The organism is Streptosporangium sp. NPDC002524 (assembly GCF_040295985.1).
Classification (GTDB): domain Bacteria; phylum Actinomycetota; class Actinomycetes; order Streptosporangiales; family Streptosporangiaceae; genus Streptosporangium.
Map to the genome: position 1 here is coordinate 1 of NZ_JBEOWK010000030.1, position 57671 is coordinate 57671.

The 57671-nt window shown below is 72.0% G+C and carries 42 protein-coding genes (1 of these 42 running past the window's edge); 23 read left to right on the forward strand and 19 right to left on the reverse strand.

Features of this window, described 5'->3' with window-relative positions; all coding sequences use genetic code 11:
- Nucleotides 1-438 precede the first annotated feature (438 nt).
- From ABT053_RS36435 to ABT053_RS36445, 3 genes are all read left to right on the forward strand, one after another.
- Entirely contained in the window at nt 439-738 is a 300-nt protein-coding gene (locus ABT053_RS36435) for a hypothetical protein (RefSeq protein WP_350975519.1), read from the forward strand.
- 2507 nt (nt 739-3245) lie between these two features.
- On the forward strand, nt 3246-3587 hold the full coding sequence (locus ABT053_RS36440; protein WP_350975521.1) for a hypothetical protein: 342 nt from the start codon (nt 3246-3248) through the stop codon (nt 3585-3587).
- 347 nt (nt 3588-3934) lie between these two features.
- Nucleotides 3935-4462, forward strand: coding sequence for a hypothetical protein (locus ABT053_RS36445; protein WP_350975522.1), 528 nt, complete (start codon nt 3935-3937; stop codon nt 4460-4462).
- A gap of 168 nt (nt 4463-4630) precedes the next feature.
- Here the strand turns inward: ABT053_RS36445 and ABT053_RS36450 are convergent, their stop codons facing one another.
- The 3 genes from ABT053_RS36450 to ABT053_RS36460 form a co-directional block, all read right to left on the reverse strand.
- The gene (locus tag ABT053_RS36450) at nt 4631-5053 is read right to left on the reverse strand and encodes a hypothetical protein (protein ID WP_350975523.1); all 423 of its coding nucleotides are present in this window, start codon (nt 5051-5053) and stop codon (nt 4631-4633) included.
- Between the two features lie 165 nt (nt 5054-5218).
- Nucleotides 5219-6769 carry a diaminopimelate decarboxylase gene (lysA, locus tag ABT053_RS36455; protein ID WP_350975524.1) on the reverse strand — a complete coding sequence of 517 codons (1551 nt, stop codon included), beginning with the start codon at nt 6767-6769 and terminating at the stop codon, nt 5219-5221.
- Between the two features lie 334 nt (nt 6770-7103).
- Nucleotides 7104-8381 (reverse strand): aspartate aminotransferase type Ic, encoded by a 1278-nt coding sequence (locus ABT053_RS36460; RefSeq protein WP_350975525.1) that lies wholly within the window; start codon nt 8379-8381, stop codon nt 7104-7106.
- Nucleotides 8382-8840: 459 nt separating this feature from the next.
- On the opposite strand from ABT053_RS36460, the gene ABT053_RS36465 reads away from it, so the two are divergent.
- Nucleotides 8841-9746: a DUF4429 domain-containing protein gene (locus ABT053_RS36465; protein WP_350975527.1), complete on the forward strand. Its 906-nt coding sequence runs from the start codon at nt 8841-8843 to the stop codon at nt 9744-9746.
- Nucleotides 9747-9961: 215 nt separating this feature from the next.
- Here ABT053_RS36465 and ABT053_RS36470 read toward each other — a convergent pair whose 3' ends face one another.
- From ABT053_RS36470 to ABT053_RS36490, 5 genes are all read right to left on the reverse strand, one after another.
- Nucleotides 9962-10684, reverse strand: coding sequence for an HNH endonuclease family protein (locus tag ABT053_RS36470; RefSeq protein ID WP_350975529.1), 723 nt, complete (start codon nt 10682-10684; stop codon nt 9962-9964).
- A 251-nt stretch (nt 10685-10935) separates the two neighbouring features.
- Nucleotides 10936-11604, reverse strand: coding sequence for a response regulator (locus tag ABT053_RS36475; RefSeq protein WP_344749791.1), 669 nt, complete (start codon nt 11602-11604; stop codon nt 10936-10938).
- Nucleotides 11601-14336 carry a sensor histidine kinase gene (locus ABT053_RS36480; protein WP_350975531.1) on the reverse strand — a complete coding sequence of 912 codons (2736 nt, stop codon included), beginning with the start codon at nt 14334-14336 and terminating at the stop codon, nt 11601-11603. The genes ABT053_RS36475 and ABT053_RS36480 overlap by 4 nt, the downstream gene beginning before the upstream one ends.
- Nucleotides 14337-14451: 115 nt before the next feature.
- Nucleotides 14452-15417: a magnesium transporter CorA family protein gene (locus ABT053_RS36485; protein WP_350975532.1), complete on the reverse strand. Its 966-nt coding sequence runs from the start codon at nt 15415-15417 to the stop codon at nt 14452-14454.
- Between the two features lie 208 nt (nt 15418-15625).
- Nucleotides 15626-16741, reverse strand: coding sequence for an FAD-dependent oxidoreductase (locus ABT053_RS36490; RefSeq protein WP_350975533.1), 1116 nt, complete (start codon nt 16739-16741; stop codon nt 15626-15628).
- 114 nt (nt 16742-16855) lie between these two features.
- Here ABT053_RS36490 and ABT053_RS36495 point away from each other — a divergent pair, with 114 nt between their 5' ends.
- Complete coding sequence (locus ABT053_RS36495; protein ID WP_350975535.1) at nt 16856-17335, forward strand: hypothetical protein; 480 nt, start codon at nt 16856-16858, stop codon at nt 17333-17335.
- A gap of 21 nt (nt 17336-17356) precedes the next feature.
- On the opposite strand, the gene ABT053_RS36500 is transcribed toward ABT053_RS36495, so the two are convergent.
- Nucleotides 17357-18760 carry a benzoate/H(+) symporter BenE family transporter gene (locus ABT053_RS36500; RefSeq protein WP_350975537.1) on the reverse strand — a complete coding sequence of 468 codons (1404 nt, stop codon included), beginning with the start codon at nt 18758-18760 and terminating at the stop codon, nt 17357-17359.
- Between the two features lie 182 nt (nt 18761-18942).
- On the opposite strand from ABT053_RS36500, the gene ABT053_RS36505 reads away from it, so the two are divergent.
- Complete coding sequence (locus ABT053_RS36505) at nt 18943-19746, forward strand: helix-turn-helix domain-containing protein (protein ID WP_350975539.1); 804 nt, start codon at nt 18943-18945, stop codon at nt 19744-19746.
- A 62-nt stretch (nt 19747-19808) separates the two neighbouring features.
- A complete protein-coding gene (locus ABT053_RS36510) occupies nt 19809-21038 on the forward strand; it encodes an MFS transporter (RefSeq protein WP_350975541.1) in 1230 nt (409 codons plus the stop codon).
- Between the two features lie 224 nt (nt 21039-21262).
- On the opposite strand, the gene ABT053_RS36515 is transcribed toward ABT053_RS36510, so the two are convergent.
- Nucleotides 21263-22009 (reverse strand): MBL fold metallo-hydrolase, encoded by a 747-nt coding sequence (locus ABT053_RS36515; RefSeq protein WP_350975543.1) that lies wholly within the window; start codon nt 22007-22009, stop codon nt 21263-21265.
- A gap of 162 nt (nt 22010-22171) precedes the next feature.
- On the opposite strand from ABT053_RS36515, the gene rho reads away from it, so the two are divergent.
- The 3 genes from rho to ABT053_RS36530 all read left to right on the forward strand — a co-directional run bounded on the left by rho (nt 22172) and on the right by ABT053_RS36530 (nt 26275).
- Complete coding sequence (rho, locus tag ABT053_RS36520) at nt 22172-23410, forward strand: transcription termination factor Rho (protein ID WP_350975544.1); 1239 nt, start codon at nt 22172-22174, stop codon at nt 23408-23410.
- 91 nt (nt 23411-23501) lie between these two features.
- Nucleotides 23502-24332, forward strand: coding sequence for a putative RNA methyltransferase (locus ABT053_RS36525; RefSeq protein ID WP_350975546.1), 831 nt, complete (start codon nt 23502-23504; stop codon nt 24330-24332).
- 176 nt (nt 24333-24508) lie between these two features.
- Nucleotides 24509-26275 (forward strand): S9 family peptidase, encoded by a 1767-nt coding sequence (locus ABT053_RS36530; protein WP_350975548.1) that lies wholly within the window; start codon nt 24509-24511, stop codon nt 26273-26275.
- A gap of 155 nt (nt 26276-26430) precedes the next feature.
- Here the strand turns inward: ABT053_RS36530 and ABT053_RS36535 are convergent, their stop codons facing one another.
- A complete protein-coding gene (locus ABT053_RS36535) occupies nt 26431-27969 on the reverse strand; it encodes a PP2C family protein-serine/threonine phosphatase (RefSeq protein WP_350975549.1) in 1539 nt (512 codons plus the stop codon).
- A gap of 120 nt (nt 27970-28089) precedes the next feature.
- On the opposite strand from ABT053_RS36535, the gene ABT053_RS36540 reads away from it, so the two are divergent.
- Both ABT053_RS36540 and ABT053_RS36545 read left to right on the forward strand, forming a co-directional pair.
- Entirely contained in the window at nt 28090-32265 is a 4176-nt protein-coding gene (locus ABT053_RS36540) for a HAMP domain-containing protein (protein WP_350975551.1), read from the forward strand.
- Nucleotides 32266-32268: 3 nt separating this feature from the next.
- The gene (locus tag ABT053_RS36545; protein ID WP_350975553.1) at nt 32269-32901 is read left to right on the forward strand and encodes a response regulator; all 633 of its coding nucleotides are present in this window, start codon (nt 32269-32271) and stop codon (nt 32899-32901) included.
- 191 nt (nt 32902-33092) lie between these two features.
- Here ABT053_RS36545 and ABT053_RS36550 read toward each other — a convergent pair whose 3' ends face one another.
- Both ABT053_RS36550 and ABT053_RS36555 read right to left on the reverse strand, forming a co-directional pair.
- Nucleotides 33093-34289: an NYN domain-containing protein gene (locus tag ABT053_RS36550; protein WP_350975554.1), complete on the reverse strand. Its 1197-nt coding sequence runs from the start codon at nt 34287-34289 to the stop codon at nt 33093-33095.
- A gap of 428 nt (nt 34290-34717) precedes the next feature.
- Nucleotides 34718-37516: a zf-HC2 domain-containing protein gene (locus ABT053_RS36555; RefSeq protein WP_350975556.1), complete on the reverse strand. Its 2799-nt coding sequence runs from the start codon at nt 37514-37516 to the stop codon at nt 34718-34720.
- 177 nt (nt 37517-37693) lie between these two features.
- On the opposite strand from ABT053_RS36555, the gene pyrE reads away from it, so the two are divergent.
- Nucleotides 37694-38230 carry an orotate phosphoribosyltransferase gene (gene pyrE, locus ABT053_RS36560; protein ID WP_350975557.1) on the forward strand — a complete coding sequence of 179 codons (537 nt, stop codon included), beginning with the start codon at nt 37694-37696 and terminating at the stop codon, nt 38228-38230.
- Between the two features lie 55 nt (nt 38231-38285).
- Here the strand turns inward: pyrE and ABT053_RS36565 are convergent, their stop codons facing one another.
- Nucleotides 38286-38711 carry a hypothetical protein gene (locus ABT053_RS36565; protein WP_350975559.1) on the reverse strand — a complete coding sequence of 142 codons (426 nt, stop codon included), beginning with the start codon at nt 38709-38711 and terminating at the stop codon, nt 38286-38288.
- A 337-nt stretch (nt 38712-39048) separates the two neighbouring features.
- Between ABT053_RS36565 and fbaA the strand changes: the two genes are divergently transcribed.
- The 4 genes from fbaA (at nt 39049) to ABT053_RS36585 (ending at nt 43190) form a co-directional block, all read left to right on the forward strand.
- On the forward strand, nt 39049-40071 hold the full coding sequence (gene fbaA, locus ABT053_RS36570; protein ID WP_350975561.1) for a class II fructose-bisphosphate aldolase: 1023 nt from the start codon (nt 39049-39051) through the stop codon (nt 40069-40071).
- Nucleotides 40072-40250: 179 nt separating this feature from the next.
- Nucleotides 40251-40670: a DUF3151 domain-containing protein gene (locus tag ABT053_RS36575; protein WP_350975562.1), complete on the forward strand. Its 420-nt coding sequence runs from the start codon at nt 40251-40253 to the stop codon at nt 40668-40670.
- Nucleotides 40671-40877: 207 nt separating this feature from the next.
- Complete coding sequence (locus tag ABT053_RS36580; protein ID WP_350975564.1) at nt 40878-42161, forward strand: adenylosuccinate synthase; 1284 nt, start codon at nt 40878-40880, stop codon at nt 42159-42161.
- A gap of 102 nt (nt 42162-42263) precedes the next feature.
- A complete protein-coding gene (locus tag ABT053_RS36585; RefSeq protein ID WP_350975565.1) occupies nt 42264-43190 on the forward strand; it encodes a glycerophosphodiester phosphodiesterase family protein in 927 nt (308 codons plus the stop codon).
- Between the two features lie 130 nt (nt 43191-43320).
- On the opposite strand, the gene corA is transcribed toward ABT053_RS36585, so the two are convergent.
- Complete coding sequence (corA, locus tag ABT053_RS36590; RefSeq protein WP_350975567.1) at nt 43321-44502, reverse strand: magnesium/cobalt transporter CorA; 1182 nt, start codon at nt 44500-44502, stop codon at nt 43321-43323.
- A gap of 416 nt (nt 44503-44918) precedes the next feature.
- Between corA and purD the strand changes: the two genes are divergently transcribed.
- From purD to ABT053_RS36615, 5 genes are all read left to right on the forward strand, one after another.
- Complete coding sequence (gene purD, locus ABT053_RS36595; protein ID WP_350975569.1) at nt 44919-46151, forward strand: phosphoribosylamine--glycine ligase; 1233 nt, start codon at nt 44919-44921, stop codon at nt 46149-46151.
- A gap of 131 nt (nt 46152-46282) precedes the next feature.
- Nucleotides 46283-47317: a hypothetical protein gene (locus ABT053_RS36600; protein WP_350975571.1), complete on the forward strand. Its 1035-nt coding sequence runs from the start codon at nt 46283-46285 to the stop codon at nt 47315-47317.
- Between the two features lie 561 nt (nt 47318-47878).
- Nucleotides 47879-49147: a UDP-N-acetylglucosamine 1-carboxyvinyltransferase gene (gene murA / locus ABT053_RS36605; RefSeq protein WP_350975573.1), complete on the forward strand. Its 1269-nt coding sequence runs from the start codon at nt 47879-47881 to the stop codon at nt 49145-49147.
- Between the two features lie 225 nt (nt 49148-49372).
- On the forward strand, nt 49373-50662 hold the full coding sequence (locus ABT053_RS36610; protein ID WP_344746819.1) for a GTP cyclohydrolase IIa: 1290 nt from the start codon (nt 49373-49375) through the stop codon (nt 50660-50662).
- A 426-nt stretch (nt 50663-51088) separates the two neighbouring features.
- Nucleotides 51089-52036 (forward strand): EamA family transporter, encoded by a 948-nt coding sequence (locus ABT053_RS36615; RefSeq protein WP_350975574.1) that lies wholly within the window; start codon nt 51089-51091, stop codon nt 52034-52036.
- 87 nt (nt 52037-52123) lie between these two features.
- Here the strand turns inward: ABT053_RS36615 and hisC are convergent, their stop codons facing one another.
- On the reverse strand, nt 52124-53185 hold the full coding sequence (gene hisC / locus ABT053_RS36620) for a histidinol-phosphate transaminase (RefSeq protein ID WP_350975576.1): 1062 nt from the start codon (nt 53183-53185) through the stop codon (nt 52124-52126).
- A gap of 59 nt (nt 53186-53244) precedes the next feature.
- Between hisC and ABT053_RS36625 the strand changes: the two genes are divergently transcribed.
- On the forward strand, nt 53245-53916 hold the full coding sequence (locus tag ABT053_RS36625) for a Uma2 family endonuclease (protein ID WP_350975578.1): 672 nt from the start codon (nt 53245-53247) through the stop codon (nt 53914-53916).
- A 76-nt stretch (nt 53917-53992) separates the two neighbouring features.
- Here ABT053_RS36625 and ABT053_RS36630 read toward each other — a convergent pair whose 3' ends face one another.
- The 3 genes from ABT053_RS36630 to ABT053_RS36640 all read right to left on the reverse strand — a co-directional run.
- Nucleotides 53993-54661 carry an NUDIX hydrolase gene (locus ABT053_RS36630; RefSeq protein WP_350975580.1) on the reverse strand — a complete coding sequence of 223 codons (669 nt, stop codon included), beginning with the start codon at nt 54659-54661 and terminating at the stop codon, nt 53993-53995.
- Between the two features lie 19 nt (nt 54662-54680).
- The gene (locus tag ABT053_RS36635; protein WP_350975582.1) at nt 54681-56519 is read right to left on the reverse strand and encodes a DUF4434 domain-containing protein; all 1839 of its coding nucleotides are present in this window, start codon (nt 56517-56519) and stop codon (nt 54681-54683) included.
- A 105-nt stretch (nt 56520-56624) separates the two neighbouring features.
- On the reverse strand, nt 56625-57671 hold the 3' portion of the coding sequence (locus tag ABT053_RS36640) for a glycosyltransferase (protein ID WP_350975584.1). The gene runs 42 nt beyond the window's last position; 1047 of the gene's 1089 nt are visible here — the last part of the coding sequence; the start codon falls outside the window, past its right edge; its stop codon occupies nt 56625-56627.

Consider the following 57671-nt stretch of genomic DNA (forward strand, 5'->3'; position numbering starts at 1 on the left):
GGACCGACCGGACCCTCCGGCCCTCCCGGACCAGCAGGACCGGCCGGAGTCGACGGCGCGACAGGAGCAGCAGGCGCGCCCGGCGCACCCGGACCGGCCGGAGCGACCGGCGCCACCGGAGCAACCGGCCCCGTCGGACCGGCAGGACCCGCAGGACCGACGGGAACGACCGGCCCGGCGGGACCTGAAGGACCGGCCGGAGCCACCGGAGCGACCGGCGCCACAGGTGCGGCGGGACCCGCCGGACCGGAAGGAGCGGCGGGACCGACCGGACCCTCCGGCCCTCCCGGACCAGCAGGACCGGCCGGAGTCGACGGCGCAACAGGAGCAGCAGGCGCGCCCGGCGCACCCGGACCAGCGGGAGCCACCGGCGCCACCGGAGCAACCGGCCCCGTCGGACCGGCAGGACCCGCAGGACCGGCAGGACCCGCAGGACCGGTGGGAGCCACCGGAGCGACCGGAGCCACCGGACCGGCGGGACCGAGCACCCTGGTCACCAGGACGGTCGTGCCGGGGGCACCGACACCCGTTCCCCCTGGCACGACGGTGCCCATTCTCGGTGGCATCTGCCCGGTGGGCACGCTCGCCGTCAGCGGAGAATGGATCGGCAGCGCCCTGGGGGTCGACGTGGTCGCCAACCAGTCGCTGCTCACCAACCAGTGGAGTACGACCTTCGCCAACGGCGGCGTTCTCACGCCCACCGTGACTGTCTCCTCCTCGTGCGTGGGACCTGCCTAGGCGCCGGCGCTTTCCGAGGTGGCACGTGCTTCGACGGCACGTCCAGGAGTTCCCCGAGAACGTGATCGAGTCATGTGAATCGCGTTGACGGGACACCCGGACGCGACCGGGATTCGTCCGGACGCCGCTAGGCGCCCTCGAATCGCGCCGCCGTTCGCGGGTGGCGGGGCTCTTGATGGGGCCGCGATCGATCGAGATCGCTTCCATCGAGGGCCTCGCCACCTGTTCGTCCGTGACACACGGATCGGCTTCCCTGTACGGCGAGCCGACGATCCCTGCGATCCCTGCGACCCCGGTGACACCCGCCCTCCGGCTCATGGCAGGGCACCCCGGGTCGTAGCCGGGCACCCCGATCCCTGGCCGGGCACCCAGGCCCGCCGGAAGCCCACCGGAAGCCCGCCGGTCGCACCGGTCCGGAGCGACTCCCGGTGCCGCGCGAGCGGCAAGAGCATCCCATCGAGACGAGAACCCGGCATGGAGAAACCGGTGGGGAAACCGCGTCGGCTCCATCACGGAGCATGATCCAAAAACTGTTCGGAAGTCGTCCACGCCACCAGGAACCCACAATTCTGACATACAGCCCAATAAGCCAAATTGCGGCTGGCTATATACAGGCACCAAGCTCGACAAGCCGGACATATTCTCGTCGTTGACGAATCCGTTTAAACCTTGTTAACGGAAATTACGCTTTGCCATGTCGATCATCGGGTAACTCCTGCTTGCCGCCACTGTCGCGGTTTAGGAAATCTGATTCCCTGGAATCACAAAAGACATGGAATGCGATGACTTCTAGCGGTAGAAGACGGGCTCCAATTACTGATTTCGGCAAACACGCTCGAAATTTGTCCGTCGCAACAACAGCAATCGGTGCCATCCTGGCGCTTTCCTGCCAGACTCCGGCCAGCGCCGCCATCGACACCACGGGCACTGTCCTCACCACACAGGACAGCGACATCAAGGCCGCTCCGGCCCGCATGGCGACCGGCATTTTCGACAGCTCGCGAATCTACGCGATGGGGACCACCGCACGGGGAAATTGCAAGTGCCAGGGAAAGCACTGCAAATGCGACCGTGATCGTCTCGGCAAAGGTGACCGTGGCAGCGGGAAGGGACTTCGGGAGGTCGGGCCGCAGGGAACCGGGCTGCAGGAATCCGCGAGCTCTACCGGTCTGGCTGCTTTCCAGGAGCCCGGTCCCCCCGGCCCTCCCGGCCCGGCGGGTCCGGCGGGACCGCCCGGCGCACCGGGCCCGGCGGGCTCCACGGGAGCGGCCGGCCCGGCCGGCCCGACAGGAGCGACCGGAGGAACGGGCGCCACCGGCGCGCCCGGCGTGGCGGGCGCACCGGGCCCGGCGGGCGCGCTGGGAGCGACGGGCGCCACGGGCGCTTCGGGCTCACCAGGCCCGGTGGGCAACCCGGGTCCGGCGGGCCCCGCCGGACCGGCAGGACCGACGGGAGCCACCGGAGCGACGGGTAACACGGGACCGGTCGGGCCGACGGGAGCCACCGGAGCCGCAGGACCGGCAGGACCCGCGGGACCGATCGGGCCCATCGGCCCGATCGGGGTCACCGGGGCCGTGGGACCGGCAGGTCCCGCAGGACCCGCGGGAGGCACCGGAGCCGCAGGACCCGCCGGACCCATCGGCCCGGCAGGACCCGCGGGACCCATCGGCCCGGCCGGGACAACGGGCGCGGCGGGACCGGCAGGACCCGCGGGACCGGCCGGTCCCGCGGGAGGCACCGGAGCCGCGGGACCCGCCGGACCGGCGGGACCGATCGGGCCCATCGGCCCGATCGGACCCATCGGCGCGACCGGAGCCACCGGGGCCACCGGAGCCGTCGGACCCATCGGCCCGATAGGCCCGATCGGGGCCACCGGAGCCGTCGGAGCCACCGGCGCGACCGGAGCCGCAGGACCCGCGGGACCCATCGGCCCGGCGGGACCCGCAGGACCGGCGGGAGGCACCGGAGCCGCAGGACCGGCAGGACCGGCAGGACCCGCGGGACCGATCGGACCCATCGGCCCGATCGGCCCGACCGGAGCCACCGGAGCCGTCGGAGCGACAGGCGCCACCGGGCCCATCGGCCCCATCGGCCCGATCGGGGCCACCGGTGCGACCGGAGCCACCGGCGCCACCGGAACCACGGGACCCGCGGGACCCATCGGCCCGGCGGGACCCGCGGGACCGATCGGAGCGACAGGCGCGACCGGCGCCACGGGAGCCACCGGACCGGTCGGACCCCTCGGCCCCACCGGGGCGACCGGATCCACCGGAGCCCCGGGACCCGCCGGAGTACCGGGAGCAGCGGGTCCGACAGGCCCCGCGGGACCTCCGGGAGCCACCGGACCGGTCGGACCGACCGGATCCACCGGCGCCGCGGGCCTTCCGGGCGCGCCCGGACCGGCCGGAGCCACCGGATCCACCGGAGCGACCGGTCCCGCCGGGCCGACCGGGCCCGCGGGACCCACGGGACCCGTCGGACCTCTGGCACCGCCGTCCGCCGTGGCCGTGGACTTCCTGCTTCTCGACCCGATCACCACGTCGGTCAGGAACGACGGGACGACACAGGTCCGCGACCCGCGGACGACACCGCCCTGGCACAGCATCTCGACGCTCGCCGGCTATCCGGCCGGTGTGGTGGACGTCGGCACGGCGGTGGTCGTGGACGGCGCGCTTCCGTACCTCAACGTCACGGTTCAGAGTGCGACCGGTTCGGTGGCCCGGACGAGGTGTCTCCTCGGGCTTCCGATTCCGGTCCTGGGAGGCTTCTTCGCTCCCGGAGCGCCCCTCGGGCCTCCCGCCTACCCGGCGAACTGCGACAACTTCGTCAACATAACGCCGCCGCTCTAAGAATTCCTGGAGCATGACGGGGTGAAACAGAATGCCGTGCCCGGCTTGAAGCCGGGCACGGCATTCGTCTTTTCGCCTCCGTCGCACACCTGGTCACGCGTCATCCCCGGGCATTGTCCGGCCGAATGGAGTGACGCGGCTCGCGAATTCCCCGACCCGCCGCCCTTTTGTTCTTGCGGTGAACGAGAGCGGGCATAGAATATCGGGGATCGCATCTGGGAGTCGGGGGATGTTCCCATGCGCGTGGTCCGCGACCGGTCCCGACCGTCCACCGAATCGGGTGATCCGAGAGCCGTCCACCGGCGAACCCGCCATGGTCTCCTCTCCCGCTCCGGAAAAGGAGCACCATGCCGCCGGTCCTGCCGTTCACGGCCTCGGCCGTCCTGGCCCTCGGGCTCGTCGTCCCCACCGCCCCGCTCCCCGCGTCGGACCGGCTGATCGCGCTGCGGATGGCGGGCCTGGACATCACCGTCCCCGCCTCGGTGAACCTCGGCGGCGCCCGGATGAACGGCACGATCAGCGCCCACCTCGGCACGGTCACGGTGGTCGACAGCAGGTTGCTCCTGGCCAGCTGGGTGGCGACCGTGTCGGCGACCGACTTCACCAGGACCGGCTCCCCCGCGGCGGTCATCGGCAAGGCCCGGGTCTCCTACTGGTCGGGCCCGGTCACCGCCGCGGTGGGCATCGCCGTACGGACACCCGGGCAGCCCACCGCCGCGGCGGCGCAGAGCCTCTCGTCGTCGCGCACCGCGTTCACCAAGCAGCTGGGGGTTCTCGGCACCTCCACCAGCTGGAACCCCACCCTCATCGTGTCGGTCCCCGACTTCGCCGTCGCGGGCACCTACACGGGCACGGTGACGCACTCCGTGGTCTAGCGCCCGGAAGCCGTCTGCGGATCCGCCCCGGGTTCCGGCGCCGGCTCGCGGACGCCTTTCCGGTCTCCCGTGGCGCGAGCACCGGCTCACCCTTCCGGCGGCCCCGCGACGGCACCGGATCGCCGTCGTACGAACCCGTAGGTCCCGGTTCTCTCCGGCCGGGGCGCGTCAGTTCCTGACGAGGACCAGCTGCGCGGGGTCCTCGCCGGGCAGCGGGACGCCGAGGCGCCGTCTGGCGGCGACGGCGCGGTGCGCGGCGGCGCACGCGTTCGCGCCCAGCGCGACGACGACGAGCAGGCCGAGGCGGAGCAGGTCCGGCCGGCCGAAGCTGAGCTCCCCGGCGGCGTTGACCAGGAATCCGGTGCAGAAGAACCACGCCATGACGGCCGTGGCCAGCGCGACCCCGGCGCGGACCCCGCGGGCGGCGTGGGCGCACACGACGATCGCCATGATCAGCACGCGGCCGGTGACCTCCGCCGGGGCGAGGAGCAGCGAGGCGCCCGCGGCCGCGGCGACGACGGCGACGAACCCTCCGGCGAGCGAGAATCCCACCGGTTCGGTGCCGAACACCGCGACCACCCCTTTTCGCAAGGCTGACATCTGTCGCGGAGCAGGCATTTGCCGGAGGGGGCTGAACTCCGCCCCTCCATGAAACACCGGGAAACGCTCACGGGCCTATGCCGATATGTTTTCTTCACCCTTTCCCTACGTTCATTTGCGCCGTTCCCCACCTTTCGCGGGACTGTGGGCCCCCTCCTACAGGCCCACGTCGCGGCGCATCAGGTCCTGCTCCATCTCCCTGCGGACGAGCAGCCTCGCCCGGCCGTCGCGCACGGCGACGACCGGGGGCCGGCCCATGAGGTTGTAGGTCGAGGCCATCGAGTGGTGGTAGGCCCCGGTGGCGGCCAGCGCGACGAGGTCCCCCGGGCGCAGGTCGGCGGGGAGCGGGACGTCCTCCGCGATCGTGTCGCCCGTCTCGCAGTGGTGGCCGACGACCGTGAACGGGCGCGGCCCCTCGCGGGAGACACGCCCGGCGAGCCGTACGGTGTAGCGCGACCCGTACAGGGCGGGGCGGGGGTTGTCGCTCATCCCGCCGTCGACGGCGACGAACGTCCGCGAGCCCCCGCGCTTGACGGCGACGACGCGGTAGAGCGTGGTCCCCGCGGTACCGGCGATCGCCCGGCCGGGCTCCACGATGAGCCGGGGCACCGGCAGGCCGAACCCGGCGGCCCGCTCCGTGATCGCGGTGACGACCGCGTCCGCGAAACGCTCCGGGCCGAGCCCCTCCGCACCCGGCAGGTACGCGATGCCGTGCCCGCCGCCCAGGTCGAGCTCGGGCAGGACCACGCCGTGGGTGTCGCGGATCCGGGCCATCTCGCCGACCAGGATCCTGGCCGCCCGCTCGTACGGCTCGACGTCGTCGATCTGCGAGCCCAGGTGGCAGTGGAGCCCGGCCAGTTCGAGCCGGGGCTGGTGCAGGACCCTCGCCACGGCGTCCCCCGCGGCACCGCTCACGATGGACAGGCCGAACTTCTGGTCCTCGCCCGCGGTACGGATCTTGGGGTGGGCGCCCGCCTCGATGTCGGGCGTCACCCGGACCAGCACCTTCTGGCGACGGTCGATCGGGACGAGCGCGGCGAGCCTGTTGATCTCGCCGACGTTGTCCACCACGATCCTGCCGACCCCCTCGTCCACCGCCCTGCGCAGCTCGGCGGGCGTCTTCGCGTTGCCGTGCATGATGATCCGCTTCGCGGGGAACCCGGCGGACCTGGCGACCGCCAGCTCGCCCGCCGAGCAGACGTCGAGGCTCATCCCCTCGGCCCGCGTCCAGTCGGCCATCGCGCGGCAGAGGAACGCCTTGGCCGCGTACGCGATCTCGGCGTCCGGGAGCGCGGCCCGGTAGGCGCGGCAGCGCAGCCGCACGTCCGTCTCGTCGATCACGTAGCTGGGGGTGCCGAACCGGTGGGCGATCTCGGTGAGGGACACCCCGCCGATCGTGACGTCTCCCTCGGCCGTGACGCGCGTGGTCGCCGACCACGGGGAACCGGCGGCCTCGCCGGGCGCGGTCGCTCCTCGCCCGGGAGAGGCGTCCGCCCTTCGCCCGGGAGAGGCGGGCGCCCTTCGCCCGGGGAGATCACCGGCCTTCCCGGGGAGATCGCCGGCTCTCCGGCCGGGGAGATCGGTGGCCCCTCGCCCGGGAGAGGTGGTCGCGCTCCGGCCGGGGAGGCCGGTGGCGGGGGCCGGGACCCCGGGATCCCGGCGTACGGGTAGCGGCGACGGGGTTCCACCCGCGTGCGAGACGCCCATGCTTCCTCCTGCTTTCGCGGCCTGGCCGGACGGCCGGACACAGGGGACGCTAGGTCGGCGAAGGGCGGATCGGACGCTTCGGGACGAGACCCTGACGCTCCTCCGCCCTACCCTGACACCTCCTTGACGGCCGGACACGGAGCGTGAGGCCGGGAACGCGGAACGTCCCCCCGGCGCGGAGAACCGGCCGGAGGGACGACCGGCAGGTGCGGCCGGAGGGACGTTCGGCAGATGCGGCCGGAAGGATGCCCGGCAGGTGCGGCCGGAAGGACGCCCGGCAGATGCGGCCGGAAGGACGCCCGGCAGATGCGGCCGGAGGGCGCCCGGCAGGTGCCTAGCGGGCGCTTTCCAGGAGCTTCTCGGTGGCGACGAAGCGCACGCAGGTGGCGAGACCGGAGATGGCGAGCTCCAGCTCGTCGAGCTCGGGGTAGGTGGGGGCGATGCGGATGGTGCTGTCGCGGGGATCCGTCGCGTACGGGTGAGTGGCGCCCGCGGGGGTGAGGGCGATGCCCGCCTCTCCCGCCCGCCGCACCACCTCGCGCGCGCAGCCCTCCAGCACGTCGAGGCTGATGAAGTAACCGCCCTCGGGGCTGGACCAGGTCGCCAGGCCGCTGCCGCCCAGCTCCTTCGTGAGGATCGTCTCGACCGCGTCGAACTTCGGCCGGAGCAGCTCCCGGTGCCGGCGCATGTGCTCGGCCAGGCCGTTCTCGTCGCGCAGGAACTCCACGTGGCGGAGGTGGTTGAGCTTGTCGGGGCCGATGGTGCGCTTGGCGGTGTTCCCGAGCAGCCAGGCCACGTTGGCCGGGGACGACCCGAAGAAGGAGACGCCGGAACCGGCGAAGGTGATCTTCGAGGTGGAGCCGAAGACGAAGACGCGGTCGGGGTTGCCGTTCTCCGCGCACAGCGCCAGGACGTCGGCGATCTCCACGGGCGTGTCGGTCAGGTGGTGCACGGCGTAGGCGTTGTCCCAGAAGATCCGGAAGTCCGGGGCGGCGGTCGGCATCGCGGCCAGGCGCCGCACCGTCTCGTCGCCGTAGGAGACGCCGCCGGGGTTGCTGTACTTGGGCACGCACCAGATGCCCTTGACCTGGGGGTCGTCGAGCACGAGACGCTCCACGACGTCCATGTCCGGCCCCTCGGCGTTCATCGGCACCGGGATCAGCTCGATGCCGAACCGCTCGCACAGGGCGAAGTGGCGGTCGTACCCGGGAACCGGGCACAGGAACGCGATCCGCGGCTCGTCGGCCCAGCGGCGCTCGGCACCGGGCAGCGTCCCGAGCAGGGCGTGGACGATCGAGTCGTGCATCAGCGAGAGGCTGGAGTTGTCGGCGGCGACGAGCTGCGCGGCGGGCACCTGCAGCGGGCCGCTGAAGATCTCCCTGAGCTCGGCCAGACCCTGGAGCCCGCCGTAGTTGCGGCAGTCGGTGCCGTCCGCGGCGGTGTGACCGCCGGGCAGGTCCAGCAGCCCCTCGGAGAGGTCGAGCTGCCGCGCCGACGGCTTGCCCCGCGTCAGGTCGAGGGACAGACCGCGCCGGACGAGCGCGTCGTAATCGCGCTGGGCGGCGTCCCGCCGGGCGGTCAGCTCGTCGATGGTGAGGGCCGGAGAGGTCACGGTGGTTCCTTCGCCTGCTGGTGTTCGGCTCCGGAGACGGTCGGCGCCCGGCTGGGAAGACGGTTGTGGAACGGCTCCGAAGGTGGCCTGGTCGACTTCGAAGAATAGAAGACCACGCCACCCGACCGGAAGCCGGGCCACTCGCGCCGCGTCGTCCCGATCGGGAGACGGACCGCTCGCGTCGCGTCGTCCCGATAGGGAGACGGACCGCTCACGTCACGCTGTCCCGAGCGGGAGACGGGCACTCACGTCACACCGGCCCGAGCGGAAGCCGAGCACTCACGTCACACCGGTCCGAGCGGAAGCCGGGCCGCTCGTGTCACGCTGTCCCCGACCGGAAGCCGGGCACTCACGTCACACCCGCCCGAGCGGGAGGCGGGCCGCTCGTGTCACGCTGTCCCCGCCGATTCGACGCCCGTCCGTGCGCGTCATGCGACCGGCTCGCCATACGATCACCGTATGGCGGAGGTCATGGTACGTGACGGAACCTGGACGTTCGACGGCGAGATCCTGCGGATCGTCCCCGGCCGCGACCGGAGCGTGAAGAAACTGCGGCAGCTGCTGGGCGAGGTGCGGGTGCCGCTGGAGGCGGTGGCCGGCATCGCGTACGAGCCCGGCAAGAAGGGCGGCAGGCTGCGGCTGCGGCTGCGCGAGGGCGCCGACCCGTTCAACCAGGCGGCGGGCGGGCGGATCCCCGACGCCGCCGATCCCTACCAGCTGGTCGTGGACGCCGACCGCACCGGCGCCGCCGGGTACTTCGTCGACGCGGTGCGCAACGCGCTGGTGATCGAGCAGGTGCCGGACGGTCCCTCGGAGCGCTACCTCATGCCGGGCCCGGCGCTGCCCGTGGTGGTTCCGGCGGGCGACGGCACGGCGACGTTCGACGGCGAGTCGCTCCGCCTCGAATGGAGCTGGTCGACGGAGGAGGGCAAGAAGTCGGCCGGTCCCCAGCGGCTCGCGCTGAAGGACCTGGACGGCGTGGAGTGGTTCCCGGCCTCGGGCCTGGAGAACGGCTACCTCCGCTTCCAGGTGAAAGGCGCGGCACCGCACAAGCTCGCCCCCAAGCACGACCCGAACTGCCTGGTCCTGTGGGGCTTCGACAAGGAGACCCGCACGACGGCGCTGCTCGTCGCCGCGATCGTCGCCAGGCTGCCGCACCCCTCGGGCGTTCAACCGGCCCCCGCCGGGGAGCCCCCGGCGATCGAGGCCGCCGCGGCACCCGCGACACCCGCGTCCCCCTCCGGCGGCGACGACCCCGACTCGCTCCTGCGCCGCCTGCGCGAGCTCGGCGACCTGCACAGGGACGGCATCCTCACCGACGAGGAGTTCACCACCGCCAAACAGTCCCTGCTCCGCCGCTTCTGAGCGACGTCTGCCTCTGAGCGACCTCCGCCTCTGAGCGACTCCCACTTCCGACCGCGCCCTGCTTCTGACCGCGCTCCGGTTCTGGCCGCGTCCTGCTTCTACCGCGCCCTGCCTCCGGACGGCGTCTGCCTCCGGACGGTCCCGCTCTTCGGCGACCCCCGCCCCTCAGCGGTCCCGTCGCCGGACGGCCCTCGCCTTCGAGCGGTCGCCGAAGGTCAGCGGCACTGGGCGAGCATGACGGTCTTGTCCGCGCGGGTGACCGGCAGGTTGTACTTCAGGGCCACCTGGGCGAAGCGGACGACATAGGCGCAGCGGACCCCGCGTACGGGAGGGAGCCAGGACGCCGGTCCCGAGCCGCCCTTGGCCTCGTTGGCGTCGCCGTACACCGGGAGGAGGTTGAGCGGGTCGTTGGCGATGCGCTTCCGCTTGGACAGCGGCCAGCGGGAGGCGCCCATCCGCCACTCGTAGGACAGCGGGACCACGTGGTCGACCTGGATCTCGTCGGAGCGCTTCTTGGTCCAGCGGACGATCCGGCCGGTGTAGGGGTCGCGCAACTTCATGGAGACCACCACGCAGTCGGATCCGCGGCGGTAGCGCACGTCCTCGCCGTCGCGGGCCAGCAGGTCGTCGCGGGTACGGCAGCCGTTGCGCGCGTACGGCACCCCCCTGGCGGTGTCGGCCCAGTCCTCGCCGAACCTGGCCCGGCTGTAACCGGCCTTTGAACCCATCGGCCTGACCTTGAGCCTGCCGATCAGCCTGACGGCGGTGCCCCGGTCTCCGGTCGACCTGACGGGCGCCAGGCCGGGGCCCACGCCGTCCGGGTTGTCCAGGGGCGCGACCCGGGCCGGAGCGGCCCTCGCACGCGTGTCGTCGTGCGTCGACAGTGAGAAGAGCACCGCGGCGCCGAGCATCACGGTGACCACCCCCCGCGTGCTCACCCATGCCTCCAGAAGGGTCTACAGGCTCATGCTTGACCGATTCCCGGTCATCCCGCGGTTGACACGGGGGTGTCCGCTGGTTGAGACCGTACCCGGAGGGCGGCCGGCCGGGGTGGAAAGCGGTCAGGGCGGAAACCGGTCAAGGCTGGAAGCGACCAGGACGGAAACCGGTCAGGACTGGAAGCGACCAGGACGGAAACCGGCCAGGGCTGGAAGCGGTCAGAACGAGAAGCGACCAGGACGAGAAGCGGTCAGGGCTGGAAGCGGTAGCCCATGCCAGGCTCGGTGAGCAGGTGGACCGGGTGGGCGGGGTCGCGCTCCAGCTTCTTGCGCATCTGGGCCATGTACTGGCGAAGATAGTTGGTCTCCTTGCTGTACGCGGCGCCCCAGACCTCGTTCAGCAGGCGGCGCTGGGTGATCAGCTTGCCGGGGTTGCGGACCAGGATCTCCAGCAGGCGCCACTCGGTGGGGGTGAGCCGCACGCCGCCGGAGACGGTCTTGCCCGCCAGGTCCACCTCGTGCTCGCCGATCACGAACCTGGCCGGTTCCTCCTCGGTGACCGAGGCGCGACGCGACACCGCGCGGATCCTGGCGAGCAGCTCGTCGACGCCGAACGGCTTGATGACGTAGTCGTCCGCGCCCGCGTCCAGGGCCTCCACCTTGTCGCGGCCCTCGGCCCTGCCGGACAGCACGATGATCGGGACGGTGGTCCAGCCGCGCAGCCCGTGGATGACGTCCACCCCGTCCATGTCGGGCAGGCCGAGGTCGAGCACGACCAGGTCGGGGTGCCGGTCGGCCGCCTGGCGCAGGGCGGCGGCGCCGTCGGCGGCCACGGCCACCTCGTACCCCCGGGCGGCCAGGTTGATCCGCAGCGCCCGCAGGAGCTGGGGTTCGTCGTCGACGACGAGGATGCGCGTCACGGGTCCTCCACGGGTACGGGCGCGGCCCGGTGCCGCGGGAAGACGGGCAGGGTGAGGACCATGGTGAGGCCCCCGCCCGGTGTCTCGTCCGGAACGAGGGTGCCGCCCATCGCCTCCGCCAGCCCCCGGGAGAGCGCGAGGCCGAGACCGACACCGGTGGCGTTGTCGCGGTCGCCGAGCCGCTGGAAGGGCATGAAGACCCGGTCGCGCGACTCCTCGGGGATCCCCGGCCCCCGGTCGACGACCCTGATCTCCACATGTCCGCCGCCGTCACCGCCATCGCTGTCGTCACCGCCGTCGTCCACGCTGGCGCCGACCAGCACGGCGACGCCCGGCGGGCTGTAGCGGACGGCGTTGGAGACGAGGTTGACCAGTACGCGTTCGAGCAGCGCGGGGTCGGCGGCGATCTCGGGGAGATCCTCGGGCAGGCGGTTCAGCACCCGGTCGTAGGGCGGGCCCAGCTCGTCGACGACCCGGGGGACGATGTCCTCGAGCGCCGTCGGCTGGAGCGTCAGCCCGAGCACGCCCGCCTGCAGGCGGCTCATGTCGAGCAGGTTGACGACCAGGCGGTTCAGCTTGACCAGGGACTCGTCGGCCGTGGCGAGCAGTTCCGCCCTGTCCTCCGGCGACCAGTCGACGTCGGTGGCGCGCAGGCCCTCCACGGCGGCCCTCGCCGAGGCGAGCGGGGTGCGCAGGTCGTGGCTGACCGCGGCGAGCAGCGCGGTACGCATCCTGTCGGCCTCGGCGAGCGGGCGCAGCCGCCCCGCCTGCTCGGCGAGACGCTGGTGGCGCAGCGCCACCGCAGCCTCGGCCGCGAACGCCTCCAGCACCCTGCGGCCGGACGTGCCGGGCAGCCACCCGCGTACGGCCAGCACCAGGTCGTCGTCGACGACCACGTCGGTGTCGGCGACACCGGGACGGGTGGACGGCTCCCCACCCCCGGTCGCCACGATCCGCCAGCCGTCCGAACCGTCCGGGCCGTCCGGACCATCCGAACCATCCGGGCCGCCCGGACCCTCCGGATCGCCCGAACTACCCGGAACAGACGAGCCGGACGGACCGTCCGGCCCTCCCGGACCCACCGAACCATCCGAGCCTCCCGGACCAGGCAAGCCGGACGAGCCGGGCGAGCCGTCGGGGCGGCGTTCCAGGCGTTCCAGCAGGGTGACGGAGGCCAGCCCGAAGATCTCCCTGAGCCGGGAGAGCAGGGACGGCAGCGCCGCCTCGCCCCGGAGCACGTATCCGGCGAGGGTCGCCAGCACCTCGGCCTCCGCGCCCGCGAGGGCGGCCTCCCTCGCGCGGCGGGCCGCCAGGCCGACGACCGCGCTCACCATGATCGCGACCAGCACGTAGACGACCAGGGCGAGCAGGTTCTCCGGCCGCGTCACGGCCAGCGAGTGGAACGGCGGCGTGAAGTACCAGTTGAGGAGGGCGAAACCGGCCACCGCCGCGGTGATCGCGGGCCACATGCCACCGGCCATCGCGACGCAGACCACCATCAGCAGGAACAGCAGTATCACGCTCGGCAGCGTCGCGTGATCGAACCCCAGGAGGGCGGCGGTGAGCAGGGGGAGCCCGAGCAACGCCGTACCCCAGCCGGCGAGCCTGCGGGAGCGGGTGAGCGCGGCGCGCGAGGAGCGGCGTCCGCCCCCTCCCGCCTCCTCATGGGTGATCATGTGAACGTCGACGGTCCCCGAGTACGCGGCCGTGGTCACCCCGACCCCCCGGGAGAGGACCCGCGCGAGCCACCCGCGCCGGGAGACCCCCAGCACCAGCTGCGTGGCGTTCACCCGCCGGGAGAACTCCAGCAGCGCCCGCGACACGTTGTCGCCGACCACCTGGTGGTAGCCGCCCCCCAGGCTCTCCACCAGCGCGCGCTGCCGGGCCAGGTGCGCGGGATCGGCGTTCGCCAGCCCGTCGGCCATCGTCACGTGCACCGCCAGCAGGTCCGCCCGCGGGGACCTGGCCGCGATCCGCGCCGCCCGGCGTACCAGGGTCTCCCCCTCCGGGCCCCCCGCCAGCGCCACCACCACCCGCTCCCGGGTCTCCCACACCCCGGCGACGCGGTGTTCCGAGCGGTAGTGGCCGAGGCTGTCGCCGACCTCCCCCGCGACCCACAGCAGCGCCAGCTCGCGCAGCGCCGTCAGGTTGCCCGGCCGGAAGTACCTCGACAGTGCCGCGTCCACCCGCTCCGGCGCGTACACGTTGCCGTGCGCCATCCGGCGGCGCAACGCCTCCGGGTCCATGTCCACCAGCTCCACCTGCCCGTTCCGCCGCACCACCTCGTCGGGCACCGTCTCGCGCTGGACCACCCCGGTGATCTCCTCGACCGCGTCCCCGAGCGACTCCAGGTGCTGGACGTTGAGGGTGGAGACCACGTCGATCCCGGCCTCCAGGATCTCCTCCACGTCCTGCCAGCGCTTGGCGTTGCGCGAGCCCGGCACGTTGGTGTGGGCCAGCTCGTCGACCAGGACGACCCCCGGCCGCCGCGCGACGACGGCGTCCACGTCCAGCTCGGTGAACGCGCTGCCCCGGTGGACGACGCTCGCGCGCGGGACGATCTCCATCCCCTCCAGCAGCTCCTCGACGCGCTCGCGCCCGTGCGTCTCCACCAGCCCGACGACCACGTCGGTGCCGCGCGCCCCGCGCCGGCGCCCCTCGGCCAGCATCGCGAAGGTCTTGCCCACCCCGGGGGCCGCCCCCAGGTAGACGCGCAGCCGTCCGCGTGCCATGCAGCCCGTCCCTCGCCGATCGCCGATCCCCGCCGGATAACCGGGGCTCTCCCCTGAGGCCAGGCTACGGCGGACGGTCTCCCGGCCGATCGGGTGACCCGGGACGGCGGCCGGGTCAGAGCCAGTTGCGCTTCTTGAACGCCCGGTAGAGCAGCACCGTGCCCACGACGATCAGGATCGTGGACGTCCAGAACCCGACCGACTGGGCGAACCCGGGGTAGGGCACGTTCTGCCCGTAGAAACCGGTGATCATCGTGGGCACCGCGATGATGGCCGCCCAGCTGGTGATCTTCTTCATGATGTCGTTGAGCCGGAACCCCTGCTGGTTCATGTGAGCCTCGCGGACGTTGCTCACCAGGTCCTGCAGGGACTCGCTCCACTCCGCGGTGCGCAGGGTGTGGTCGTAGATGTCCTGGTAGTACGGGGTCAGCTTGGGGTCCAGGACGTCCTCCCTGCGCAGCAGGCTGCCCACGACCTCGCGCGTCGGCACCGCCAGCCGCCGGAAGCGCACCAGCTTCTTGTGCATGTCGAAGGTCCGGCGCTGGATGTGCGGCATGTCCCCGGGATTGTCCTGGAAGAGATCGTCCTCCAGCTCCTCGACCCGGTCGTCCACCCCCTGCAGCACGTCGAAGTAGCCGTCCACGATGTAGTCGAGCAGGCCGTGCAGCAGGTACGGCACCCCGAACCTCACCATGGCCGCGTTGGCGTCCCAGCGCCTGATCACCTCGTCGATGTCGAACTCGGGGTTCTCCCGTACGGTGACCAGGGCGTTCTTGGTCGCGAAGATCGAGACCTCGATGAAGTCGATCCCCTTGTCCACCAGCCTCGTCGCGTAGGTGGTGATGAACAGGTGGCTGTCGTAGGTGTCGAGCTTGGGGCGCTGGTGGCTGTGGAGCGCGTCCTCGACCGCGAGGGGGTGCAGGCCCAGCTCCTCGCTGATCTTCGCCAGGTCCGCCTGCGTGGGCGAGCAGAGGTCGAACCAGACGACGGCGGACTCGTCCCCCACGTGCTCGGAGATGTCGTCGATGGGAAAGCCCTCGGCCTCCAGGACGCCGTTGCGATACAGGCGGGTACGGTCCATGGGCGACCACCCTAGACCCGCCGCGACAGGCCGGGAATCTCCGGGTGATCCCCATTTCCGCGTCCGCGCCGGCCGTGATCCCCGTGCCGCCGCGGAGGGGATGACGGCCGGCGTGGGACGCGCGACTCCCCGTGCCGACGGCCGACGCGAGGTACGCGACCTACCGCGCCTCCGCGGGGGTCACGACCCGCGCGGGGCACGCGACCCGCTAAGCCGCCGCGGAGGGGACCGGCAGCCCGGAACCGGTGGGTGCGGCGAGGAGGCGGCGGATGTGCCGTACGGCGGTGCGGCCGGCGCGGTTGGCGCCGACGGTGCTGGCGGAGGGGCCGTAGCCGACCAGGTGGACGCGGGGGTCGAGGACGGCCCGGGTGTCCTCGACCCGGACGCCGCCGCCGGGCTCGCGCAGGCGCAACGGGGCCAGGTGGCCGATGACGGGCCGGAAACCGGTCGCCCAGAGGATCACGTCCGCCCTGACCAGGCGCGCGGGCCCGGCCGGCCCCGCGTCCCAGGCCACGCCCTCGGGGGTGATCCTGTCGAACATCGGCAGCCGGTCGAGGAGACCCGCCGCCATGGCCGCCTCCACCTGGGGGGTCACCGGGTAGCCGGTGGCCCCGACCACACTGCCCGGCGCGAGCCCCGCGCGGACGCGGGCATCGACCCTGGCGACGGCCTCGCGGCCGAGGTTCTCGTCGAAGGGCCCCGTCCTGAACGCGGGCGGGCGCCGGGTGACCCAGGTGGTCGTGGCGACCTCCGCGATCTCCATCAGGAGCTGGATCCCCGAGGCCCCGGCACCGACCACCACCACACGCATGCCCGCGAACTCCTCGCGGCTCACGTAGTCGGCGGTGTGGAGCTGGCGCCCCCGGAACGTCTCCTGGCCCGGATAGCGGGGCCAGAACGGGCGATCCCAGGTGCCGGTGGCGTTCACCAGCGCGCGGGCCGACCAGTCACCGGCCCCGGTCTCCACCAGCAGCCGCCCGCCCACGCCCTCCCGTACGGCCCGCACCTCGACCGGGCGGCGCACCGGCAGCTCGAAGGCCCGCTCGTAGGCGGCGAAGTATTCGGAGACGACCTCGGCCGAGGGCCGGGTCGTGTCGGCGACGCCCATCGGCAGCCCCGGCAGGTCGTGCACGTGGTGGGTGGCGCCGAGGGTGAGGGACGGCCAGCGGAACTGCCACGCGCCGCCGGGCCGGGGGGAGCGGTCGAGCACCGTGAAGTCCAGCCCGGCCCGTCTCAGGAAGTAGGCGCTGGAGAGCCCCGCCTGCCCCGCGCCGATGACGACGACGTCGATGTCCGTGGCGTCCCGCGGCGGCTCGTCCTTCATGTTCCCTGGCAACCACCGGGATCCGATGAATAATCCCGCTCGCCGAGGGCAGCAGTGGTTATCACAACAGCCAAAGCCTGAGGTGGTAGCCACATGATAGTGCTGGGACTTCTCTTGATCGTACTCGCGGGTGCGACCGTGATCGCGGTTTCCTGGGATGAGACCGCGGCATCGACCACCACCGCTTCGTTCACCGTGTTCGACCGCCTGTTCCAGTTCACCCAGCTGGAGCTCTTCTTCGCGGGTGTGGCCACCGGAGCGGTCTTCCTGCTCGGCCTGGGGATGATGTTCTCCGGTATGCGGCGCTCGGCCGCGAAGCGTCGCAGCATGCGCGCCTCGCGGACGGAGGCGCGTGACCGCGTCACCCGCCTGGAGGAGGAGAAGCGGGAGCTGGAGCGCAAGCTCGAAGCGACCCCCGCCACCCCCGCCCCCGCCGCTTCCGCGACCGCCACGGCCCCCGTGGTCGACCGCGACCGCGACGGCGTCGACGACCGTGCCGAGGACACCGCGCCCCACCCCCGGGTCGAGGTTCCCCGTCAGTCCTCCACCGACCAGCTCGTGGCCGGTCGCCACGGACGCTCGGACCACCGCTAGTCACCCCTCTCTTCTGAGTTCTCAGCCGGTGCGCCCCGCAGGCCGCACCGGCTGAGGCGTGTCCGGACCCCCTCCGTCCGGTGCCGGACCTCCCCCGTCCGCCACCGGGCCTTCGTCGTCAGCGCCCGGACCTCCCTCATCGGCGCCCGGACCTCCTCCGTCCGCGCCCGGACCTTTCTCGTACGCGGCCGGATCCGACCCGGTCTCGCCCACCGGGCCCCCGTCTGCTTGGGTCCCGTCGGCAGGGGTTCGAGGGGAGGATTCCCCGCGGCGGTGCAGACGGCGCGGACGGTGCAGGAGCGTCATGAGCCCGCCCGCGACGAGCCCCCAGAAGGCGGCGCCCACGCCCAGGAGCGTCAGTCCCGACGCGGTGACCACGAAGGTGACGGCCGCGGCCTCCCTGCCCCCGGGGTCGGCGACCGCGGAGGTGACGGCCGAGGCGAACGCGCCGAGCAGGGCGAGACCGGCGACGGCCTCGACGAGCAGCGGCGGGGAGAGCAGGACGAGCGCGGTGGCCAGCCCTGAGCCGATCCCCAGGACGATCATCGCGACGCCCGAGGAGACCGAGGCGATCCACCGGCGGGCCGGATCGGGGTCGGCTTCGGGTCCCGCGGACAGCGCGGCGCTGATCGCGGCCAGGTTCACCGCGTGGCCGCCCAGCGGGGCTCCCAGCGTGCTCGCCAGGCCGGTGGAGACGAGGATCCCGCGCAGCGGGGGACGGTAGCCGTACCCGGCGAGAACCGCCATTCCCGGTACGTTCTGCGAGGCCATGGTGACCAGGAACAGCGGGAGCGCGACGCTGACCGTCGCCTGCGCGCTCCAGGAGGGGACGGTCACCTCCAGTACCGGCCGCACGTCCACCGCGCCCAGTCCGGGACCGGTCAGCGCGATGGCCGCGACGGCGACGAGGAGGGCCACCGGGATCGCCCACTTGCGGGCGAACCTGCTCAGCAGCGCCCAGGTGAGCACGACGGGACCCGCCATCAGCGGTATCTCGGCGAGCGCCCTGACCGGCGCGACGCACAGGTCGAGCAGGACCCCGGCGAGCATGGCACCGGCGATCGACGTGGGGATGGCCGCGATCCACCGGCCCAGGACCGGGAAGAGACCGGCGGCGGTGAGGAGGAGCCCCGAGACCACGAACGCCCCGACCGCGACGGGGAAACCGCCCTCCACGGTGCCGGTCGCGACCAGCAGCGCCGCGCCCGGGGTGGACCAGGCGCCGACGATCGGGACGCGCTGCCGCAGGCCCAGCCAGACGGCCACCACGCCACTGGCCACGCAGAGGGCGAGCAGCCCCGACGTCGCCTGCCGCTGGTCGGCGCCCACCGCCCTGAGCCCCGCCAGGACCACGGCGAAGGAACTGGCGAAACCGACCACCGCGGCCACTATTCCGGCCAGCACGGGTTGCAGCAGACGTGTCATTTCCGTTCCTCACGCGTTGACGGCGACGTCGGCGCGTCGCGACGAGGACGCTCGGACCCGGTGACCTCCCTTCGTTCCTTCGCCCCTTCTCCTCGCCTCTCGGCCCCGTCACCGGCGCGTCCTCACGGGGGAGCGCCAACCGTTCCGTAAACGGAACGGCTCTCGTGCTGCACGATAGCCCCATGGACTCCGGAGCACAAAGCCCCAGGCCCGCCGGGGAAACCGGCACACCCGACGGGCCGGCCACAGACGTCGGCGCACCTGGTAAGCCCACCGCGGACACCGGCGCACCGGACAAGCCGACCGAGGACGGCGGCACATCCGACAGGCCGACCGGGGACGGCGGCACACCCGACAGGCCCGCCCCGGACACCGGCGCACCCGGCAGGCCGACCGAGGACAGCGGCACACCCGGCAGGCCGACCGGGGAGGGCGGCACGCCCGGCATCGGGCGGCGGATCCGCGGGCTGCGCGAGGAGCGCGGCATCTCCCTGTCCGCCCTCGCCCGCGCCGCCGGTGTCGGCAAGGCCACGCTCTCCGGCCTGGAGAACGGCACCCGCAACCCCACCCTGGAGACCCTCTGGGCGATCACCGCCGAACTCGGCGTCCCCCTGGCGATGGCCGTCGGCACCCCGCCGCCGGTGGACGCGGGCGGGGGCGGGCGGACCGGGGGGATCCCCGTCGTCCCCGGGACGGCCGTCGAGGGGACCCTGCTCCAGGTCTTCGAGGACGAGGGGGTCACGTACGAGCTCTACCGCCTGGTGATCCGGGCGGGGACGACGCAGGTCTCGCCCGCCCACCACGAGGGCGTCACCGAGCACGTGACCGTCTTCGCCGGAACGCTCGGCGCCGGACCGGCCGGGGCTCCGCTGCGGGCCGGTCCCGGCGAGCACATCTCCTGGCGTTCGGACGTCCCGCACTCGTACGCCGCCCTCGGTGACCTGGACGTCCACGCCAGCCTGCTCATCCGCTACCCGCGCCGTTGATCCCGGCGGCCCTCGTGGACCCGATCGCATTGATAAAACACGTAAAAAGTAATATTTGCCCCATGACACCACGGTCCATGGCGATCCTCTTCTGGGCCACGGGCGTGGTTGCCTACGTCGTCGCCGTCTTCCACCGGCAGTCGCTGGGCGTGGCGGGCATCGAGGCGGCGGCGCGGCTCGACGTCGGCGCGGCGGGGCTCTCGGTCCTGGCCATGTGCCAGCTGCTGGTCTACGCGGGCATGCAGGTGCCCGTCGGGATGCTGGTCGACCGGCTCGGTTCCAAGCGCATGCTGGTCCTGGGCGCCGTGGTGATGGCCTGCGGCGAGCTCGTCTTCGCCCTCGCGGGAGGGCTGCTGCCGGGGATCGCCGGGCGGGCGCTGATCGGGTGCGGGGACGCGATGACGTTCATCAGCGTGATCAGGCTGGTCGGCCTCTCCTTCCCCGCCCGCCGCAACCCGCTGATGGTCCAGCTCACCGGCCTGCTCGGCCAGCTCGGCGCGATCGCCTCCGCGGTGCCCCTCATCTACTCCCTGCACACGTACGGCTGGACGCCGACCTTCCTGGCCGCCGCCGTCCTGGGCGTGGCCTCCGCGTTCCTGCTGGTCGTGGTGCTGCGCGACCCCCGCCCCGAGCGTACGGGGGAGCCGCCGAGCCTGAAGGCCGCCTGGGCCGAGCCGGGCACCCGGCTGGGCATGTGGACCCACGCGGCCACCCAGTGCTCGGCCGCGGCGTTCCTGCTGCTGTGGGGGTATCCGTTCCTGGTCCAGGGGCAGGGGCTGTCCCCCGCGACGGCGGGCGTGCTGCTCACCACGCTGACCCTGTGCGGCATGGTGTGCGGGCCGCTGCTCGGCTATCTCGCCGGGCGGTTCCCCTTCCACCGCTCCCGGATGGTGCTCGTCGTGATCGGCACCACCGCCGGGGCGTGGACCGCCGTGCTGCTCTGGCCGGGACGGGCGCCGCTCTGGCTGCTGGTGGCGCTCGTGGTGGTGCTGGCGGCGAACGGCCCCGGCTCGATGATCGGCTTCGACTACGCCAGGACCTTCAACCCCGCCACCCGGATCGGCGCGGCCACCGGCATCGTGAACGGCGGCGGCTTCGTCGCGTCCGTGGCGGTGATCGCCCTGATCGGCGTCACCCTCGACCTCCTGGGCGGCGCGGGCCTGGACGCCTTCCGGTGGGCGTTCGCCACCCAGTACCCGATCTGGGCACTGGGCGCCGTCCAGGTCGTCCGCTACCGGGGCAAGGCGAGACGCCGCCTGATCCCGGCCACCGCCCCCCGGACGAACTCGTGACGGCCTTCGTTCGCCCGATCCCGACCGTCCCTGGGCGAACTCGTGACGCCCCCGATGAGGCCGGTCCTCGCGGACAAGCTCCGGTTCGGACGAGCCCCGGTTCGGCCGATCACCGCGACGGGCTCCGCTCCGGACGGGCCTCGCCGAAGACCTCGGTCCGCCCGGACCTCCCGTAGGACGAGGACCTCGGTGCGCCCGGACCTCGTGGAGGACCGGGCCCCGCGTCAGACGATCCTGGTGAAGGGCTCGGCGAAGTGGGCGGTGCCGATGGTCCCGCCCTCCGCCCTGACCCGGTCGAGCAGCTCCACCCGCGTGGCGGCGGCCAGCTCGGGGTCGGCGTCGTAGAGGTAGGGCACCCGCGGATCCTCCAGCTGCACCGGATGCAGCACCACGTCGCCGGTCAGCACCAGGTCGCCGACCTGCACGACCTGGTGACCCGGGGTGTGCCCCGGGGTGAGCAGCACCCGGATGCCGGGCAGCACCTCCGCCCCGCCGTCCACCGTGTGCACCCGCTCGCCCAGCGGCCGGACGACGTGGTCGAGGACCGCCTCGCCCGCCGCGTCGATCTCGGCGCGCTGCAGGACGTGCCGGGCGTTGGCGAAGACCGGCGCCCCCGCGACCACCGCGCCGCTCGCGTGGTCGCTGTGCAGGTGCGTGATGACCACCGCGTCCACCTCCTCGGGGGCCGTGCCCACCCGGGCCAGCTCCTCGCCCAGAACGCCGGGCACCGGCGCCCAGCTCGCCGCGGGCGAGTCGCGGGGGCCGACGCCGGTGTCGACCAGCACCGTACGGCCCGACGCGTCGCGCAGCAGGTAGCAGTGGAAGTGCAGGATCCACTCGTCCGACTCGCCGTGGCGCCCGCCGGGGAACATCTGCGGCATCGGGCGCCGGATCGCGTCGCCCATCGGCCCCACCGCGTCGCACAGCGGGAACACCTCGACCCCGGCGACCGTTATGGGTTGATGTAGCATCCGCTCTCCTGTTCGGGATGAGGCCACGGTGCTACCGTGATACCGGGCGTGACGCACCGCTGGCTAGGCCGCGTGCGATGATCCGCCCCCGTTTCTCGCTTTTCCTCTCGGCACCGCCCCTGTCTCAGGCGTGCGGTCCCCATCTCCCGTGAAAGGTCGTTCATGACCGCCGAACCCGTTTTCAAAGAACCCACCCTCGAGAAAATCACCGCCAAGAAGGTGCCGCGTCCCCGTGGAGGCGACGCGGGCACCACCGGCAAGACCCCCCGCAGGAGCGGCGCGGCCACGGCCGGACGGCCCCCCGGACGCGACGCCCCGGCCGAGGCCGTGACCGTGACCGGCCTGCTCGACGTCCGCGACCGTACCGGACACATCCGGACCGACGGTTACCTGCCGTCCCCGCGCGACGTCCGGGTGCCCCACTCCCAGATCTCCGAGTACGGCCTGCGCCCCGGCGACCACGTCGTGGCCACCGCGCGTGCCCCGTACGAGAGGCTGGAGAGCGTGGAGAGCGTGAACGGCGCCGCCGCCTGGCGGCACCGGCCCGACTTCGCGGACATGACCCCGATCCACCCCCGCGACCGGCTCCGCCTGGAGACCGGGTCGCTGACCGGCAGGGTCGTCGACCTGTTCGCGCCGATCGGCAAGGGCCAGCGCGGGCTGATCGTCGCCCCGCCCAAGGCGGGCAAGACGATGGTCCTGCAGGATCTGGCCGCCGCGATCACCGCCAACCACCCGGACTGCCACCTCATGGTCGTGCTCGTCGGCGAGCGCCCCGAGGAGGTCACCGAGATGCGCGAGTCCATCCACGGCGAGGTCGCCGCGTCCACGTTCGACCGTCCCGACCGCGACCACACCGCCGTCGCCGAGCTCGCCGTCGAACGCGCCAAGCGCCTCGCCGAGGCCGGGCACGACGTCGTCCTGCTGCTCGACTCCCTCACCCGGCTCGCCCGCGCGTACAACAACCTCGCCCCCGGCGGCGGGCGCACCCTCGCCGGAGGCATCGACGCCACGGCCCTGCTCCCCCCGCGCCGCTTCTTCGGCGCCGCCCGCAACCTGCGCGACGGCGGCTCGCTCACCATCCTCGCCACCGCGCTGGTCGAGACCGGCTCGCGGATGGACGACAGCCTCTTCGAGGAGTTCAAGGGCACCGGCAACATGGAGCTGCGCCTCAGCCGCGCCCTCGCCGACAAGCGCCTCTACCCCGCCGTCGACCTCGACGCCTCCGGCACCCGCCGCGAGGAGATCCTCCTCGACCCCCGGGAACGGCAGCTCACCTGGCGGCTGCGCCGCACGCTGGGCGGCCTGGAGCGGCAGCAGGCCCTGGAGCTCCTCACCGGCAGGCTGAGCGAGACCCCCTCCAACGCGGCCTTCCTCCAGCAGATCCAGCAGACCGCCTGACCGACGCACCGACGCACCGACGGAACACCTGAACCGCCATCCCCCATCGGTACGACATTCCGGTCCCGGCGAGACGCGAGATGATGGGGAGATGCTGGACGATGTCGTCGAACACCTCGCCTGCCCGGTCTGCCGAGGCTCCCTGGAGCTCGGGGAGCGGGTCCTGCGGTGCGCCCTGGGGCACGGTTTCGACGTGGCCAGGCAGGGATACGTCAGCCTGCTGACCGGGTCCCGGGTGCCGGGGACGGCCGACAGCGCGGCCATGGTGGCGGCCAGGGACGCGTTCCTCGCCGCCGGGCACTACGCCCCGCTGGCGGAGGCGGTCGCGGGCGCCTGCCGTACCGGCGCGAAGGTGGTGGCGGACGCCGGGGCCGGGACGGGCCACTATCTCGCACGGGCGCTCGACGGGCTGCCCGAGGCCGTCGGGGTGGCGCTGGACGTCTCCAAGCACGCGATCAGGCGGGCCGCGCGGGCCCACCCCCGGCTGGGGGCGGTGGTGGCGGACGTGTGGCGGCCGTTGCCGCTGGGAGATGACACGATAGATGTGCTTCTGAATGTGTTCGCCCCCAGAAATGGGGCAGAGTTCGCACGAGTGCTCAAGGGTAGTGGTGAGCTCGTAGTGGTCACACCCACCTCGCGGCACCTATCGCCACTGGTGGAGCGGCTGGGGCTCCTGTCGGTGGACGACGCGAAGGAGCGGCGCGTGGCGGAGAGCCTGAACGATCACTTCGTCGAGACCGGCCGGAGCGCTCTCGCGTTCGAGATGACCCTGGGGCATGATGCGGTCGAGGCGGTCGTGGGAATGGGTCCCAGCGCCTGGCATACGGATACGGAAGTTATGCGAAGAAGGATCGTAGAACTCCCAGAAATGTGCCTTGTGGAAGCTTCTTTCCGTATGTCTATCTTTGAGCACCGCTCCTGAGCAAGCTGTGTGCTTGACAGCCCCCTTCGGGGCACCTGTTACTGATGTGACTTTTAGTCCGAAATTCCCGGACATTACTCAAGCAATTAGCCGGTGAAGACGCCATACTGGACCGCAATCCGGCGAGCCCGCGCCTGGACGCGTGTAGCTGATGCCTTGACGGAGGGAAGCGCCATATGAAGGCGGAGGAGCGCTGGCAGGCCAGGTTCCGTGCGCCGCGCGCGACGTTGCCCGCGTGGGCGGCCCAGGCTCCCAGCCGGTCCGTCTACCGCAGCAACGCCTCGGGGGCGTGGGAGGTCTACGCCTGGGACCGCGCGGGTGGCTCCACCCGCCAGGCGACCTCCAGGCCCAAGGGCACCTCGCACGGCGCGATCGATCCCACCGGGCAGTGGATCTGGTGGTTCGACGACACCGACGGCGACGAGTGGGGCCGGTGGATGCGCCAGCCCTTCTACGGCGGCCCCGACCAGCCGGTCGACCTCGCCCCCGGCTTCCCCGCCGGGCTCGGGCTCTCGGCGACGGGCGACGCGGTCATCGGCATGGCCAGGCCCGGACAGGGCTTCACCATCCATCTCGTGCAGCCGGGCGAGCCCGCGCGGACGATCTACGAGCACACCGAGGCGGCCGCCGTCTCCGCGGTCTCCCTGGACGGCTCGCTGATCGCGATCAGCCACAGCGAGCGCGGCGACGCCCGGCACCCCGGGCTGCGCGTGCTCCGGCGCAACGGCGACGTCGTCGGCGACCTGCACGACGAGCCCGGCAAGGGGGTCGTCGGCCTGCGCTTCGCGCCGGTGTCGGGAGACCGCCGCCTGCTCACCCTGCACGAGCGCAGGGGCCGCCGCGAGCCCCTCGTCTGGGACCCCGAGACCGGCGACCAGCGGGAGATCTGGCTGCGCGACCCGGGCGAGATCACCGCCGACTGGTACGACGACGGCCGCTCGCTGCTCGTCGTGCGCGGCAACCGGGGCCGTACGTACCTGACCCGCTACGACCTTCCCGGCGGCGGGTTCTTCCCGATCGAGACCCAGCACGGCGTGATCGACGCCGCCGCGCCCCGCCCCGACGGCTCCGTCGAGTACTCCTGGTCCAGCGGGGCCCACCCGCCGCTGATCCGGTCGACCAGCGGCCACGTGGTGATGAACCACGGCGGCCCCACCTCGCCCCCGTCGGTCCCGGTCGAGGACGTGGACGTGGAGGGCCCCGGCGGCCGGATCCACGCCCTGGTCTCCCGCCCCGAGCGCGGCTCCGGCCCCTTCCCGACGGTCTTCATGCTGCACGGCGGGCCCACCGCCCAGGACGACGACTCCTTCGTGCCCCAGGTGGCCGCCTGGGTGGACCTCGGCTTCGCGGTCGTACGGGTCAACTACCGGGGCTCCACCGGATACGGCTCGGCCTGGCGCAACGCCCTGCACGGCGACGTCGGGCACATCGAGCTGGCCGACGTGGCCGCCGTCAGGGACACCATGGTCGACCGCGGCGTCTCCGACCCCGACCGGCTGGTGCTGTCCGGCGCCTCCTGGGGCGGCTACCTCACGCTGCTCGGCCTGGGCACCCAGCCCAAGATGTGGGCGGCGGGCATCGCCACGGTGCCGATCGCCGACCACGTCGCCGCCTACGAGGAGGAGACGGAGGCGCTCCGCTCCTACCACCGCGCGCTGCTCGGCGGCTCGCCCGAGGAGCAGCCCGAGCGGTACGTGAACAGCTCGCCGATCACCTACGTCGACCAGGTCGAGGCCCCGCTGCTCGTCCTCGCCGGGGAGAACGACCCGCGCTGCCCGATCGGGCAGATCGAGACGTACGTGGCCCGGCTCGCCGAGCGCGACCACGAGCACCGGGTGTACCGCTACGACGCGGGCCACGGCTCCCTGGTCGTCTCCGAGCGGATCGCGCAGATGTCGGCCCAGCTGGACTTCGCCAGGAAGCACGTGAAGACCGACCTCTAGCCCGCACCGCCCCGGTGGTCGGTCGCCCCGCCGAGGGCGCGCCGATCTTCCAAGCGCGGACCCGGGGGCGTGCTTCACGTGCGCCCCCGGAAAGCCTCCGGAAGGAAGGCCCCCGGAAGGCCGCGGGCCCGTCAGCGCGTCAGCCCGTCAGCCCGTCAGCGGGCCCGCAGGACCACGATCGCCATGTCGTCGGCGCTCGGCTCGGGGGCGAAGTCCTGGACCGCGCGGCGGATCCGCTCGGCGACCGCCCGCGCCGACAGCCCCGCGCACTCGGCGAGCAGCTTGGCCAGCCCCGCGTCGTCGTCGAGCAGCCGCCCGTCCCTGCGACGCTCGGTGACCCCGTCGGTCACCGCGAGGAGCACGTCGCCGGGGTCGAGGTGGACGAGCTCCGCCTTGAAGGTCGCCTCGGGGAAGACGCCCAGCAGCGACTGCGAGGTCACCACGGCCTCCACGGCCCCGCTGGGCCGCAGCCGCAGCGCCTCCGGGTGCCCGGCGGAGACCATCGCCACGTCCAGGCCGGTCGGCACGGGCGTGATCTCCCCGTGCAGCAGCGTCAGGAAGCGGGCGCGCTCGCCCTCGTCCAGGATGGCCTGGTTGAGGCGGTCGAGGACGGCCGCCACCCCGTACCCCTCCCGCGAGAGCAGGCGCAGGGTGTGGCGGGCGAGGCCGGTGACCGCGGCGGCCTCGGGGCCGGTCCCGCAGACGTCGCCCACCGCGAACCGCCAGGAGCCGTCGCCGGCCGCGAAGAGGTCGTAGAAGTCGCCGCCGACCTCGTTGGTCTCCCCTGCGGGCTCGTAGACCACCGCGGGGTCCAGGCCGGGGATCTCGCCGGGCTCGTCGGGAGGGAGCAGGCTGCGCTGCAGGGCCCGGTTGGCGGCCGCCTGGGTGGCGTACAGCAGGGCGTTGTCCAGGGCGAGCGCGGCGCGGCGGCCGATGTCCTCGGCGTACTGGAAGACGTCCTCGGCGAACCGGTCGGGCCGCCCCAGGCACATCGCGCCCAGCGTGCGCCCGCGCGCGAGGAGCGGGATGACCAGCATCTGCGAGTCGGCGAGCTGCATGGACCCGCCGGTCTGCGGGATCTGGACGCTGGCGAGCTCGTCCCTGAGCTCGTCGATGCGCCGCTCGTCGGTGTGCCAGAGGTAGGCTGGACGTTGCGGGCCGCCGCCGTTGCTCCATGTGTAGACGGCACACCAGGTGGCCAGCCGCGGCACCACGATCTGCGAGATGATCGCGGGCACCATGTCGGGATCGAGGGTGCCCGCCAGCAGATCGCTGGCGTCGGCGAGAAAACCCATCCATATGGGCCCGCGGCTGGGTTCCTCGGCGGTCCACTCCGAGGACGGCCGCCCGGAGGAGCCGGGCAGCCGGATCCTGGCCCAGTGCGTGCGCTGCTGACCGGCGAAGGTGACACCCCATTCCTCCACCGGTACGGACGGGGCGCCGGGGCTCCTGTCTGGGGCCTGCTTCCGGCGCACCTCGATCTGCAGCCCGTCGCCCAGATGGCTCCAGACGATCTCGAACGGGACGTCGGTCACCTGCGACGACAGCTCGGCCGCGAGCCGCTCGGCGACCGTCAGGACGGACGCGGCGGCCCAGGCGGTCATCACCTCGATGGTGAACCGCCTGGCGGCGGGAACGGCCGTGTGTCCCGGGGCGAAGGTCGCCGCCAGGACGGCTCGTGGAGCACTGGTCACTGTTCCGTGACTACCACACTTCCCGTTGACATGGGGTGAATCGAAGGTGGGACTACACATTGCGCACCGTGACAGACTGGGGTGACTCACGGCTGCGCCCCCGGGAGTCAAGGAGGTCATATGACCACGGTCAACACCGTGCCCGACGTCGAGGAGCGACGTTACAGCGAATCCGATCTGCGACCGATTCTGCAGACGCTGATCACCTGGCGCGACGGTGACTTCCGCCGCCGGGTGCCGCACGCCCCGCCGGGAATCCTCAGCGAGATCCGCCTGCTGCTCAACGAGGTGGCCGACCGCCGCGAGCACCTGGCCAACGAGCTGCACCGGGTCCGCCGCGAGGTGGTGAAGGAGGGCCGCTTCGGCGAGCGCCTCACCCCCGGTCCTGGCGTGGGTTCGTGGGCCGAGAGCGTCGATTCGGTCAACACGCTGATCGACGCGCTGGTGGGCCCGGTCAGCGGGGCCGCCGACGTGATCGACGCGGTGGCCAAGGGTGATCTGTCCCGCCGGATCGATCTCGACCGCGGTGCCAGGGGCGAGGTGCGCCGCCTCGGCAAGGCGATCAACGGCATGGTCGACCAGCTGTCGCTGTTCACGTCCGAGGTGACGCGGGTGGCCAGGGAGGTCGGCACCGAGGGCCGCCTGGGCGGCCGGGCGAACGTGCGCGGCATGTCGGGGAGCTGGCGCGATCTCACCGAGGCCGTCAACACCATGTCCAGCCGCGTCTCCGCGCAGGTCCGCGACATCGCCGCGGTGACCACCGGGGTCGCGCGGGGCGACCTGAGCCGCAAGGTCACCGTCGACGCGGTCGGCGAGATGTTCGAGCTGAAGAACACCGTCAACACCATGGTCGACCAGCTGCTGGCGTTCGCCGAGGAGGTCACCCGGGTGGCCCGCGAGGTCGGCACCGAGGGGCAGCTCGGCGGCCAGGCGCAGGTGCGGGGCGTCTCAGGGGTCTGGAAGGACCTCACCGACAACGTCAACGTGATGGCGGGCAACCTGACCACCCAGGTCCGCGCCATCGCGGCGGTCTCCACGGCGGTGGCGCAGGGCGACCTGTCCAAGAAGATCACCGCGGACGCGCAGGGCGAGATCCTGCAGCTCAAGGACACCCTGAACACCATGGTGGACCAGCTGTCGATGTTCGCCGACGAGGTCACCCGCGTGGCCCGCGAGGTCGGCACCGAGGGCCAGCTCGGCGGCCAGGCCCGCGTACGCGGCGTCTCAGGGGTCTGGAAGGACCTCACCGACAACGTCAACTCCATGGCCAACAACCTGACGTACCAGGTCCGCAACATCGCCGAGGTCACCACCGCGGTCGCCAACGGCGACCTGACCCGCAAGATCGACGTGAACGCCCAGGGCGAGATCCTCGCCCTGAAGACCACGATCAACACCATGGTCGACCAGCTGTCGTCGTTCGCCTCCGAGGTGAGCCGCGTCGCCCGCGAGGTCGGCTCGGAGGGCCAGCTGGGCGGCCAGGCGCAGGTGCCCGGGGTCTCCGGCACCTGGAAGGACCTGACCGACAACGTCAACGTGATGGCGAACAACCTGACCACCCAGGTCCGCCAGATCGCCGCGGTCTCCACCGCCGTCGCCCAGGGCAACCTCTCCAAGAAGATCACCGCGGACGCGCAGGGCGAGATCCTCCAGCTCAAGGACACCCTGAACACCATGGTGGACCAGCTGTCGATGTTCGCCGACGAGGTCACCCGGGTGGCCCGCGAGGTCGGCACGGAAGGCCAGCTGGGCGGCCAGGCCCGCGTACGCGGCGTCTCAGGGGTCTGGAAGGACCTCACCGACAACGTCAACTCCATGGCCAACAACCTGACGTACCAGGTCCGCAACATCGCCGAGGTCACCACCGCGGTGGCGTCCGGCAACCTGACCCGCAAGATCGACGTGAACGCCCAGGGTGAGATCCTCGCCCTCAAGACCACGATCAACACCATGGTCGACCAGCTGTCGTCGTTCGGCGCCGAGGTCACCCGCGTCGCCCGCGAGGTCGGCTCCGAGGGCAAGCTGGGCGGCCAGGCGCGCGTCGAGGGCGCCGAGGGCATCTGGAAGCGCCTCACCGACAACGTCAACGAGCTCGCCGCCCGCCTCACCACCCAGGTCCGCGCCATCGCCGAGGTCACCACCGCCGTCGCCACCGGCGACCTGACCCGCTCCATCACCGTCGACGCCGAGGGCGAGATCGGCGAGCTGAAGGACAACATCAACATGATGGTGGCGGTGCTGCGCGACACCACCACCGCCAACCAGGAACAGGACTGGCTGAAGTCCAACCTGGCGAGGATCTCCCGCCTCATGCAGGGTCACCGCGACCTGATGGAGGTCGCCAAGCTCATCATGAGCGAGCTGACCCCGCTGGTGTCGGCCCACTACGGCGCCTTCTACCTCGCCGAGCCCACCGGCGACCGCGACCTGCACCTCATCGCCGGGTACGGCGCCCGCCCCGGCAACGGCCCCAGGCAGCGGTTCGCGACCGGCGAGGGCATCGTGGGCCAGGCCGCGATGGAGGGCAGGGGGATCGTCCTCGGCAACGTGCCCGCCCGCTACCTCACCGTCGACACCGGCCTGAGCACCTCCACCCCCGCGCAGATCGTCGTGCTGCCGGTCCTGTTCGAGACGCAGGTGCTCGGCGTGCTGGAGCTGGCCTCGTTCAGCGAGTTCAGCGAGATCCACCACGACTTCCTGAACCAGCTCGTCGAGACCATCGGCGTCACGATGAACACGATCATCGCCAACTCCAGGACCGAGGACCTGCTCACCGAGTCGCAGCGCCTCACCACCGAGCTGCGCGAGCGCTCCGACGAGCTCCAGCGCCAGCAGGAGGAGCTGCGCCACTCCAACGCCGAGCTGGAGGACAAGGCCGCGCTGCTGGCCAAGCAGAACCGGGCCATCGAGATCCAGAACTTCCAGATCGAGCAGGCCCGCCGCACGCTGGAGGAGCGCGCCGAGCAGCTCGCGGTCTCCTCCCGCTACAAGTCCGAGTTCCTCGCCAACATGTCCCACGAGCTGCGCACCCCGCTGAACAGCCTCCTCGTGCTGGCCAAGCTGCTCACCGAGAACGCCGAGGGCAACCTCACCGCCCAGCAGGTGGAGTTCGCCAGGACCATCCACGGCGCCGGCTCCGCCCTGCTGCAGCTGATCAACGACATCCTCGACCTGTCGAAGGTCGAGGCGGGCCGGATGGACATCCACCCCCAGCAGATCTCGCTGCCCAAGCTCGTCGACTACTTCGAGGCCACCTTCGCGCCGCTCGCCCAGGACAAGGGCCTGTCGTTCACCGTCGAGGTCGACCCGTCGATCCCGCAGGAGCTCCGCACCGACGAGCAGCGCCTGCAGCAGGTGCTGCGCAACCTGCTCTCCAACGCGATCAAGTTCACCCCCAAGGGCGAGGTGCGGCTGCGCGTGATCCACGCCAGGCGCGCCGTCTCCTTCGTGGACGACACCCTGCGCGGCGCCGACGGCATCCTCGCCTTCGAGGTGGTCGACACCGGCATCGGGATCGCCTCCGACAAGCTGGAGGTCATCTTCGAGGCGTTCCGCCAGGCCGACGGGACCACCAGCCGCAAGTACGGCGGGACGGGCCTGGGCCTGTCCATCTGCCGCGAGATCGCCCGCCTGCTCGGCGGCGAGATCCACGTGGTCAGCGAGGTCGGCGAGGGCAGCACCTTCACCCTCTACCTGCCCCCGTCGTACGGCGGGCCGCTGGCCTCGCGCGACGGCGGGGCGAGCGCCCCCAGCTCCTCCCCCCGCGAACCGGCGCTCATCGGCGTGCTGGAGGAGTCCGACGACCTGCCGGAGCTCACCTTCAACGACGACATGCCCCTGCCGCAGTTCCCGCAGGGCGAGGGCAAGCCGTGGAAGGGCGACGACCCGCTGACCGGGGCGAAGATCCTGATCGTGGACGACGACATCCGCAACGTCTTCGCGCTGACCAGCGTGCTCGAACGCTACGGCTCCACGGTGATCTACGCCGAGAACGGCCGCGAGGGCATCGAGCAGCTCGAACGCAACGAGGACGTCGCCCTCGTCCTGATGGACATCATGATGCCGGAGATGGACGGCTGGGCCACCACCTCCGCGATCCGCCGGATGCCCCAGTTCGCGGACCTGCCGATCATCGCGCTAACCGCTAAGGTCATGCGAGGCGACCGGGAGAAAAGCATCGCGTCCGGCGCCTCCGACTACGTGCCCAAGCCCGTGGACGTCGACCGCCTCCTGGAGAGGTTGCGCGGCTGGCTGACCCGGGGCAAGCCGGCCGGCGACTCCAACGAAGGCGTGTGATCGATGCCGGACAGAGCCAAGATCCTCCTGGTCGACGACCGGGAGGAGAACCTGATCGCGCTCGAGGCCATTCTCAGCTCGCTCGATCTAATACCCGTCCGGGCGAAGTCGGGGGAGGAGGCGCTGAAGGCGCTGCTCGGCACGGAGTTCGCGCTGATCCTGCTCGACGTCCGGATGCCGGGCATGGACGGGTTCGAGACGGCGGCCCACATCAAGCGCCGCGAGCGCACCCGCAACATCCCGATCATCTTCCTGACCGTGGTCGACAGCGCGCCCGACTACGCCTTCCGCAGCTACGCCGCGGGCGCCGTCGACTACCTCACCAAGCCCTTCGACCCGTGGGTGCTCCGGGCCAAGGTCGCGGTGTTCGTGGAGCTCTACAACATGAACCGCAGGCTGGCCGAGCAGGCCACCATGCTCCGCGAGCGCCTCGGCACGGAGCTGCCGCCCGGTGAGGCGTCCGACCAGGCCGCCGTGCTGCCCGAGCTGTCCAGGCGCCTGACCGCCGTCGAGGAGGAGCTCGGCCGGGTCACCGAGCTGACCCGCGAGAGCGGCGACCACAGCCTCGCGGGACCGATGGCCGACCTGTCCAACCGCCTCAGCCACCTGCGCGCGGGCTTCGACGCCCTCACCTGACGGGCGTCGTCCCCGCCGGGGCGGTGGGTGTCTCCCGCTGACGCGATGGGCTTCCCGCTGACGCGGTGAGTTTTCCGCTGACGCGGTGAGTTTCCGCGATGCGGCCTGTCGGGGCCCGGCGGGTCGGCGGAAGCCCGCCGCGCACGTTCCAGCGGCCTCCGTCGGTCCCGACGCGCGCTCGGGACGGTCTCTCAGCGGCGGGCGCGCTCCAGGGCGTCCCAGAAGCCGCGGCGCAGGGCGTGGCGGACCTCGTCGTGCAGGAGGAAGTCGATCGGCAGGGAGGAGCCCTGGAGCAGGCGCGCCTCCAGGTCCGAGGGCATCCGGGGCTTGCGGGCGAGGACCGCCTCCAGCCACAGGGCGGGCGCGTCCTTGGCCACGGACTCGCCGAAGTCGTGCCCCTCCTTGTGGGCGGCCTGCACCGCGTCGGAGAGGGTCGTCGCGGGGCCGGTGGTCTGCGGGGGGACGGGGGCCGCCTGGGGACCGGTGTAGGCGCCCATCTGCGGGGCCTGGTAACTCGGCATGCTGCCGGTGTTGCCCAGCGAGTACTGGGGCGCGGCGGGCAGCGGGCCGGTCTGGGTGCTGCCGGTGGCCGCGTGCGAGGGCGTGGAGGCGGGCGGCGACGGCGGGGGTGGCGGGGCGGCGGGAGCGACCGGGGTGATCGGCGACTCCTGGGTGTAGCTCGAATAGGCCGGGGACGGCGAGGGCTGGGCGTGGGCCGCGCGGGAGGTCTGCACCGCGGGGATGGGGCTGGTGGCCGGGGCGCCGTTGCTCACGCCGGCGCCACGGGAGGTGACGGACTGGCCGTTGCCGGAACCGTGCTGGTGGCCGTTGGTCACCAGGGCGGGCACGTCGCCGCTGAGCATGCTGACGTGGGGGCGCAGGTGACCGGCGCCGATCTCGATCAGGTCGTCGCACTCCTGGCGCAGCGTACGGGAGACGGCCCAGCTGCCGTCGGCGCTGATGTGGACCACGGTGACCCGGATGCCGAGGTCCTGGGCGTCGCAGACGACCTGCGCCAGGTCCTCGTCACCGCTGACCACGACCGCGTCGCAGACCGCGCCGTTGCGGGCCAGCGTCATCAGGTCGCGGTGGACCTGGGCGTCGACGCCCTCGCGGCGTCCGGGGCGGATGCGCGACAGGCGGAGCTTGAGGCCGGGGATGTCGGCCAGCGTGTCGTGCTCGGGGGTGCGGCGGCCCTCCACGGTCGCCTCGTACCAGTAGCAGCGCAGCAGCGGCAGGCCGGTGCGCTCTCTCGACAGCTTGTTGAGCAGCTGGAGCAGCCCCGGGTAGTCCCAGGAGACGGACTCGCGGTGGCGGGTACCGTGCACCGCCATCGCGCCGTCGGCCAGCAGGTAGCCGGCGTCCACGAACAGCGCGCAACGATCCACACGACACCGCCCTTCCTACGTAGCCCGATCCTTCGGTTCAGACAAGCCTGAAAGAACCCCTAAGAGACCGGACAGACGGCCCTTCCTCAGGGTAATCAAGCAGCTGACCATCCGAGGGTGAATCCCGACGATTCCACCCGCGCTCGACCATACGCTGGATCGTTCACGCAGACCGTACCAGTTTGTCCCGTTCGTGGACCCCCTCGGCGAGGTCCCACTCGCTCGGGTTTCCCGCAGGCCCGCCACATATGTCCCCGCACCCCGCATGACGCCTTCACCGCACAACGGACCCGGGCGAACAGTGCGCCCCTTCCCCCACCGGGGACGCCCACGTGACGCCCCGCCGGGACACTCCCCGCGAACGCGGCCGGACGTGGGCCGGTGTCATCGGGTCGCGGGGGTCCCGGACATCGCGTCCGCGTACAGCGTCACGGCGCGATCCCCACGCTCACCGCCGCCGCGCCGAACAGCAGGACGTCCTGGCGCGTGCTCAGCTCCAGCACCGGGTCGCGGCCGAGGGGCGCCCGGAAGCGGTCCACGTCCGTGCCGAAGGTCGTGCCGGTGCCCCGCGCCCCGGCGGCGGACCCGTCGAAGGGGTTGCGCGGGTCCCGTTCCCCGCCCGCGGGCCGCAGGGGCCGGCCGCCGAGCCTCACCCGGTCGCCCATGACGCCCGCGTCCCCCTCCCAGGTCACCAGGGCGAGCCTCGCGGGCGCGCCGGAACCGGAGGGCGTCAGCCCTCCGAGCGGTATCCGCGCCGAGCGGTGCCCCCCGTCCAGCACCGTCGCGGTGTCCACGACGACGGCCTGGCTGTACGGCCGGCGCGGGTCGGCCACGATGACCACCAGGCTCCAGCCGGCATGGCGCGCCACTCCGCCCCGCACCGAGGCGTCGGCCACCCAGTACGTCCCGCCGACCGTGCCCAGCAGACGCGTCACGTCGGCGAACGCCTGGTAGCCGCGTCCGGCGGGCAGCTCCCGCTCCACCACCTGCGCGGCCCTGACCTGCCGGTATCGTTCCTCGCCCGGCACCTTGAGCTTGATCCGCCCGCTGGGGGGCGCGCTCGCCGACCAGTACAGGCCCGCCCAGACCACCTTGCTCGCCGCGGGCAGGACGAGCCGGGCGGCACTCGAACTGCTCGTCGACAGATCCCCGTCGCGGTCGAGGGGACGCATCTCCCAGCTGTTGTTGTCGAGCCTGCCTCCCCGCCGCGAGTGGGCGGCCTCACACGCGGGCTCCGAGGACACGCAGCTCATCAGGGTGTTGCCGATCGCGGAGACGGCCACCCGGCCGTCGGTGGCGAACCGGGCCGGGGCGCCCGTCGCCCGTACCCCGCCGCGCGACCTCGCCGCCACCCGCGTCCCCGCGGTGGAGACCGTGACCGAGGGCACCGCCCCGTAGGGCGCGTCGCCCGACACCAGAACCCTCAGGAAGACCGCCGTGGCCCGGCCCGCCGGCAGCGGTCCGCGTACGCACCGGGCGCCCCGGCTCCTCGCCCGGCAGGACCAGCCGTCGACCGTGCCGACCGGCGTGACGACGCCGACGGCGTTCCCCCTGCGGGACCCGGACGGCAGCGTCACGCCTCGCGGCAGGCCGACCTCGGCGACGACCTCGTCGCTCTGCCCCTGGCCCGCGTTGCGCAGCCGCACCGCGACGATCCCGGCCTCGGACCTGACCAGGGCGCCGAGCGCGTCGATCCTGGCCACCAGGCGGGGGGCGAGCCAGGAACCCGTGTGGCCGTCCTGCCCCGCTCCGGCCGTCCCCCGCGTCTCACCGGGTGCGGCGGATTCGCCGGATTCACCGGGGTCGCCGGGGTCGCCGGTTTCATCGGGTTCGCCGGTTTCGCCGGTTTCGTCGTCAGGGCTCGTCGTCCCGCCGGGTCCGGGCGCCGTCCCGGTCCCGGCGGGCTCGCGGTCGGGTCCCATCGGCGGCTCAGAGAGCGGCGGCACGGGCGAGACGGGGACGTCCGGCTCTCCCAGGGACTCTCGAGGGGTGGGGGAGGCGGGCGCGGGGGCCACCACGATCGGCTCGGAGGCCGTGCTCGTCCGGGGGACGGGCCCCTCGGCCGACACCAGCACGAGGGCCGCGACCACCGCGAGCGCGGTGGCCGCCGCACCGGTCACGACGGCGCGCCGTACGGACCGGGGAGCCCTGTGCCAGCGTCCGGACAGCCCGCCACCCGCCGTGGCGCCCATCCTGGCGAGTGCCGTCAGGTAGGCGGGGAACGCGGGGCCGACGACGAGCGGGCCGATCACGGAGCGGAGGCCCCGGCCGATGCCGGTCAGCTCCGCGAGCACCGCGCGGCAGCCGGAACAGCCGTCCAGATGCCTGTCGATGACCCTGCCCTGTTCCCTGGGCAGGCCGCCACGGGTGTAGGGCCCCAGCCTGGTCAGCACGGGCCTGCACTCGGGGGCGGACGTCTCGGCCAGGTGGATGCGCAGGCACGCCTGGCGCGTCCCCTCCCGTGCCCGGTGGGCGAGCGCGGCCGCGCCGTTGACCGTCAGGCCCAGCAGCAGCCCGACATCCTCGACCCTGAGCCTCTCGACCTCGGCGTGCCACAGGACGAACTGCCACCGCTCGGGCAGGGAGAGGAACGCCCTCGCCACCGGCGAGCGTTCCAGGCCCTCCACCGACGGGTCGACGAGGAACGCGCGCGTACCGAAAGGGGCTTCCCCGTCAGCCCGCTCGTCGACCTCCCCCTCCGCTCTTTCACCGGCCTCCGCCCGCTCATCGGCCTCCGCCCTCCCGCCGGGCTCCGCCCTCTCGCCGGTCTCCCCCTCCGACCGCTCATCGGTCTCCGCCTTCTCGCCGGTTTCTCCGTCCTTCCCGTCCGCCCGCTCGCCGGTCTCCTCGCCCGTGCTCTCGCCGGCCTCGCCCCCCACCTTCTCTCCACCGGCTTCCGGTACGGCGACCGCCGGGCCGTTTCCCGTAGCGGTCGTACCGGCCGTGCCGGTCGTGTCGGGGTGGGCGGCGGCGGTGCGGCGGAGGGCGGTGAGCAGGTAGGCGCGGAACACCTGTTCCGGGCCGTGTCCCTGAGCGATCACGTGGTGGACCCTGGCGAACGTCCTCTCCACGACGCCCTCGGCCTCCGCCTCGGGCCCGCCCGGCAGGAGCAGGCGGGCCAGGGCACGCGCCGCGGGGGCGTGCCGCTGATGGAGCACCCGGTAGGCGGCCACGTCGCCGTTCCTGGTGGCAGCCAGCAGTTCAGCGTCGCCTTGAGATGTTTTCACACTCATTGTGACCTCACCATTACCCGGAGTTGCCTGCCGGATAATCCCGCAGTACGCGCCGCGAGTAAACCCGGATCGCACTTTTGCCACCCCCGGCCCGAAATCCGCGTTACGGCAGCCCGGTTCCCCGGCGGGGCCCGATCGGACGGGTTCCCGGATCGCCCCTAACCTTGTGCCATGAGCGATCGCGAGAACCTGCTGACGGAGATCAAGGGCAAGGCCGTGGTGCACGGCAAGGTCGTGCTGTCCTCGGGCATGGAGGCCGACTTCTACGTGGACATGCGCAGGGTGACCCTCGACGGGCAGGCGGCGCCGCTGGTGGGACGGGTCATGCTGGACATCACCGAGGACCTCGGCTACGAGGCGGTCGGCGGCCTGACGCTGGGCGCCGACCCGGTGGCGACCGCCATGATGCACGCGGCGGCCGCGCGAGGCGGGAGGCTCGACACGTTCGTGGTCCGCAAGGCGCAGAAGACCCACGGCATGCAGCGCCGGATCGAGGGGCCGGACGTGTCGGGGCGGCGGGTGCTGGTGGTCGAGGACACCTCCACCACCGGCGGATCCCCGCTGACCGCGGTGGAGGCGCTGCGCGAGGCGGGCGCCGAGGTCGTGGCGGTCGCCACGATCGTGGACCGGGGGGCCGCCTCGGCGATCGCGGGGGCGGGACTGCCGTACCGGACCGCCTACACCCTCGCCGACCTCGGCCTGGCCTAGAAAGCCAACCCGGCGCCCTCGGCCTGGCCAGGGATCAGGGACCAGGAACCAGAAGCTAGTCCCGGGTGACCGTGAACTCCTGGCGTTCCCCCGCCTTGCCCGGGGAGCGGACGGCCCCGTTCACCTGGACGCGGACGGCCGCGGAGTCGGCCAGGACGACGTCGACCTTGGCGTCGAAGGACTGGAACCGCTCGTCGCGGACCAGCTCCCGGTCGAGGAGCACGTCACCCCCGGTGACCTTCAGGAAGACCGTGGGGCAGTGCTCCCGCAGGCACTCGACGAGGACCGTCGGGACGCGCTCGGGGGTGGCGGAGGGGGGCGAGGCGGCGGCGGCCGACGACGCGCCCGCCGAGGAGGAGGGCCGCGCGGCGGTCTCCGCGCCGGAGCCCAGGCTGCCGAACAGCGAGAGCGCCCCGAACACGATCAGGGCGACGAGCGCCAGCACCGCCAGTCCGACGAGGACCAGGCGCGCGATGCCCATGGGGTCAGACCTGTGGCGTCCCACACTGTGGAGGTTAGCGGTTCGTGAGGAGATTTCACGACTGACCCGGCGGAGTTTCACGACCGACCCAGCGGATGTGTCAGGAAGATCGGCGATCCGGAAGATCGTCCGCTCCCGCCCAGGTCGTGCGCCCCCCGGGCTCTCCACCCGGAGGCGGGCCGGGGATAGGGTGGAGACACGGCCGGGTACACATCGGTACGGATCGAAGTGGCACCCGAGCTATCCGGCCGGGCACGAACCCGGGATACTGGCCTACGGGCTATGTCCTCATAGCCACGCGCCAGCTGTTCACAGCCGTCTCCAGGGAGATGACCCGATGCCTATCGCTACTCCAGAGGTCTACGCCGAGATGCTCGACCGGGCAAAAGCAGGCGGTTTCGCCTACCCGGCCATCAACGTGACCTCATCACAGACCCTCAACGCGGCGCTCAGGGGGTTCGCCGAGGCGGAGAGCGACGGCATCGTCCAGGTGTCGACCGGCGGCGCCGATTTCCTCTCGGGCACCACGGTCAAGAACATGGTGACCGGCTCGGTGGCGCTGGCGGAGTACGCCCGCGTCGTCGCGGCCAACTACCCCGTGACGATCGCCCTGCACACCGACCACTGCCCCAAGGACAAGCTGGCCGGTTTCGTACGCCCGCTGCTCGACATCTCCCTTGAGCGGGTGGCCAGGGGCGAGGACCCCCTCTTCCAGTCGCACATGTGGGACGGCTCCGCCGTACCGCTGGACGAGAACCTGGAGATCGCCAAGGAGCTCCTCGAGAAGACGGCCCGCGCGCGGATCGTCCTCGAAGTGGAGATCGGCGTCGTCGGCGGCGAGGAGGACGGCGTCGTCGGCGAGATCAACGAGAAGCTCTACACCACCACCGAGGACGCCCTCGCGACCGCCGAGGCCCTGGGCCTGGGCGACCGGGGCCGCTACATGCTCGCCGCGACCTTCGGCAACGTGCACGGCGTCTACAAGCCGGGCCACGTCAAGCTCCGCCCGAGCGTGCTCAAGGAGATCCAGGACGCGGTCAGCGCCAAGTACGGCACGGAGAAGCCCTTCGACCTGGTCTTCCACGGCGGCTCCGGCTCGCTGCTGGAGGAGATCCACGAGGCCATCTCCTACGGCGTGGTGAAGATGAACATCGACACCGACACGCAGTACGCCTTCACCCGCCCGATCGTCGAGCACATGTTCAGGAACTACGACGGCGTGCTCAAGGTCGACGGCGACGTCGGCAACAAGAAGGTGTACGACCCCCGCTCGTACGGCAAGGCCGCCGAGACCTCGATGGCCGCGCGCATCGTCGAGGCCGCCCAGCACCTGAAGTCCGCGGGCACCAAGATCTCCTAAGGTCACGACAGGCCCCGAAAGGGTCACGACAGGCCTCGGAAGGGTCACGGCAGACCCCGGAAGGGGCGTGTCGCACGGGGCCCGGGAAGGGTCACGACAGGGATCACGGGATCGGCCTCCGGAAAGACTCCGGGGGCCGATCTTGGCCTGACGCGGGTACACCGGGTAGGACTGTCGTTATGGAATCGCACGAGAATCTCCTCGCCGGCCCGCCGCCCACCCTGCTCCCGGACCTGCCCGAGGCCCGCGAGGCACTGGAGTCCGGCGCCCAAGCATCCGACGTCGCCGCGCGTTTCCCCGCGTACCCGGCCGCCTGGGCCGTGCTCGCGGACGAGTACTTCGCGGCGGGACACGCCGTGACGTCCTACGCCTTCGCCCGAACCGGCTACCACCGCGGCCTGGACCAGCTGCGCAGGGCGGGCTGGAAGGGGCACGGCCCGATTCCCTGGCAGCACCTTCCCAACCAGGGCTTCCTGCGCTGCCTGCACGCGCTGGCCCGCGCCGCCCAGAGCATCGGGGAGAAGGAGGAGGCCGAGCGGTGCTTCCAGTTCCTGAAGGACTCCAGCGCCGAGGCCTCGGAGGAGCTGACCAACCGCTGACCGGCCTCCGACCGGCCGGTCCTCCGCCCCCCGATCCGCCCCGCTGAGCCGCTGATCAGCTTCCGATCCACCCCCGGGATCTCTCACCGCACCCTCTTTCGCAAGGTGGGAGATCCCCATTTCGGACGCCGTCGGGTATTCTCTCCACGCAAGAGCCCCTGTCGCGATTGCGCCAGGGGTTTTCGTTTTTGTGGTGGGAGACTCACGATGCCGGCTGTCGTTCTCGTTGGTGCCCAGTGGGGCGATGAGGGCAAGGGTAAGGCGACCGACCTGCTTGGGGACCAGGTCGACTACGTCGTCAGATACCAGGGAGGCAACAACGCGGGCCACACGGTCGTCATCGGCGACCAGAAGTACGCCCTGCACCTGCTGCCCACGGGAGTCCTCTCCCCGAACGTCGTCCCCGTGATCGGCAACGGCGTCGTCATCGACCCGGGCGTGCTGCTGAGCGAGATCGACGGGCTCCAGGCCCGCGGGGTCTCCTCCGAGCGCCTGCTGATCTCCGCCAACGCGCACCTGATCATGCCCCACCACAAGGCCCTCGACAAGGTCACCGAGCGCTACCTCGGCAAGGCCAAGATCGGCACGACCGGGCGCGGCATCGGCCCCGCGTACGGCGACAAGATCTACCGGATGGGCGTGCGGGTCCAGGACCTGCTGGACCCGGGCATCCTGCAGAAGAAGATCGAGGTCGCGCTGGGCGAGAAGAACCAGATCCTCACCAAGATCTACAACCGCCGGGCGATCGACGCGGGCAAGGTCCTGGACGAGTACCTCGGCTACGCCGAGCGCCTCACGCCGCACATCGCCGACACCTCGCTCATCCTCAACAGGGCGCTGGACGAGAACAAGGTCGTGCTGCTGGAGGGCGGGCAGGGCAACCTGCTCGACATCGACCACGGCACCTACCCGTTCGTCACCTCCTCCTCCCCGACGAGCGGCGGCGCCTGCTCGGGCTCCGGCATCCCGCCGACCCGGCTCACCGGGGTGATCGGCATCCTGAAGGCGTACACCACGCGTGTCGGCTCCGGCCCGTTCCCGACCGAGCTCGACGATGAGATGGGCGAGTGGCTGCGCACCACCGGCGGCGAGTACGGGGTGACCACCGGGCGCAACCGCCGCTGCGGCTGGTTCGACGCGGTGATCGCCCGCTACGCCAGCCGGATCAACGGCATCACCGACTACTTCCTCACCAAGCTGGACGTGCTGTCCGGCCTGGACACGATCCCCGTCTGCGTCGCCTACGAGGTCGACGGCGTCCGCCACGACGAGATCCCGATGACCCAGACCGACTTCCACCACGCCACGCCGGTGTACGAGGAGTTCCCGGGCTGGAAGGAGGACATCACCGGCGCCAGGAGCTTCGAGGACCTGCCCGCCAACGCGCAGGCGTACGTGAAGGCCCTGGAGGAGATGAGCGGCGCCAGGATCTCGGCCGTCGGGGTCGGCCCCGGCCGCACCGAGACGCTCCAGATCCACTCGATGCTCTAGTTTCCGTAGTTTGCGGGTTCCTCCCGATACGGCTCGCGCCCGGCGTCGCCGAGGCGCGAGCCGTATCGGACGATCGGCGCTCGGGGTGGATAAGGTCCCTGTGTGCATGCCGAGATTCACGGTCACCGCGGCGCCCGCGGGCTCCGTCCCGAGAACACCCTGCCCGGCTTCGCCCACGCCCTCGAACTGGGCGTCGACGCGCTGGAGCTCGACGTCGCGCTCACGGCCGACCGGCGGCTGGTGCTCACCCACGATCTCACCGTCTCGGCGGTGACCAGCGCCGACGTCCGTCCCGCCTTCCGCGACGACCCCGCCTTCCCGTACGTGGGCCGGCCCGTCGGCGCGCTCACGCTGGCGCAGCTGCGCACGCTGGAGTGCGGGATACGGGTGCCGCGCCACCCCGACGACCGTTTCGCCCCGACCCAGCTGCCGGTGCCCAACACCCGGATGCCGACCCTGGGCTCCGTGCTGGGGCTGATGGACGCGTACGGCGCCGACGGGGTGCGGGTGCACGTGGAGCTGAAGTCCGACCCGACCAGGCCCGACCTGAGCGCCGACCCCGCCGAGTTCACCGAGATGGTGGTCGCCGAACTCGACCGGCACCACCGGCTCGGCCGGGCCGCGATCCTCAGCTTCGACTGGCGCGTCCTGCGGATCGCCCGCTCGCTCACCCCCGCGACCCCGCGGTACGCCCTGATCGAGCGCGCCACCATGGACGGCGCCTGGCTCGACGGCCTCCGCCTGGACGACTTCGGGGGCGACGTCCCGGCCGCCGCCGCCGAGGCCGGGGGCACCACTCTCTCCCCCGAGCACGTGCTGGTCGACCAGGAGTTCGCGAGGCGGGCCGAGAAGGCCGGCCTGCCGCTGGCCGTGTGGACGGTCAACGACCCGGGCCGGGCGGCGGCGCTGCTCGACCTCGGGGCGGCCGCGATCGTCACCGACTATCCCGACCGGATGATCGCCCTGTGGGCCGACCGGGGCATGCCCGTCCCCCGGCCGGTCACCCCCGCGCGCCCGCTGAGCGCCTGAGGGCCGGGCGGGAGGCTCCGGTCGGCGAGGGCCCCGGGGGCCGCGGGACACTCCGGTCGGCGGAGGGCCGCGGGGCCGGTCGGTGGGAGGCGCCGGTCAATGGGAGGTGCCGGTCAGCGGGAGACCCCGGTCACATCCAGCCGTTGCGGCGGAAGCCGCGGTAGAGCAGCGTGCAGGCGATGACCATCACGCCGATCACGAGCGGGTAGCCGAAGACGGAGTCGAGCTCGGGCATGTGCTCGAAGTTCATCCCGTAGATGCCGGCGATCATCGTGGGGACGGCCATGATGGCGACCCACGAGGAGATCTTCCGCATGTCCTCGTTGGCGAGCGCGTTGGAGCGGGCGAGCGCCGCCTGCAGTATGGAGTTGCAGAGCTCGTTGGACGACTCGACCTGCTCGCAGACGCGGGCCAGGTGGTCGACGACGTCACGGAAGTACTCGCGCATCTCGGAGGGGATCATCCGGCGCTGGGCCAGCGTGGACATCGGCGACTGGAGCGGCATGACGGACCGCTTCATCTCGATCATCTCGCGCTTGAGGTTGTAGATCCGGCCGATGTCGCGGGCGCTGACGTCGGCGAAGACCATGGCCTCGACGTCCTCCAGCTCGGCCTGCATCCGGTCGGCCACGCTGAGGTACCTGTCGACGACGTGGTCGGCGATCGCGTGCAGCACGCCGGTGGGGCCCCGGTTGAGGAGCTTGGGCTTGTCCTCCAGGCGGGCGCGCACCTCCGAGAGGGGGCAGTGGCTGCCGTGGCGCACGGTCACCACGAAGTCGGGGCCGACGAATACCATGAGCTCGCCGGTGCCGATGATCTCGCTGGTGGCGGTCAGCACCTCGTGGTCGATGTAGGCGACGGTCTTCAGGACCACGAAGATCGAGTCGCCGTAGCGCTCGACCTTGGGCCGCTGGTGAGCCTTGACGGCGTCCTCGACGGCGAGCGGGTGCAGGGCGAAGACCTCCGCCAGCCACTCGACCTCGGGGGCGTCGGGCTCGTGCAGGCCGACCCAGACGAAGGCGTTGCCCTTGCCGGGAGCGCCGGAACCACTGGAACCGCCGGAACCACTGCCCGAGGCTCCGTCGGAGGCCGCTTCGACGGCCGCGTTGTGGGAGCGGACGATCTCCAGGGCGTCGGGGATGCCCAGGGCGTCGATCTTCTTGCCGCCGACGTAGGCGGCGTACTCGACGAGCGAGTCGCTCGGCGGGACGCAGACCCCGGTCATCCGCTCACGGAGCGAGACGGCGGGCGCGTGCGCGGCACGGATCGTACGGGTGTGCTTGATACGGGGAAAAAGAAGCGAAGAGCGCATGGCGAGCCTTTCCCGCCCAACCTGGCGGGATCCACACGCGATGCGATGTCACCCCCGGCGAAGGAGGTGATGCGTGTGGCGCCGGTCGGGCACCGAGATGGGGTGGTCGAGGGTGCGCACAGCAGGCGTGCGCGAGCACGTACTGCTGGGATCGCCAGAGGACATCCCGAACCACCTCCAATCAGCAAGAGACACGCAAAGCCACCCAAAAGTTAACACGATTGGGGGGATGTCTCTCAGTTTACTCCCAGGTTCAAGTGTTGATCATGCACAACCAGACAAAATTCACACGCCCTTTACGGCATCATCCCCGCGTACGGGCACCCAGGGTTGTCCACAGCCTGTGGACAACTCCGTGAATCCCGGGGTGGGCGCGGGCCCGAGGAGCGTGCCCGGGGGACGATAGGCTCTGACGAGTGCGCGTTCTTGTGATTGGATCCGGCGGGCGTGAGCATGCCCTGTGCCGGTCGCTGGCGGCGGACCCCCAGGTCACCGAGGTTCACTGTGCTCCCGGAAACGCGGGGATCGCGCGGGTCGCGACCCTGCACCCGGTGGCGCCGACCGACCCGGCCTCGGTCACCGGGCTGGCGGAAAGCCTGGGGGCGGACCTGGTCGTGATCGGCCCCGAGGCCCCCCTGGTCGCCGGGGTCGCCGACGCCGTCAGGGAGGCCGGGATCCCCTGTTTCGGGCCCTCGCGCGAGGCCGCGCTGATCGAGGGCTCCAAGGCCTTCGCCAAGGACGTCATGGTCGCGGCGGGCGTTCCCACCGGGCGGTCGCACACCTGCGTCACGCCCGAGGAGGCCGCCGCCGCGCTCGACGAGTTCGGCACGCCGTACGTGGTCAAGGACGACGGCCTGGCCGCAGGAAAGGGCGTGGTGGTCACCGGCGACCGCGACGAGGCGCTCCGGCACGCCGCCGCCTGCGGGCGGGTCGTGATCGAGGAGTTCCTCGACGGCCCCGAGGTGTCGCTGTTCGCGCTCTGCGACGGCTCCACCGCCGTGCCGCTCCAGCCCGCCCAGGACCACAAGCGCGCCTACGACGACGACCGGGGCCCCAACACCGGCGGGATGGGCGCCTACACCCCGCTGCCGTGGGCGCCGGACGACCTCGCCGACCAGGTGATGGCCGAGACCGTCATGCCGACCGTGACCGAGCTGGCCAGGCGCGGCACGCCGTACACGGGGGTGCTGTACGTCGGGCTGGCCCTCACGTCCAAGGGCCCGAAGGTGATCGAGTTCAACGCCAGGTTCGGCGACCCGGAGACCCAGGTCGTGCTAGACCGGCTGGAGACGCCCCTCGCGGCCCTGCTGCTCGCCTGCGCGAACGGGACGCTCGAACGGTTCGGGCCGCTCTCCTACCGCGACGGCGCCGCGGTGACCGTGGTGATCGCCGCGGAGAACTACCCCGCCGAGCCCGTGAAGGGCGACGTGATCGAGGGGCTGTCCGACCCCGTCGAGGACGCCTACGTGCTGCACTCGGGCACCGCCCTCGACGGCGACCGGATCGTCTCCAGCGGGGGCCGGGTGCTCAGCGTGGTCGGCACCGGGCCCGACGTCCCCTCGGCGCGGGCCGCTGCCTACGAGGCCGTTGGGCGCATCCGGATGCGCGGCTCGCACCACCGCACCGACATCGCGGGCCGCGGCGCCTGAGCCCCGGTCTCCGGTTTCCGGTCTCCGGTTTCCGGTGAGGCGTAGCGCATGATCGGCATGTCGCGGTAAGCCTGGGGCAGTCAGCAGTGCCCCCAGCATGCCCGTCCCAGGCCGCTCCCCCCGGAGGAACGATGTCGCTTGACCCCGCGATGCCCCCCGAGCGGATCGGCGACACCGGCGTGCTGCGCTGGCCCGGCACCTGGCGGGTGTACGTCGCCACCCGGAGCGAGGAGATCAGGGCCGACGCCGAGCGGGCCCTCACGATGCGCGACGAGGCGGGCCAGCTGGTCTCGGTGGGCGAGGGCATCGGCACGCACCTGGCCCGCGCGGAGACGTACGCCCGCAGCAGGCACGGCGTGCGGCGCTGGCTCACCGGCCAGGCCATCGAGGGCGCCTGGTCCAACGTCAACAGCGCGACCGTGATGCTCTACGGCGTGCTGCCGACTGCGGAGCTGTGCGGGCGGGGCCCGGAGGTGGCGGCGATCGGCCGGGCGTACCTGCCGGGCGACGACCCCCGGCTGGTCCACCTCCAGGCCAGGCTGGCGGCGGGCGACCTGGCGGAGAACGACAGGCCGCTGATGCAGTCGGTGCTGCGGGCCGCGTACACCGCGCAGGCGATGGAGACGGGGCGGGTCCGCAGCTTCCGCAACCTGCTGCTCGGCGGGGTGGTGATGCTGACCCTGATCGTGCTGGGCGTGGTGGTCATCGGCGCGATCTGGCCGAACGTCATCCCGATGTGCGGCGACCAGTCGGTGATCCGCACGCAGGGGCTGATGCCCGCCCAGATCTGCCCGACGGGCGGCCTGCAGCCCGGCCACGGCGACGTCCCGCTCGTGGCCCTGATCGGCATGCTGGGCGCGGCGCTGGCCACCGCGGCCTCGCTGTCGACCCGCTCGGAGCTGTCCACCCGCTACTCGCTGGCGGTCGTCCAGAACCTCCTCAAGGCGCCCGCGGGGGTGGCCACCTCGGTGCTCGGGCTGCTGATCCTGAACTCGGGCTTCGTCCCCGGCTTCGCGGGACTGGGCTCGCAGCCCGCGATCCTGGTCTGGGCGATGGCGTTCGGGTACGGCCAGCAGGTCGTCACCCGCTTCGTGGACCAGCGGGCCGACAGCCTCCTGTCGGCCGCCTCACCGCTCACCACCGCGGGCGGCACGAAGAGCAGGTAGCACCCCGGCACGAAGGACGGACAGCCGTCCACCGGGGCGGCACGAAGGGCGGACGGCACCCGCTCGCCGAGGCGGCGCGAAGCCATTCACCGGAGCGACACGAAGGGCGGACAACGGCCGTTCGCCGGGGCGACGCGAAGAGCGGACAGCGGCCGCTCGCCGGAGCGGCACGAAGGACAGACGGCACCCGTCCCCGAAGCGGCGCGAAAGGCCGACGGCACCCGTCCGCCGAGGTGGCGCCCCCATGTCGCGCGGCCGGCGGGCCGTGAGATGATCTTCTGCGCGACCCGGCCGCGGGCGGTGCGGGAAACGGCGCGGGAAACGGCATGGGAGACGGCGCGGGAGACATGGCCGAGGAGGCGCGGGGACACCGGGGAACACGGGCGGGCGGGCCTTCGCCGCCCGCTGACGCGACGGCCGACGATTACCCGTCATTCGAGGGGTAGTTCCCCCCTGAAGTGGCCGGTTCAGGGGCATCTAACGGCTACTGTTGGCCGGATAAACCTCGGCTGCCGCCCCGCGCCACACGAATCACCCAAACCACTTCAAGGAGCATGACGCATGGTCCGTTACCGCGTGCGCGGTGGCAACCCACTTCGTGGAACCGCCTTCATCCAGGGTGCCAAGAACGCCGTGCTGCCCATGATCGGCGCGGCGCTGCTGGCGTCCAGGGGCCGGACGGTCCTGCGCAACGTCCCCATCATCGAGGACGTCCGCCGTGCGGTCGAGCTGGCCGAGACGGTCGGCGCCACGGTCGAGCTCCACGAGGCGGAGCGCACCCTGGTGATCGACGCCTCGACGCTCAGCAGCCCGGTCCTGCCCGCCGAGATCGCCCGCCGCTTCCGCGGCTCCGTGCTGTTCGTGCCCGCCCTGCTGCACCGCCTCGGTGAGGCGATCATCGAGGGCGTGGGCGGCTGCAACCTGGGCAGCCGCAACCTCGACTTCCACTACCTGGGCTACAAGCGCCTGGGCGCGCTCGTGGACGAGGGCGACTCGGTCATCCACGTCAAGTCGGCGGGCCTCACCGGCGCCACCCTGTACCTCGACACCCCCTCGCACACCGGCACCGAGAACCTGATCATGGCCGCCGCCCTCGGGCGCGGCACCACCGTGATCGAGAACGCGGCCCTGGAGCCCGAGGTCCTCGACGTGATCGACATGCTGACCCGGATGGGCGCGAAGATCAGCGGCGGCGGCACGGGGTTCATCACCGTGGAGGGCGTGGAGGAGCTCCAGGCCGTCGAGCACACCGTGATGCCGGACCGCCTCGACGCGGGCGTGTTCGCCATGGCCGCCGCCGTCACCGGCGGCGAGGTCAACCTGGTCGGCGCCGACCTGGACCACCTCGGCGTGGTCCGCTACAAGCTGGAGCAGATGGGGGTGGAGTTCGCCGACCACGGCGCGGTGCTCCACGTGCGCAGGGACCGCCCGCTGCGCCCGATCAACGTGATCACCGACACCTACCCCGGCTTCGCGACGGACCTGCAGTCGCCCATCATGACGGTCGCCTGTCTCGCCGACGGCGCCAGTTACATTCATGAACGCATCTTCGACGGGCGTTTCGCTCTGGCCTCAGAGCTGAACAAGATGGGCGCCGATATTGAAGTGAAAGAGAACAGCGCTGTCGTTCGCGGTGCCACTCCGCTCACCGGAACGCGGGTGACCGCGCACGATCTGCGTTCCGGAATCGCGCTCGTGCTCGCGGGCCTGGCCGCCGAGGGGGAGACCGTGATCGAATCGGGATATCTCATCGACCGCGGGCACTCTTATCTGGCCGAGCGTATGCAGTCGCTGGGGGCCGATGTGCGGCGAGAGATTTCAGCGTCATAATCAGCAGGTTTGAGACGCTCAAAAACCGCTCTGACCTGTGTAAACGGTGCCAGTCATGGCTTTAACCCGGAAGTTGCTTCCGGAATTGGCCGCAAATCGGGCGTGACATTACGGCCCTCGCGAGCGATCGTTCCAAAAGAGAGCCGAAAACAAACGGACGGCATGATGGGACGAACATTGGTCGAGCGGGCCGAAGAAGCGCCACGAGTGTCACGCCCGGGTGCCATGACACCGGACCTCACTATCGGTGTGGTGGGCCCCCATGACCTCGTCGAACGGGTGATGTTGATGGGGCATGCGGCTGCCCCGTTACCCTGCCGCCTGGTGGCGGCGGCATACCGTGACGAGCAGGAAGCAGCCGACAAGGTCACCCGGCTGGGAGCCGGGGTCGACGCATGTCTGTTCGCCAGCCCGGTCCCCTACGACCTGGCCCGGCGATCGGGGGTGCTGACGATGCCCGCGACGTATGTCCAGCTCGGCGGCGCCGCGCTGATCGCCGCGCTGGCGAGGGCCGCGCTGGACGAGCGGATAGACCCGCGCAGGGTCAGCATCGACGTCCTGGGCAGAGCAGAGGTCGAGGAGGCGTACAACGATCTGAGCCTTCCCTCAGGGGACGTGCAGAGCCGCGACGAACCGGGCGCCACCGGTACGATCGCGGCCTTCCATGAACGCCTCGCCCGCCAGGGCAGCACGAGCGGGGCGCTCACCTGTCTGCCCGCGGTCGCCGACCGCCTCCAGACGGCGGGGGTTCCCGTCGTGAGGATCCGCCCCACCTCCGCCGCGGTGCGCACGGCGCTGCACACGGCGGCCCTGCTGGGCGCGCACCACAGACTGGAGGAGTCGCAGCTCACCGTGGTCCTGGTGGAGGTGCCCACGCTGCGCGAGCCGGTCCGCCGGGCCGCGCCGCGCTACTGGCGCGACGAGCTCCGGCTGTCGCTGCACCGGTTGCTGGTGCAGGAGGCCAACCGGATCAACGCGTCGGTCACCGCGGTCGACGACCACAGCTACATGGTCACCGCGACCCGCGGCTCGGTGGCCGCGGCCACCGAGGGCTTCCGGGTCCTGCCGTTCGCCGCGCGGGTCCGCGACGAGCTGGGCCTGGCGGTCGAGGTGGGCGTCGGCATGGGCCGCACCACCCACGACGCCGAGTCGCACGCCAGGGCCGCCCTGGCGCGCACACAGGCGGGCAAGCAGGCCCAGGGCTTCGCGGTCGACCGCGAGGGCCGGGCGCTGATCCCCGCGCCCAGGATGCCCCCTCAGGGCGCCGGGCCGCTGAAGCCGAAGGGCGTGGAGGTCCTGGCCCGGCTGGCGGCCAAGCTCGAAGGTGGGGACACGGTGGTGGACGCGGAGGGCGCGGGCAAGATGCTCGGCGTCACCCCGCGCACGGCACGGCGGTTGCTGCGCACGCTGGTAGACGAGGGACTCGCGTGGCCGCTCCCGCCGAACCGTACGCCGCAGCCGGGGCGCCCCCGGCAGCTGTACCGGCTGATCGTGGAGAAGCTCGGCACCCGCTGAGCCCCGCGCCACGGTCTCCACCGGCCTGGAGGATTCCGCCGCACCCGGACGGCGGAACCTCCCAGGTCACGGCGTGCCGCTCGCGGTGCGGCGCGACCCGCGGCCGGTTCGTGACGTGGTCGTCGCGGGCTGTTCACCATCGCCCGTCCGGCCCGGCGTGTTCACGGCGGTTTGTTCATTCCGGCCTGTTTATTTTGGTCTGTTCACAGGTCCTGTTCACCGAGTCTGTTCATTCCGGCCCGGTCATTACGGCCCGTCCGTCCCGGCGCGGGGAGGGTTCCGGGCCGAGGTTCCCCGGAACGCGCTCCGCCGGATCCGCTCGGATCCGATGTCGCGGAACCCGCCGGGGCACGGTCCGCCGCCCCGGATCTCAGGGTCCGAAACCCGCGAGCGGATTGTCGGTTTCAGCCGCTATTGTCATGAGCTATGCGTCAAGACAGTGCTGACAGCCGCAAGCCGCTCCTCGTCTGGGGCGCGCTGGCGATCGTGTACGTGGTGTGGGGCTCCACGTACCTGGCGATCATGATCACGATCGAGACGATCCCGCCGCTGCTCAGCGGGGCTGTCCGCTTCACCACGGCCGCGCTCGTCCTCGGCCTCACGGTGTACCTGCTGAAGGGCCGCAACGCCTTCCGGATGACCTGGAGGGAGGCGGGCGGCGCGGCCCTGGTCGGCCTGCTGCTGCTGAACGGCGGCAACGGCATGGTCGCCGTGGCCGAGCAGCACATCTCCAGCGGCCTGGCGGCGCTGCTGGTGGCCTCGACGCCGCTCTGGCTGGTCGTCTTCAGGATCCTGTTCAGGGACCGGCCGCGGGCGCTGACGCTCGTCGGGGTGCTCATCGGGTTCGGCGGCGTGGCGGTGCTGTCGCTGAGCGGCGGGAGCAACGCGGCCGACGGCACCGGAGTCACGATCATCCTGCTGGCGTCGCTGTCGTGGGCGGCCGGCTCGTTCCTGGCCTCCCGCATCCCGATGCCCGCCAACCCCTTCACCGCGAGCGCCGTCGAGATGGCGGCGGGTGGCGTCGGGCTCGCCCTCACCGCCGCCGCGATGGGCGAGCGCCTCGACGTCGCCGCCGTCTCCGCGCGGTCGTGGACCGCGCTGGCCTACCTGATCGTGATCGGGTCGCTGGTCGCCTTCACGGCGTACGTGTGGCTGCTGGGCAACGCGCCGATCTCGCTGATCTCCACCTACGCCTACGTCAACCCGGTCGTGGCGGTCGTGCTGGGCGCCCTCGTGCTGAGCGAGCCGGTCACCGGCTCGATGATCGCGGCCGGCGTGGTGATCGTCATCGGCGTCGCCCTGGTCGTCTCCACCGAACGGCGCAGGAAGCCCGAACCCGCCCCGGAGACGAAACCGGAACCCGCGGCCGTGTGACCTACGTAGCCCCCGTAGCCCGCGGCCGTGTAGTCCACACGGCCGCGGGCTACGCGGCGCGAAGAAGGGCCGCGCGACTCAGGCGGGTCAGGCGCTCCAGAAGGCCGACGCGGCGGCCAGGAAGGTGTCGTTGGCCTCGGGGTCGCCGATGGAGACGCGGGCGCCCTCCCCGGCGAAGGGCCGCACCGCGACGCCCTCGGCCGCGCACGACCCGGCGAAGTCGAGCGTGCGCTCCCCCAGCCGCAGCCAGACGAAGTTGGCCTCGCTCACCGGCACCTCCCAGCCCTGGGCGACCAGCGCCTCGCGGACCCGGTCGCGCTCCTTGACCACGGCGTCGACCCGCTCCATCAGCTCGTCCTCGGCGGCCAGCGAGGCGATCGCGGCGGCCTGGGCGAGGTGGTTGACCGCGAACGGCACGATCGTCTTGCGGACGGCGGACGCCACCGGCTCGTTGGCGACCAGGTAGCCCACCCGGAGCCCGGCCAGGCCGTACGCCTTGGAGAAGGTGCGCAGCACGGCCACGTTCGGCCGGTCGCGGTAGACGGTGAGGCCGTCGGTGACCCCGGTGTCCCTGACGTACTCGCGGTAGGCCTCGTCGAGCACGACGAGCACGCTCTCCGGCACCCGGTCGAGGAAGGCCTCCAGCTCGGCCGCCTGGACGACCGTGCCGGTGGGGTTGTTCGGGTTGCAGACGAAGATCATGCGGGTGTGCGGGGTGATCGCGTCGGCCATCGCCTCCAGGTGGTGCGTCTCCCCCAGCAGCGGGACGCGCACCGAGGTCGCCCCGGCGAGGTCGGCCAGGAGCGGGTACGCCTCGAAGGACCGCCAGGCGTAGATCACCTCGGCGCCCGGCTCGCTCACGGTCTCGAAGAGCTGCTGGGCCACCGTCACCGAGCCCGCGCCGAGGGCGACGTGCTCGGCCGGGACACCGTACTTCTCGGCGATCGCCCCGGTCAGCTCCGTGGCCGCCGGATCGGGATAGCGGTGCATCTGGGTCGCCGCCCTGGCGACCGCCTCGACCACCGAGGGCAGCGGCTCGTAGGGGGATTCGTTCGAGGAGAGCTTGTAGGACCGGCCGTCGGCGGACACCACGGCCTTGCCCGCCCGGTAGGCGGGCATCGTGTCCAGGATCGCGCGGAAACGAGGCATGGCCTTACTTTATGAGCAGCGGGCGGATGGGGCATCCTGTAACACCGGAGGTGAGAGGCATGCCCGACCGGAAGGACGACATGAGCATCGCACCGCTGGCCGAGAGGCCGAGCGCTGAGGCGCCGAACGCCGAGGCGGACGAGACGGGGTCGCCCGAGCTGGAGCCGCTGCCCAGTTGGGTGTTTCCCCCCAAAGAGGGCTTCTCGGCCGCGGACCTCGACCGACTTCGAGGGATCCCTCCACACACGGAACTCATCGATGGCTCTCTCGTCTTCGTGAGCCCCCAGACCCGTTTCCACTCACTCATCATGTTTCTCCTGGAGACCACCCTGCGCCGAGCCCTCCCGGCCGGCCTGCGCGTTCGCAGGGAGATGACGGTGACGCTCGGCAATCGCCAGCGCCCCGAGCCCGATCTCGTGGTCGTCCGGGCCGACGGCGACCTGGGGATGAAGCAGACCACCTACCAACCCGCCGACGTCGTCCTCGCCGTCGAGGTCGTCTCCGCCGAGTCGGAGGTCCGTGACCGGGAGCGCAAGCCCGTCCTGTACGCCCAGGCGGGCATCGACCACTTCTGGCGGATCGAGGAGAAGGACGACCGCCCGGTCGTCTACGTCTACGAGCTGGACCCGGCCACCAAGGCCTACGCGCTCATGGGGATCCACCACGACCGGCTGAAGCTCAGCGTCCCGTTCGACGTCGACGTCGACCTGACGGAGATCGACGACCTCTGAGACGAGCTCCGAGACGCCTCTGGGACGAGCTCCGATCGGCGGCAGACCCCACGGCTCACGACAAGCGGGGCTCCGGTCATTCCTTCAGGGAGCGGAGCATCGGGGGGTGCAGCGCCACCGCGGGGCCGCGGCGGTAGAGCTTGGCGGGGCGGCCGCCGTCGCGGGTGGTGGTGCCGCCGGTCGGCACCAGGAAGCCCTCGGCCTTGGTGACCTTGCGGTGGAAGTTGCGCGGGTCGAGGGCGCGGCCCCAGACGATCTCGTAGACCCGGCGCAGCTCGGCGACGGTGAACTCCGGCGGGCAGAAGGCCGCGCCCAGCGGGGTGTACTCCAGCTTGGCGCGGGCCCGCTCGATCCCGTCGACCATGATGCGCCGGTGGTCGAAGGCCATCTCGCACAGCAGCGCGGTGACCGGCTGCCAGCTCATGTGCACCTCGGTGGAGGTCGGCAGGTGCGGGGCGAGGCCGAGGTAGGCCACGCTCAGCACGCGCTGGCGCGGGTCGCGGTCGGGGTAGCCGTAGGTCTGCAGCTGCTCCAGGTGCACGGGGGCGCCCGGCAGGCCCGCGCGTTCCGCGAGGACCCGGGCCGCGGCGGCGGGCAGGTCCTCGTCGAGCTGGATGAACCCGCCTGACAGGGCCCAGCGTCCCTCGTACGGCGGATTGTCGCGCCGCCAGACGAGCGCGCTCAGCACCTGGCGGCGCACCGTGAGGACGACGAGGTCCACGCTGACGGGAATGCGCGGCACCATGGCAGGCACGTTACACCGGTCAGACCCGCACGCGGACGTGCAGCGGCTCGGTGGCGGCGCGTCCGTCGGCCGCCGCGACCGAGACCTGGACCCAGGCGTCGTCCGGCACCCTGGACCAGTCGAACGGGATCCACGCCGTGCTCATCCGCACCGGCAGGTCGGGCGGCGGCTCGGTCAGGTTCACCCCGGCCACGTCGACGATGTGGGGCTCCTCCTGGCCCTTCCAGGTGAGCGTGACCTTGGAGCCCATGGGGATGTTGTAACCGCGGATCTCCATGCCGTCCTGGATGTCGCGCTGCATGCGGATCGCGTCGGCCGCGATGGGCCGGTCGTGGTCGCGGGCGATCTCCTCGGCGAGGGACGGGGAGCCGCAGGTGTAGAAGTCGCTCCACATGTAGGAGACGATCTTGGAGACGTAGCGCCCGACCAGTGCCACGGCCGTGTCGAGCCGCTCCTTGTCGGTGCGTCCCCGGTCGGACCCCGCCGCGCACCGCTCCTCGCCGGACGGCTCGAAGGCCTCGACGTTGGCCCAGAGCTGCACGTCGAAGCCCTGCTCGACCATCCTCGTCCTGGCCAGCGACATCTCGCGGTAGTAGTCGCGGGTCGAGCCGTGGTACGCGTCGCCGTTGGTCTTCTCCTCGACGGCCGGGCGCAGCCGCTCGTCGACCTCGTCCTCGCGCTGGTCGGGCCAGAACAGCCCGACCTTGCCCGTACCCCGGCTGTCCTGCGGGGCGATGATCCCGACGCCGGTCCTGACGAGGGCCTCGAAGCCCTTGGCGACCTGCTTGGGGGTGGCGCTGAACGGCCGCTCCTTGCGGGCGTCGAGGTAGGGGCTGACGAGGACGGGCCTGCCGGGCATCTCCTGCTCGACGATCTCGTGCTGCGAGGCGTAGACCCTGAGCGTCGGATGGTCGTCGTCGGAGTCGCCGATGTACTTCATCTCGCGCATCTGCAGCTCGAACGGCTGGTAGAAACCGCCCAGCGACTCCCGGTCCTGGAAGCGGGCCCCGTAGTCCTGCATGATCCGCCGGGTGAGCGTGGTGAGCGTGTCCGTGCCCTGCTTGGCGGCCCGGGTCTTCTGCGCCGGGTCGCGGGGGGCGAGCGGCAGCGCGGGGTAGACCTTCACGCCGAACCGGTCGCCGAGGTCGAGCAGCTCGGTGAGGCTGTCGTCGTGCGCGGCGGCGACCAGGATCACGTGGTAGCCGCGTCCCTTGGCCCGGATGTTCGTGCAGCTCGCGTCGTCGGTGCCGTCGTCGGTGGCGACGATCCGGTAGAAGACGGTCTTCTCCGTGACGATCTTCCGCTCGAACTCGGGGCAGCGGAACAGGTCGGGGCCGAACGCCTCGTCGGTGCGGTAGACGAACGTCCAGCTCACCCGGTTGCCGGGGTTGGCGGCCTTGAGGTCGTTCTCCGCCGCCAGCGCGCACGGCACCCCGTCCTCCTCGCACGGCTCGTAGCGGGCGTCGACGTTCCCGTCGCCGTCGAGGACCCGGCCGTCGTCGTCGAGGTTGCGCGCCTGCAGGCCCCAGCCGATCCGGATCACCGTGTCGCCGCCCACCTCGTGGATGGCGCCGAACTGCCGGCGCCAGGTGCAGTGGTCGGCGGTCGGGATCAGCCAGTAGCCGGTGATGGCGTACGGCCAGCGCATCGTGGTGTCGAACGTTCCACACGGGTCGGTGAACTCGGCCACCTCCGGCACCGGGACCGAGGCGGCGGCCGAGGAGGGGGCCGGGGAAGGGGAGGGCGAGGGCGACGGGCTTCCCGCCGTCGGGGAGCCGTTCCCCGCGGGGGTCGTGACCACGAACGCCGCCACCCCTGCGAGGATCGCCACGCCCAGGAAAGCGATGAGCCAGCGCACGTTCAGGACACTACCGTTCTTGTGATCAGGCAGACATAAGGAGCCGGGCGGGCACCGGGAGCGCGAGGAGCCTGGCGGGCACCGCGGTCCCCGCCGTACCGGAGATCAGCTCTTGACGCCCGCCCACGCCTCCAGCTGGGAGACGAAGCGACGGGCCGAGTTGGGCCAGTGGTGGTTCGCACGAGCCGCCGCATACCCTCGGGCGCCCCGGCCATACCGCTCCCTGGCGTCGTCTCGCAGGAAGAGCACCGCCTGGGCCACGGCCTTGGGATCCTGCCAGGGCACGACGATGCCGCTGTCGTAGCGTTCGACCAGCTCCACCGCGCGGGGCGAGGGAGTGGTGATCACCGGGATGCCGTGCGCCATGTACTCCACGATCTTCGTGGGCATGGAGTGCCGGTAGTTGGGCTCGTCGTGCAGCAGGGAGAGCCCCGCGAGCGCGCCGTCGAGCCGCTTGAGCGCCTCGTCGTTCGGCATGAAGTCGCGCCACTCCAGCACGCCCTCCGCGACCGCCTCGTTCAGCGTCGGCCGCGACTGCGGGTCGGCGTAGCCGATCAGCTCGACCGCCACCCGGTACGGCTGCAGCAGCCGGGCCACCTCGATGGCCTCGCGCACCCCGCGCGCCCCCGACAGCCAGCCGAGGTAGACGACGCGGTCGTCACCGGGCGGGGTCACCTCGTCGGGCACCCAGGTCTCGTTGGGCACCACCAGGTGGGCCTGGCGGAACCGCCCGGCGTAGGCGGTCTCGGCGAGCAGCAGGTGCAGGTGCCGCTCGGCCGTGCCTTCGAGCATGCGGGCCAGGAACCGCACCGGCGGGCGCAGGAACGCGGGCAGCCAGGGCTTCAGCGACAGCGTCGCCGGGGTGTCCTCGTGGACGTCCCAGACCACCGGGGGCCGCTTGCGCATGCCCACCACCGCGAGCAGCAGCTCCGGGTCGTGGATGACCACGAGGTCGACCTGCCCGCGCATGCGCTTGAACACCTTGCGCGCGGCGCGCACGGCCGCGAACCGCTTGCGCTCTGCGGCGCGGGGGAGGTCGACGCCGTTGACCCAGGAGCGGGCCATCACGCCCCGCGCCGTGTACGGGGCCGCGTACGTGACCTCATGACCGGCGTCCACGAGCGCGCGGATCTGCCGGTGCAGGATCCGGGC

Excerpts from the sequence above, each read along its gene's own strand:
- lysA (WP_350975524.1), bottom strand. The coding sequence starts at position 6,769 with ATGGGCGTCTCGCACGCGGGTGGAACCCCGTCGCCGCTACCCGTACGC.
- pyrE (WP_350975557.1), top strand. The coding sequence starts at position 37,694 with ATGAGCGATCGCGAGAACCTGCTGACGGAGATCAAGGGCAAGGCCGTG.
- murA (WP_350975573.1), top strand. The coding sequence starts at position 47,879 with ATGGTCCGTTACCGCGTGCGCGGTGGCAACCCACTTCGTGGAACCGCC.
- ABT053_RS36490 (WP_350975533.1), bottom strand. The coding sequence starts at position 16,741 with ATGAAGGACGAGCCGCCGCGGGACGCCACGGACATCGACGTCGTCGTC.
- ABT053_RS36545 (WP_350975553.1), top strand. The coding sequence starts at position 32,269 with ATGCCGGACAGAGCCAAGATCCTCCTGGTCGACGACCGGGAGGAGAAC.
- ABT053_RS36580 (WP_350975564.1), top strand. The coding sequence starts at position 40,878 with ATGCCGGCTGTCGTTCTCGTTGGTGCCCAGTGGGGCGATGAGGGCAAG.
- ABT053_RS36565 (WP_350975559.1), bottom strand. The coding sequence starts at position 38,711 with ATGGGCATCGCGCGCCTGGTCCTCGTCGGACTGGCGGTGCTGGCGCTC.
- corA (WP_350975567.1), bottom strand. The coding sequence starts at position 44,502 with ATGCGCTCTTCGCTTCTTTTTCCCCGTATCAAGCACACCCGTACGATC.
- ABT053_RS36630 (WP_350975580.1), bottom strand. The coding sequence starts at position 54,661 with ATGGTGCCGCGCATTCCCGTCAGCGTGGACCTCGTCGTCCTCACGGTG.
- ABT053_RS36530 (WP_350975548.1), top strand. The coding sequence starts at position 24,509 with ATGAAGGCGGAGGAGCGCTGGCAGGCCAGGTTCCGTGCGCCGCGCGCG.
- ABT053_RS36505 (WP_350975539.1), top strand. The coding sequence starts at position 18,943 with ATGGACTCCGGAGCACAAAGCCCCAGGCCCGCCGGGGAAACCGGCACA.
- ABT053_RS36575 (WP_350975562.1), top strand. The coding sequence starts at position 40,251 with ATGGAATCGCACGAGAATCTCCTCGCCGGCCCGCCGCCCACCCTGCTC.
- fbaA (WP_350975561.1), top strand. The coding sequence starts at position 39,049 with ATGCCTATCGCTACTCCAGAGGTCTACGCCGAGATGCTCGACCGGGCA.
- ABT053_RS36445 (WP_350975522.1), top strand. The coding sequence starts at position 3,935 with ATGCCGCCGGTCCTGCCGTTCACGGCCTCGGCCGTCCTGGCCCTCGGG.
- ABT053_RS36480 (WP_350975531.1), bottom strand. The coding sequence starts at position 14,336 with ATGGCACGCGGACGGCTGCGCGTCTACCTGGGGGCGGCCCCCGGGGTG.
- ABT053_RS36515 (WP_350975543.1), bottom strand. The coding sequence starts at position 22,009 with ATGCTACATCAACCCATAACGGTCGCCGGGGTCGAGGTGTTCCCGCTG.
- ABT053_RS36510 (WP_350975541.1), top strand. The coding sequence starts at position 19,809 with ATGACACCACGGTCCATGGCGATCCTCTTCTGGGCCACGGGCGTGGTT.
- hisC (WP_350975576.1), bottom strand. The coding sequence starts at position 53,185 with ATGCCTCGTTTCCGCGCGATCCTGGACACGATGCCCGCCTACCGGGCG.
- ABT053_RS36500 (WP_350975537.1), bottom strand. The coding sequence starts at position 18,760 with ATGACACGTCTGCTGCAACCCGTGCTGGCCGGAATAGTGGCCGCGGTG.
- ABT053_RS36485 (WP_350975532.1), bottom strand. The coding sequence starts at position 15,417 with ATGGACCGTACCCGCCTGTATCGCAACGGCGTCCTGGAGGCCGAGGGC.
- ABT053_RS36610 (WP_344746819.1), top strand. The coding sequence starts at position 49,373 with ATGACACCGGACCTCACTATCGGTGTGGTGGGCCCCCATGACCTCGTC.
- ABT053_RS36600 (WP_350975571.1), top strand. The coding sequence starts at position 46,283 with ATGTCGCTTGACCCCGCGATGCCCCCCGAGCGGATCGGCGACACCGGC.
- ABT053_RS36615 (WP_350975574.1), top strand. The coding sequence starts at position 51,089 with ATGCGTCAAGACAGTGCTGACAGCCGCAAGCCGCTCCTCGTCTGGGGC.
- ABT053_RS36525 (WP_350975546.1), top strand. The coding sequence starts at position 23,502 with ATGCTGGACGATGTCGTCGAACACCTCGCCTGCCCGGTCTGCCGAGGC.
- rho (WP_350975544.1), top strand. The coding sequence starts at position 22,172 with ATGACCGCCGAACCCGTTTTCAAAGAACCCACCCTCGAGAAAATCACC.
- ABT053_RS36540 (WP_350975551.1), top strand. The coding sequence starts at position 28,090 with ATGACCACGGTCAACACCGTGCCCGACGTCGAGGAGCGACGTTACAGC.
- ABT053_RS36465 (WP_350975527.1), top strand. The coding sequence starts at position 8,841 with ATGGCGGAGGTCATGGTACGTGACGGAACCTGGACGTTCGACGGCGAG.
- ABT053_RS36625 (WP_350975578.1), top strand. The coding sequence starts at position 53,245 with ATGCCCGACCGGAAGGACGACATGAGCATCGCACCGCTGGCCGAGAGG.